Below are 55,944 nucleotides of genomic sequence, written 5' to 3' on the forward strand. Positions count from 1 at the left end.
CAAGGCCGTACTCGGCCGGCTCGCCAAGGTCCTGGGCATGTCGGAGACGGAGATCCGCTCCGGCCCCGCGCCCCGTACGCCGGGCCCCGCACCCCCGTCCCCCTGGCCGTGCTCCCGCCCGTACGTCCCGTGCCCCCACCTCTGCCCAGCCGCGCGCCGCTGCGTCCCACGGACCTGAGACAATGACTCCCATGGCTCTTGATCGCCCGCTCGTCGCCCACCACCGCCCCCAGGGGGATGGCTCCGCCATGCAGCGTCTGCCTCGTGTACTCTCCGGGATCCAGCCCACCGCCGGCTCCTTCCACCTCGGCAACTACCTCGGCGCCGTCCGCCAGTGGGTGGCCCTCCAGGAGTCTCACGACGCCTTCTACATGGTGGTCGACCTGCACGCGATCACCGTCCCGCAGGACCCGACGGCGCTGCGCGCGAACACCCGGCTGGCCGCCGCCCAGCTGCTGGCCGCCGGCCTCGACCCGGAGCGCTGCACGCTCTTCATCCAGAGCCACGTCCCCGAGCACGCCCAGCTCGCCTGGGTCATGAACTGCCTGACCGGCTTCGGCGAGGCCAGCCGGATGACCCAGTTCAAGGACAAGTCCGCCAAGCAGGGAGCCGACCGCACCAGCGTCGGCCTGTTCACGTACCCGATCCTGCAGATCGCCGACATCCTGCTCTACCAGGCCCACCAGGTCCCGGTGGGCGAGGACCAGCGCCAGCACATCGAGCTGACCCGCGACCTCGCCGAGCGGTTCAACGGCCGCTACGGCGACACCTTCACCGTCCCGGCGCCGTACATCCTCAAGGAGACCGGCAAGGTCTACGACCTCCAGGACCCGTCGGTCAAGATGAGCAAGTCGGCCTCGTCGGTCAAGGGGATCATCAACCTCCTGGACGAGCCCAAGGTCTCCGCCAAGAAGATCAAGAGCGCGGTCACCGACACCGACACGGTGATCCGCTACGACGCCGAGGCCAAGCCGGGCGTCTCCAACCTGCTGACGATCTACTCCACGCTCACCGGCGAGTCCATCGCCGACCTGGAGAAGAAGTACGAGGGCAAGATGTACGGCGCCCTCAAGACCGACCTCGCGGAGATCATGGTCGACTTCGTCACACCCTTCCGGGACCGTACGCAGGAATATCTCGACGACCCCGAGACGCTGGACTCGATCCTGGCCAAGGGCGCCGAGAAGGCCCGCGCGGTGGCCGCCGAGACGCTGGCCTCGGCGTACGAGCGCATCGGGTTCCTGCCCGCCAAGCACTGACCGGCCGGGCCGGGGCCCCACGCGCCCCGGCCCGCCGCCGTACAGGGCCTTCGGGCCCGGGTACGGCGGGACCAAGGACGGTCGCCGTGGGGGCGGCCCACCCGGCACACTGGCATCCGGGGCCGACGACAGCTTCAGGAGGGAGAACGCAGTGGGGACCGTAACGCTCGGCGTTTCGATCGCGGTCCCGGAGCCGTACGGCAGCTTCCTCCAGGAGCAGCGCGCAAGCTTCGGCGACCCTCACGCACACGGCATCCCCACGCACATCACCCTCCTGCCGCCCACGGAGGCCCGCGCGGAGGACCTGCCCGCCATCGAGGAGCACCTCGCCGAGGTCGCCGCGGGCTTCGGGCCCTTCCGGCTCCGCCTGGAGGGCACGGACACCTTCCGGCCGTTGTCCCCGGTGGTTTTCGTCAAGCTGGCCGAGGGCGAGGCGGAGTGCACCGCACTCCAGGAGCGGGTACGCGCCGCGTCCGGCCCCTGCGCCCGCGAGCTCCAGTTCCCCTACCACCCGCACGTGACCGTCGCGCACGGCATCTCCGAAGAGGCCATGGACCGGGCGTTCGTGGCGCTGAAGGACTTCGAGGCCGCCTGGACGATCGGCGGGTTCGCGCTGTACGAGCAGGGCGCGGACGGGGTGTGGCGGCTGGAGCGGGAGTACCCGTTCGGGGCTCCGGCCTCGGGCGTGCCGCGCCAGGCGGATCTCTCCCGGCCGCCTACGCCGACGCGGTAGGCCCCGGAGACCGGTCTCCGGGAGGGGCGGTCGACCGTCACACCGGCAGCCGTCGGAACAGTGCCCGTGGCATATGCCGTAGCACGGCCATGACCGGCCGCAACGCCCCCGGCACCCACACCACCTCGCTCCGCCGCCGCAGCCCCGCCTCGATCGCCCCGGCGACCGCCTCCGGCGTCGTGGCCAGCGGCACGGCCTCCAGGCCCGCCGTCATCCGGGTCCGTACGAAGCCGGGCCGTACGACCATCACGTGCACGCCCGTCCCGTACAGCGCGTCCCCCAGCCCCTGCGTGAACGCGTCCAGGCCGGCCTTGCTGGACCCGTACACGAAGTTCGAGCGCCGCGCGCGCTCGCCCGCCACCGAGGACAGCACCACCAGCGAACCGTGCCCCTGGACCCGCAGCGACCGGGCACAGACCAGACCCGCCGATACGGCGCCCGTGTAGTTCGTCTGCGCGACCCGCACCGCGGCGGACGGCTCGGTCTGCGCGGGCCCCTGGCCGCCCAGCACCCCGAAGGCCAGCAGCACCACGTCGATGTCGCCCTCGGCGAAGACCTTGCCCAGGGCCACCTCGTGACTGCCGGTGTCCAGCGCGTCGAAGGGGACCGTACGGACCTCGGCGCCCAGCGCGCGCAGCTGCCCGGCCGCGTCCTCCAGCGCGGGGGACGGGCGGCCCGCCAGCCAGACCGTGCGGGTGCGGCGGGCGATCAGGCGGCGGGCGGCGGCGAGGGCGATCTCGGACGTGCCGCCGAGGACCAGGAGGGACTGCGGGGAGCCGAAGGCGTCCTTCATGGGGGAGTCCTTGGGGGAGGAGGGGCTGGGGTGCCGGGGCGCCGGTCCGCTCACAGGGGGAGGGTCACAGGGGTGATGGCTGTAGGGCGAGGGTCATAGGGGGAGGATCACAGGGGTGATGGCCGTAGGGCGAGGGTCACAGGGCGGGGATCACAGAGGCGATGGCCGTAGGGCCAGGGTCACAGGGTGAGGCGCCGTGAAAGATCGGACGTGAAGACCCCGCGCGGATCCAGCCGGGCCCGCAGCGCGCGGAACCGCGGCGCACGCGGATACATGACATCGACCAGCTCCGGCCGCAGCCGGGCGTCCTTGGCCAGGTAGACCCGGCCGCCCGCCGTCGCCACCGCCTCGTCCAGCTCGTCGAGGAAGGCGCCGAGACCGGGCAGCCCGGCCGGAATGTCCAGGGCCAGCGTCCAGCCCTCGAACGGGAAGGACAGCCACCCCGGACCGCCCGCGCCGAACCGTTTGAGCACGGCCAGGAACGACGGGCAGCCGCGCGCCGCGATCCGCTCCACGACCCACCGCAGCGTGTCCTCGGCCTCGTACCCGACCACGAACTGGTACTGCACGAAGCCGCCGCGCCCGTAGACACGGTTCCAGTGCGGCACCCCGTCCAGCGGATGGAAGAACGCGGAGATCGTCTGCAACTCGCCGGTCCGGCGCCGGGGCGCCTTGCGGTACCAGAACGTGTTGAACAGGCCCACCGACCGCCGCCCGAGCAGCCCGTCCGGCAACCCCCGGGGAGCGGGCGGCAGCCGCCCCGGCCGGAAGGCGAGCGGCGCGCGGCGGGCACGGTCCGGCAGGGCGTCCGGCGGGGCGTGGTCACCGCGGGACAGCACCGCGCGCCCGGTCGCCGCGCCGCGCGCGAGCAGGTCGATCCAGGCGACGGAGTAGCGGTAGCGGTGGTCGGTGGCGGACAGCCGCGCCAGCAGGTCGTCCAGGTCCGCCGCGCGTTCGGTGTCCACCGTCATCAGCGACGTCCGTACGGGGACGAGGCCGACCGTCACGGCGAGGATCACCCCGGTCAGCCCCATCCCGCCGGCGGTCGCGTCGAAGAGGGTGCTGCCCGGCCGCACCGTGCGCACCGCGCCGTCCGCCGTGAGCAGGTCGAAGGACCGTACGTGCCGGGTGAAGGAGCCCGCGACGTGGTGGTTCTTGCCGTGGATGTCCGCGCCGACCGCGCCGCCGACCGTCACGTACCGCGTGCCCGGCGTGACCGGTACGAACCAGCCCAGCGGCAGCAGCACCTCCATCAGCCGGTGCAGGCTGACCCCCGCCTCGCACTCCACGACACCCGTCCCGGCGTCGAAACGGCGGATGCGGTCCAGGCCGGTCATGTCCCAGATGACACCGCCCGCGTTCTGCGCCGCGTCCCCGTAGGCCCGCCCGAGGCCCCGGGCGATCCCGCCGCGCGCCCCGCACTCCCGCACCGCCGCCACGGCCTCCTCGTACGAGCCCGGGCGGACCAGCCGCGCGGTGGAGGGCGCGGTACGGCCCCAGCCGGTGACGGAGGCGGTACGGACCGGGGCGGTGCGGTCGGAGACGGTACGGCCCGAGGCAATGTGGCCTGAGGCGGTAGGGCCCGAGACGGTACGGCCCGAGGCAGTGTGGTCTGAGGCGGTACGGCCGGAGGCGGTGCGGGAGCCGGGCGGGCCGGCGCGTGACGACATGCCAGTGACCGTAATGCGGCGCATGACCGGACAAACAGCTGTCCGCCCCCTCTCCGCACGAAAAGAGTGATTAATGGGGTGGATGGGCTAATCGCGACGACACGGCGCGCGGGGCCCCGGAAAGTCGTTCGCGGAGCCCCCAAGGGCTTGAGGGATAGGCGCCGGGCGGACCGCACGAAGCGGGCGGTCCGCCCGGTGGGCCGGCACGAACCGGATCGAGGTGACCCCGCTGTCCCCCGAAGAGATGGATCACCGCCTGCTCGTCGCGCTGCGCACCCGCGGGACCGACCCGCGGGCGGCCGCCGTGGCCCGTGCCCTCGCGCACGGCGGCGAGCACGGAGCGCTCTGGCTCGCCGCCGGGCCGGCGGGCGCCGCGGCCGACCGGCCCCGGCGCCCCGCCTGGCTCCGCGGTACGGCCCCGAGCTGCGGTGCCCACCTGATGCACGCCGGCCCCAAGCCCCTCGTGCGCCGCCCGCGCCCCCAGCTGCCCGGCCACGCCCCCCTCGTACGGACCGCATGTCCGTCCTCCCTTTCCGGCGTGCACGGCGCACGCGAGGCACGGCCGTGACCGAACAGACCGCCCTCCTGGAGGAGCCGCCGCCCGGACCCGGCGCGACCCCCGCCACCCCACCCGGCCTACGCGCCCGCGCCCGCGGCCTGCCCCTGGGCCTGCTGCGCACCGCCCGTCCGCGCCAGTGGACCAAGAACGTCCTGGTGGCCGCCGCGCCGGCCGCCGCCGGCGACCTCCTCCTCCACCGCACCCTCCTCCAACTCCCGCTCCTGTTCCTCCTCTTCACCGCCGCCGCGTCCGCCGTCTACCTCGTCAACGACGCACGGGACGCCGCGGCCGACCGCGCCCACCCCGACAAGTGCCGCCGCCCGGTCGCCGCGGGCGAGGTCCCCGTACCCGTCGCCTACACGGCCGGCGGCCTGCTCGCCGTCCTCACCCCGCTCACCGCCGCCGTCCTGTGCAACCCCGCCACCGCCGCCCTCCTCGCCGCGTACCTCCTGATGCAGCTCGCCTACTGCGTCAGCCTGAAGAACGTCCTGGTCGTCGACCTCGCCGTGGTCACCACCGGCTTCCTGATGCGCGCCATGACCGGCGGGCCCGCGCTCGGCATCCCGCTGTCCCGCTGGTTCCTGATCACCGCGGGCTTCGGCGCGCTGTTCATGGTCGCCGCCAAGCGCTACTCGGAAGCGCTCCGGGCGGCGGGCGAGGAGCGGACGGACAAGGGCGCGACCCGCCCCCTGCTGCGCGAGTACAGCGACGGCTACCTGCGCTTCGTGTGGCAGCTCGCGGCGGGCGGCGCCGTCCTCGCGTACTGCCTGTGGGCCCTGGAGAGCGGCGGCACCACCACCGGCGTCCTGCCCTGGCGCCAGCTCTCCATGGTCCCGTTCACCCTCGCCGTACTGCGCTACGCGGTCTTCGCCGACCGGGGCACGGCAGGCGCCCCGGAGGACGTCGTCCTGCGGGACCGCCCGCTGGCCGTCATCGGGGTGGTCTGGACCGGGCTGTACGCGATGGCCGTCGCGGACGTGTGACCACGCTCGTCTCGGCGTGTCGGAGTCTCGGCGTGTCGGCGTGTCGGCGTGTCGAAGTCTCGCACCACGTCCACGGCCTGACCTCCGCCACGGCGGGCACCGTCCCGGGCACGGGCACGGGCACGGGCAGGGGCGCGGGCGTCGGCATGGCGCCGGCGGCATGCGCGCGTTTCCGGGGTACGCGGACGCTAGTCTTCGGCCACGCGAGCGACATACCTGTACAGATGGTGTCGAAGGCTGACGAAGGGTAGGCGGGGCCCATGGAATGGTTGAGCAAGCTCCCGGTCATCGGCCCGGCCGTGTCCTGGCTGATGACCACACACCTCTGGCGGGCGTACGAACGCATGCAACGCGTCCACTGGACCCGGCTGGCCGCCGCGATCACCTTCACCAGCTTCGTGGCGATCTTCCCGCTGCTGACGGTGGCCGCCGCGCTCGGCGCCGCCCTGCTCGACGAGCGCCGGCTGCACGAGCTGCAATCGAAGATCGCCGACCAGATCCCCGGCATCTCCGGCCAGCTCGACCTCGGCGCACTCGTCGACAAAGCCGCCACCGTCGGCATCATCGCCGCCGTCGCCCTGCTCTTCACCGGCGTCGGCTGGGTCGAGTCCCTGCGCGACTGCCTGCGCGCGGTCTGGGAGAAGGACGACGAGGACACCAACTTCTTCGTCGCCAAACTCAAGGACGGCGCCCTGCTCCTGGGCCTCGGCGGCACCGCCCTGGCCTCCCTGGCCTGCTCCGGCTTCGCCAGTTCCGCGGTCGGCAAGGCGGCGAAGGCCCTCGGCCTCGCGGAAGGCGGCGTCGGCAGCGTCCTGCTCTCCGCGGCCGGCTTCTGCATCGCCGTACTGGCCGACTTCCTGCTGCTCGCCTACGTCCTGACCAAACTCCCCGGCGTCCACCCGCCGCGCCGCGCCGTCGTCATCGCCGGCTTCATCGGAGCCGTCGGCTTCGAACTCCTCAAACTCCTGCTCAGCGGCTACCTCCAGGGCGTCGCCGCCAAGAGCATGTACGGCGCCTTCGGCACCCCCATCGCCCTGCTCCTGTGGATCAATTTCACCGCCAAGCTGGTGGTCTTCTGCGCAGCCTGGACAGCGACACAGCGCTGCGACCCGGAGTCGGCACGGAAGTCACTGGACTGCGACGAGCGAGCCCCCAGCTCCCCAGCCCCTGCCCCCTAGTCCTCACCCCCTATTCCTCACCTCCTGGCCCTCGGATGTCGCCGGTGCTGTCAGTGCCGCCCCCCGCGCCGCCGCATCAGCTCCGGAAGCGGCCAGCGGCGGTGTACCGCGAAGACCAGACCGCCCAGGACCACCAGCGCTCCACCGGTGATCGCCAGAGCGGTCCAGACGCCCCCGGACCCGCCGGCCGTGTCTTCCATGCCGGCCTTCGCCTTGTCCCCGTCCAGCTTGGCGCCGCCGGTCCGGGCGTCGCCCTCCTCGCTCCTCGGGCCGACCAGCCTGCCGACCGGCTCGACCTTGTCCGCCGCCGCGAAGCCCCAGTCGAAGAGCTTGGCCGTCTCCTTGTACGCCTCGTTGTGCTCCTTCTTCTCCGGGTTCATGACCGTGACGAGCAGCTTGCGCTCGCCGCGCTGGGCGACTCCGGTGAAGGTCGAGCCGGCGTTGGTGGTGTAGCCGTTCTTCACGCCCGCGATGCCCGGGTACGGCTTGACGTCGTAATCCCCGCTGAGCAGCCGGTTCGTGTTCTGGATGCCGAACGACCCGCGCTTGCCGTCCTTGACCTCGCCCGGGAACTGCGTGCTCACCGTGGAGCAGTACTCCCGGAAGTCCGCGTTCTGCAGCCCCGCGCGCGCGAACAGGCTCAGGTCGTACGCGCTGGAGACCTGCCCCGGCGCGTCGTACCCGTCCGGCGTCACGACATGGGTGTCCGCCGCGTTCAGCGCCTCGGCCTGCTTCTGCATCTCCTGCACGGTCTTGGCCGTACCGCCGTTCATCGCGGACAGGGTGTGCACGGCGTCGTTCCCGGACCGCAGGAAAACCCCCAGCCAAAGGTCCCGGACCGTATAACTCAGATTTTCCTTTATCCCCACCAGGCTGCTGCCCGCGCCCATACCCGCCAGGTCGGCCGGCTTGACCGTGTACTTCTGGTTCTTGGGGAACTTCGGCAGCACCGTGTCGGCGAACAGCATCTTCAGCGTGCTGGCCGGCGGCAGCTGCCAGTGCGCGTTGTGCGCGGCCAGCACCTTGCCGCTCTCGGCGTCCGAGACGATCCAGGAACGCGCCGTGATGTCCGCCGGCAGCTTCGGCGCCCCCGGCTTGAGCTGCACCTGCGTACCGGCCTGGCCCAGCCGGCCGCCCCCGACCTTCGACATCTCGGCGGGCGGCGCCGGCGCCTTCGGCTTCTCGTCGGCGTACGCGGGCGAGGCGAGCAGCAGCGGCGGCAGCAGGACGGCGGTGCCGGCCAGAGCGGCGCCGGTACGGGGGAGCGCACGGCGCCGTACGGCGCGCGCGGCCCCGGACGGCGCGGCGGTCGGATGAACGTCAGAGATGGTCGGCACGTCAGTGAACGTACCCGTCGGCGCGGACGCCCCGGACACCACCCCACGGAAGAGTGCCCCGGCCGACCGCCGGATGGAGCCGCTGCCCATACTGGATTCCATGAAGCTCTCGCGCCCCGTCTCCTGGTTCCTGCTCGCGTTCGGGGTATGGAGCTGGTTCATCTGGATCACTTTCGCCAAAAACCTCTGGAAGGACGGGAGCGGCCTCGCCTTCGACGACGCGGGTGACCCCACCGCCTACTTCTGGGTCCACCTCGCGCTCGCGGTGACGTCCTTTCTCTTGGGGACGGCAATCGGAGTGATCGGGTTCCGCGGCGTCCGCGCCCTCACCAGGGCCACTGGGGAGATCGAGGGCACGGCGTCCTGACCCGAGCCCTCGCGCCCGTCACCAGTGCGCTAACTCACACATGCTCGGACGGGGGCGCCGGTATGCGCGGTCCGGCTGCCGGAGCAGAGCCGCCGTGGGGCCGTGCCTGTGCCGCGGCTGGGTCCGGAGTCTCGGCGGGTCGGCCGGGCGATCACCGGCAGCCAGGGGAGCGTCGCCCAAAAGGTGACCCGGCATCGTGCCTGGGGGTGCGAGAGGTGCCTGCTGCCGCAGTGCCACACTGATCGCAGCACGCGTACGTCGCAGAACGGGTACAGCGAGGCTTACGATCTTGCGCTTGCGTCTCGCAACTCCCTAGCATTGACTGTCTTTACGTTGCTCTTATCGCATGGTATCGACAGCGAAGCGCGACGGCGACGAGCGTGACACACGGGGCGAACGGGGAGAGTAGTCGTGGGTGAGCAGTACAAGGTAGACCTGCACGAACTGGACAACGTCGTGCGGCAGCTCAAGAGGCTCCAGGCCGACATGGACGAACCCAGCCAGAAGGTCAAGTACAGCACGACCATCCCGAAGTCGGCCTTCGGCAGCAACTTCATCGAAGCTTCCGACCTCTCCTCCGCGCACGACGACATGCAGGACTACATGGCGCAGACCGTCAAGGCGCTCCAGGACCTGATCCGCGACTTCGGCGACAAGACCGAGCGCAGCAGAGGGGCGTACGAGGACCAGGAGCACAACGCCAAGGTCTCGATGAACGGCTGAGGTGCTCCGGCGAGGCGGAGGACGGCACCGGTGTGCGGAACGGTGCCGTGGCGGTGAGTGAGCGATGACGACGAAGGGGGGCCGGTGTGGTTGACGCCCGGCAGGAGTACGAGAGCGCCAAGACGATGGAGCGGCAGCGGAAGGCGGAGGAGCGGGACGAGCGGCTGAAGTCGTTCAAGAACCACCGCGTCATTCGCGCCTCCGCCTCCGACTTCCACCACCACGGGATCGACGCGCTCCGCGCGATGATCGAGAACGCCGATCCCGACGCCATCGAGACGTCCGGCAAGCACTGGCGGGCGTCCGCCGACCGGCTGGCCGGCGAGGACGGCCGCGGCGGCATCCGCAAGGCGTTCATGGAGGCTGTCGACCACGCCACGGCCCACTGGGAGGGCAAGGCCGCCGACGCGTTCCGGCGCGAGGCGCGCCAGGTCCTGGAGAAGATCGACCGGACGTACGGGCACTCCCGCAACGTCGAGCAGACCTTGATCGGCACCCGCGCGAGTGGTGAGCAGGCAGGCGTCGCCCACAACCTCCGTGAGGCGAAGAAGGCCATGTCGAAGATCAAGGACCCGGGGTTCTGGGACAAGGTGGGGGACGAGAAGGGCGACGACTCCCAGTTCCACAAGGACATGGCCAACCCGAAGATGGACGCCAAGATGGCGCTCGAACTCAATCGGGACAACCTCTCCCTGAGCAAGGAGCGCCAGGTCGAGGCGGTCATCGTCATGGAGGAGCTGGCGGCCAACTACCGGGCGCAGAGCGGCGTCTATCCTGACGACCGCCCTCTGCCGGGAGGCGGCGGCGACTGGCCCTCGCCCCCGGCCCAGACGCCACCGCCGCCGCCGGTGAACATGCCGACGCCAGGCGGTACGCGGCCCCGCCCGACCGCCGTGACCCCCAGTGCGCCTCGGGTTCCGGGCGGCTCCGCCGTGCCTCCCGGCCTGCGGAGTCCGCAGGTCAAGCCGGCCTCGCCGCCGCCGGTGCGTACGGGCCTGGACGGCTTGCAGAAGGGCATGCCCGGCACCGGTGGTCCCGGCCTGCTGGACCGGCCCGGCGGTGGGCCCGGCATCGGTGGCGGTAAGACGTCGAAGGAGCAGCAGCTGCCCGGCATCCCGGGTCTTCCCGGGGGAATGCCGCCCGGGAAGGGCACCGGGGGTGTCCGTGGCGCCGGACGCACGGGAATGCCGGCCGGGGGCACCGTCGGTGGTTCCGGAGCCAAGGGCGGTGGGCGCTCCGGCGTGCCCGGCATGCCCGGTGGCGGAGCGGGCGGTGCCGGCGCGGCCGGCCGCGGCGGCGCGGCACGAGGCGGCGCGCAGGCCCGGACGCCCGGTGGTGTGGCCGGCAAGCCCGGCGGCCCGACGGGCGGTACCAAGCAGGGCGGTTCCGGACTGCACCGCAGCCGGGGAGGCACCCAGGCCGGCCGTCCCGACCAGCGCGGCAAGGGCATGGGCATGGCCGGAGCCCCCGGCGCGCGCGGCAAGGGCGAGGACAAGGAGCGCACCACCAGCAAGCGCCCCGACTACCTCGTCGAGGACGAGGAGACGTGGACCCCGCAGCGTAATGTGGCGCCACGCGTGATCGAGTAGAGAACCTGGCCCACGGGCCCTGGCACGGACGGCCGCCCCGCCCCCTCGGCGGGGCGTTCGTCCGGGCGGTGCCGGACCGCACGGAACGCACACGAGGAGCGAAGCATGAGGGTCACACGAACACTGCGCGCCGGTACGGGCGTGGCGCTGACCGGAGCGCTGCTCCTGGCTGCGGGCGGCACGGCGCAGGCGGACCAGATTCGCAGCAAGCAGTGGCCGTTGGAGGCGTTCGGCGCCAAGGACATCTGGAAGCAGGCCACCGGCAAGGGGGTGACGGTCGCGCTCATCGAGAAGGCGGTCCGCACCAGCCACCAGGACCTTTCCGGGCAGTTCGTGCCGGGGAAGGACTTCACCCAGGGCGTCGACGGCTCCGAGACGCTCAAGCCGGGCCAGGACATCCGCGACCACGGTACGGCCATGGCGGGCATCATCGCCGGGCACGGTCACGGCGCGGGCGGAGCCCAGGGGATCAAAGGCCTGGCCCCGGGTGCGAAGATCATGCCGCTGACCGCGTACAAGAACGAGTCGTTGGCGACCCGGTACGCCGCCGACCACGGCGCCGACATCATCAACATGTCCTATGTCGCCACCCGCGACGCGGACACCTGCGAATCGATCCGCTACGCCCTGGACAAGGGCGTCATCGTCGTCGCGGGTGTCGGCAACGATGGAGTGGCCAAGAAGAACTACCCGGCAGCCTGCCCCGGGGTCATCGGCGTCGGCGCGGTGGATGAGTACGGCGAGGCGTGGACGCGCAGCAACTACAACGACACCGTCGACCTGCTCGCCCCCGGAGTGGACATTCCCCTCGCCCAGGGCGCGAGCGACTCGGCGTACACCACGAACGACGGCACCTCGCCGGCCACCGCCTACGTGTCCGCCGCCGCCGCCCTCCTCCGGGAGAAGTTCCCTGACCTCACCCCCGGTCAGATCGCCAACCGCCTGGTGAAGACGGCGGGCCTGGCCAAGCCGGAGAAGGCCAAGAACCTCAAACTGCCCGACGCGCACTACGGCTACGGATTCATCCAGCCTGCCGCAGCACTGACCCGCGACATCCCCGCAGGCCCGGCTCAGGGGCCGCTGGCCATGCCGCAGGGCAAGGCAGCACAGCCCGCGGCCGATGCCGCCAAGGGGCAGGAGTCCGCCTCTTCCGCCGACTCGAAGAGCAAGTGGATGGTCATCGGCGGCGCCGCGCTGGCACTGGTCGTGGTCGCCGGAGTCATCGTCGCGGTGGTGGTCTCCCGCCGCCGCGGCCGTTCGCAGGCCTGGAGCTGACACCACCCGCCGGAGAAGGCGGGAAAATTCGAGCGACGGCCCCCACCACCGGCTGTTAGTTTCACCCCTCATGGATCCGTTGGGTGAAAAAGAGATACGTGCCTCCTTCGTCAATTGCTCGAAGGGGGAGGCGAGCCGCATCAATCTGCCGGTGGGGCTTTCGGAGATGGTGTGGGGGGACCTGGATTTTCTTGGGTGGCGGGATCCTGGGGCGCCGGACCGGAGTTATCTGGTGGCGCCTCGGGGGGACGGTGTCGTCGGGGTGACATTGCGGGTGCCGCAGGGGGTGCGGCGGAGTTTCACCAAGACGACGGTGTGTTCGCTGTGTGTCACCGGGCATCCCGGGACCGGGGTGAGCCTGCTCGCCGCGCGGAAGGCCGGGCCGCTGGGGCGGCAGGGGAATACCGTCGGGGCGTATGTCTGCGCGGATCTGGCGTGTTCGCTGTACGTCCGCGGAAAGAAGAAGTCCGAGCTGGCCGGGCGGCATGAGGAGACGTTGCCGGTGGCTGACCGTATTGCTCGGCTGGTGATGAACCTCGATGCGTTTGTGGAGAAGGTCTTCGAGGGGGAGTAAGGGTGGGGGCCGGGTCGCTGAGGGGGAGAGCGGCCCGGTGCCCGGGGTGGTCAAGGGGTGTGGAAGGTGACCTTCGGGGGCTACGGGCCTCGGGGCGTCCAGGAGGGGCTGCGGGCGCCGTTGAGCGCCGAGGAGGGGAACTCCTCTGCTTCGGGGCGGCCGGGGCTGTGTCGGTCAGTCGTGTGTGGGGGATGGGCGTTTCGAGGTTTTGCGGGGGGTGGGGCGGGCCGCGGCGCCTGCTGCTGGGAAGACGAACTCGCTGAGTACGTCGGTGACCTCGCGTACCAGGGGGCGCAGGATCCGGAAGCGGGACGCGGCGACCGCACGGGCGACCAGCGGGGACGTCCGCTCGACCAGGCGGCGGCTGCGCTCGCAGTTCTCCGAGCGGTCGTACACCCAGTACAGGACCAGGCCCATCTGCTGAAGCCACAGCAACTGAGGCAACTGGGCCGCCAGTTCCGGGTCGACCTTGGTGTCCGCGCCCGCCAGCACCTGCCGGTGCACCGCGATGGCGGCCTCGCGCGGTCCTTCGGAGGCGTCCGAGAAGGGGCTGAGCGGGCTGTCCGGGTCGGCGGCGTTCTTGAAGAACTGGGCGGCGAACCGGTGGTACGGCGCGGCGATGTCGAGCCAGGTGAGCAGCACGCCGCGGAGCCGTCCCGCCAGGTCCCGCTCGGTCGCCAGTACGTCCGCGACGGCCGCCGCGTGCTCGGTGGCGATGCGGTCGTAGAAGCCCTGGACCAGGTGCTCCTTCGAGGCGAAGTAGTAGTACGCGTTGCCGACCGAGACGCCGGCCTCCTGGGCGATGGCCCGCATGGTGGTCTTGTCGTAACCGCGTTCCTGGAAGAGGCGGAGGGCGGTTTCGAGGATGAGGGTACGGGTGCGGGAGCCGTGCGGGGTCCGCTCCCGGGCGGGCGCTGTGGAGGGGGTGGAGGTTGTGGAGGGGGTGGGGGCTGTGGAGGGGGTGGTTTCCGGGGAGGGGGTGGAGGCTGTGGGGCGGGTGGGGGTTGTGGGGCGGGTGGAATCCGGGGAGGGGGTAGGTTCCACGGAGGGGGCCGGCTTCCCGGCGGGGGCCGGGTCCGTGCCCCGGTCGGGGGCGCCGTCGTCCGTCACGTTCCGCGTCCCGTCCGTATCCGCCCTCGTCGCTTCATCCACGGCATCGACCTTAATGCGGCCCGCTCCCCCCCTACGGGCCGCACCCCCGCCACGCCACCCGCCACCGACCGCCATGCCCGACCGTCACCCCGTCCGCCATGCCCGGCCACCATGCCCGTCCACCATGCCCACCCCCACACCTGGCCGCCACCGCAACCGCCACACCCGGCCGCCACACCCGGCCGCCACTCCCGCCCGCTCCCATCTACAGCCCCCGCTCCCCCAGGAACTTCACGATCAGGGCCTCCCACTCCTCCGGGCCCTCCACCATCGGCACGTGGCCGGTCTCGATCTCGGCGTATTCGGCGCCGGGTATGTGGTCGGCCAGGTAGCGCGAGTTGGAGGGGTGGATGAGCTGGTCCCGGGTGGCGGCGATGACCAGGGTCGGTACGGTGATGCCGGGCAGGTCGCCGGTGGTGTCGACCTCCTTGACCAGCGCGGCCTGCTCGGCCGAACCGGCCGGCGGGAGGGCCGGGTCCGGGTCGAGGACGGCGGCCAGTTCGGCGGGCGGCAGGGCGTTGAGGGTTTCGGGGGCGAGGCCGCTGAGCGCGCGGGCCTGGGCGAAGCCCGCGTAGTCGCCGCGGTCCAGCAGGCGCAGCCACAGGTCGAGCCAGACGTTCGCGCGGTGGTCGGGCTTGGCGAGTCCGGCGGTCAGGACGAGGCCGCGTACCCGCTCGGGATGGCGCGCGGCGGCCCGTACGGACACCGCCGTTCCGAGGGAGTAACCGATCAGGGTGAACGTCTCGACGCCCGCCGTGACGGCCTCGGCCACGAGGGCGTCGGCGAGGGCGTCGAGCTCCAGGGGGCCGTCGGCGCGCGGGGTGCGGCCGGAGCCGGGGTAGTCCGGCGCGACGACGGTGTGGCCGGTGGCGGCCAGGGCGGGGATGAGCCCTGCGAAGTTGCCGGCGATGCTGCCGGTCGCGCCGTGGGCGAGGAGGATGCCGTGGGCGGCGGGGACGGCGCCGGGGTCGGCGGGGGTGACGGTCGTGGACAGGGCGGGAAGGCGCGGTGCGACCGCGGGAATCTTCGTCATGCGCACCAGGTTGACGCCTGACACCGGTGTGAAGGTCAAGTCGCCGGTCCGAGGGGCCGGTCTTCAGGGGAGGCAGTCGATGGCGCGGGCGGCGGGGGAGTGCGGGGTGCGGGGGAGCGCGGGAGGTTCGCTGCGTATCGGGGAGCTGGCCGCGCGTTCGGGGGCCAGCGCGCGGTCGCTGCGCTACTACGAGCAGCAGGGGCTGCTGCGCGCGGACCGGGACGCGAACGGTTACCGCCGTTACGGGCCCGAGGCGCTGGAGACCGTCGGGCGGATCCGTGAGCTGCTCGCCACCGGTCTGAGCACCGACGCCATCCGCGACCTGCTGCCGTGCGCCCAGGGCGGCCCCGGGCTCGTCCTCTGCGACGTCTCCTGCGGGGTGCTGGAGCGGCAGCTGGCGCAGCTGGACGCGGAGATCGCCGAGCTGGCGCGCAGGCGCGAGGCGCTGGCGACGTACGCGCATGTCATGCGCCAACGCCGGGACCAGGACCGGGCGTTGGCCGCGATGGCGCTCCGCTCGGCCTGAGGGCGTACCGCCAGGCTGTGCCCAACTGGCCGCGCTGACCTGCGCAGATGTTTTCTCATTCATTTTTCATTGAACAAAATGGGGTTCAGCGGCGTGTACGGGTTGCGGAATGCGGCCCACGGGTCGGATCCTCGGGTGCACCGTTGTTCGGGGGAACAGCGGTGTGTTCACGGCATCGGGGGATCGTTGTGTTACGTGTCCATTTCACGGCGGAGGATCTGCGCCGTACGCGGATCGCCGAGGGGGCCGACCCCCTGTGGGAGACCGTCCTGAGCCTGCACCGCCTGCGCGAGAGCCGTACCGAGCCGGCGCTGGCCGCCTGGCGGCAGCACGCCGCGCGGCACGGGCCCGGCCCCTTACGGATGCTGCTGCCGCTCGTACCGCCGCGCGGCTACTTTCCCGACTTCCTCACCCCGGCGGCCGGAACGGCCGGCGTGGAGCCGGGCCTGGAAGCGGTGATGACGACGCCCCGGCGCCGGCTGCGGGCCGAACTGGGCCTGCTCGCCGGGCAGGCGCACCGGCCGGGACACGGCCAGCACGCCGCCCCGCACTCCTGGATGCGCTCCCTCGCCGACGGCGAGCCGGCCGCGCTGCGCGCCCTCGCCCGCGGCCTGCGCACGTACCACCACACCGCCCTGGGCCCCGGCTGGCCGCTGATCGGGCAGCGCGTCGAGGCCGACCGTACGCTGCGGCTGCACGCGCTGCGCCAGGACGGCGCCGAGGCCATGCTGCGGACCTTCGGACCGGCCATGCGCTGGCGGCGGCCCGTCCTGGAGGTGCGCTATCCGCGCGACGGGGACCTGCGCCTGGAGGGGCGGGGCCTGCTGCTCGTGCCGTCGTACTTCTGCGCCCACCCGGTCACCTACGTGGACACGGAGCTGCCGCCGGTCCTCGTCTACCCCGCGGCGCCCCCGGCACGGGCGGCGGAGTCCGGGCACCGTGCGCAGGCGGGCGCCGGACACGCCGAAGGGCTCCGCCTCCGTACGTACGGAGGCGGAGCCCTTCGTGGCTTCCCGACCAGGTTCGGGTCGCTGACCGGAACCAGGTTCCAGCGGTTGCGCCCCGGGATCAGAAGCGACGCGTGATCAGCGCGCGCTTGACCTCCTGGATCGCCTTGGTGACCTCGATACCGCGCGGGCAGGCGTCCGTGCAGTTGAAGGTCGTACGGCAGCGCCAGACGCCGTCCTTGTCGTTGAGGATTTCGAGCCGCTGCTCGCCGCCCTCGTCACGGCTGTCGAAGATGAAGCGGTGCGCGTTGACGATCGCCGCCGGGCCGAAGTACTGGCCGTCGTTCCAGAACACCGGGCACGAGGACGTGCACGCGGCGCACAGGATGCACTTGGTGGTGTCGTCGAAGCGCTCGCGGTCCTCGGCGGACTGCAGGCGCTCCCGCGTCGGCTGGTTGCCGGTGGTGATCAGGAACGGCATCACGTCCCGGTACGCCTGGAAGAACGGCTCCATGTCCACCACGAGGTCCTTGAGGACCGTCAGGCCCTTGATGGCCTCGACCGTGATGGGCTTCTCCGGGTTGATGTCCTTCAGCAGCGTCTTGCACGCCAGGCGGTTCTTGCCGTTGATCCGCATGGCGTCGGAGCCGCAGATGCCGTGCGCGCAGGAGCGGCGGAAGGTCAGCGTGCCGTCCTGCTCCCACTTGACCTTGTGGAGGGCGTCCAGGACGCGCTCCTTCGGGTCCATCTCCAGCTGGAAGTCCTGCCAGGTGGCGTCCTCGGAGACCTCCGGGTTGAACCGGCGGATCCGCAGCGTGATGGTGATGGTGTGCGCGGCGCCGTCCTCGGCCGCGTCCAGGGCCTTGGAGTGCTTTTCGAGGGTGGAGGTGCTCATCAGTACTTACGCTCCATCGGCTGGTAGCGGGTCTGGACGACCGGCTTGTAGTCGAGGCGGATCGACTCCGAGCCGTCTGCCGCCACCTCGCGGTACGCCATGGTGTGCCGCATGAAGTTGACGTCGTCGCGGTTGGGGTAGTCCTCGCGGTAGTGACCGCCGCGGGACTCCTTGCGGGCCAGCGCGGACACGGCCATCACCTCGGCCAGGTCGAGCAGGTTGCCCAGCTCCACGGCCTCCAGCAGGTCGGTGTTGAACCGCTTGCCCTTGTCCTGGATGGACACGTTCAGGTACCGCTCGCGCAGCTCGCCGATCTTCTCGACCGCGGTCTTGATCGTCTGCTCGGTGCGGAACACCATCACGTTGGCGTCCATGGTCTCCTGGAGCTCCTTGCGGATCTCGGTGACCCGCTCGTTGCCCGAGGCCGAGCGCAGCCGCTCGACCTGCTCCTGGACCATCTTCGCCGGGTCCTCCGGCAGCTCGACGAAGTCCGCGGTGGCCGCGTACTCCGCCGCCGCGATGCCCGCCCGGCGGCCGAAGACGTTGATGTCCAGCAGCGAGTTGGTGCCCAGGCGGTTGGCGCCGTGCACGGACACGCAGGCGACCTCGCCGGCGGCGTACAGGCCCGGCACGACGGTGGTGTTGTCGGCCAGCACCTCGCCCTCGACGTTGGTCGGGATGCCGCCCATGGCGTAGTGCGCGGTCGGCTGGATCGGGATCGGGTCCGTGTAGGGCTCGATGCCGAGGTAGGTGCGCGCGAACTCGGTGATGTCGGGCAGCTTGGCGTCCAGCTGCTCCGGCGGCAGGTGCGTCAGGTCCAGGTAGACGTGGTCGCCCTCGGGACCGCAGCCGCGGCCCTCGCGGATCTCCGTGTAGATGGAGCGCGAGACGACGTCACGCGAGGCGAGGTCCTTCATGACGGGCGCGTACTTCTCCATGAAGCGCTCGCCGTCCTTGTTGCGGAGGATGCCGCCCTCACCACGGGCGCCCTCCGTCAGCAGGATGCCCATCCGCCAGATGCCGGTCGGGTGGAACTGGAAGAACTCCATGTCCTCCAGCGGCAGCCCGCGGCGGTACGCGGCGGCCTGGCCGTCACCGGTCAGGGTGTGCGCGTTGGAGGTCACCTTGAAGAACTTGCCGGTGCCGCCGGACGCGAAGATCACGGCCTTCGCCTGGAAGACGTGGATCTCGCCGGTGGCCAGCTCGTACGCGACCACGCCGGCCGACTTCTTCACGCCGTCGACGTCCTGGAGCAGCAGGTCCAGGACGTAGAACTCGTTGAAGAACTCGACGCCCTCCTTGACGCAGTTCTGGTACAGCGTCTGGAGGATCATGTGGCCGGTGCGGTCCGAGGCGTAGCAGGACCGGCGGACCGGGGCCTCACCGTGGTTACGGGAGTGGCCGCCGAAGCGGCGCTGGTCGATGGTGCCGTTCGGGGTGCGGTTGAACGGCAGGCCCATCCGCTCCAGGTCCAGGACCGAGTCGATGGCCTCCTTCGCCAGGATCTCGGCGGCGTCCTGGTCGACCAGGTAGTCGCCGCCCTTGATCGTGTCGAAGGTGTGCCACTCCCAGTTGTCCTCCTCGACGTTGGCCAGGGCGGCGGCCATGCCGCCCTGCGCCGCGCCGGTGTGGGAGCGGGTGGGGTACAGCTTCGTCAGGACCGCGGTGCGGCTGCGCTTGGTGGCCTCGATGGCCGCGCGCATGCCCGCGCCGCCGGCGCCGACGATGACCGTGTCGTACTTGTGGATCTTCATGAGTCGGTTACCTCAGCCCCGGGGCCTAGCGGATGTTCGGGTCGAAGGTGAAGATCACCAGCGTGCCCAGAAGGACGGTGAACACCGTGGCGGTGTACAGGAGCATCTTCAGCCAGAAGCGGGTGTTGTCCCGCTGCGCGTAGTCGTTGATGACCGTGCGCAGGCCGTTGGCGCCGTGCAGCATCGCCAGCCACAGCATCACCAGGTCCCAGACCTGCCAGAAGGGCGAGGCCCAGCGGCCGGCCACGAAGGCGAAGCCGATCTTGGAGACACCGCCGTCCAGCACGAGCTGGAGCAGCAGGTGGCCGAGGACCAGGACGACCAGCACGATGCCGGACAGCCGCATGAACAGCCAGCCGTACATCTCGAAGTTCGTACGGGTCGTCTTGGGCGTCTTCTTCGTACGCTTGCGGGGCGGCTCGATCACGGGAGCCGGGTTGTCCACGTCGTACAGGGAGACGGAGTCGTTCACAGCGGGACCTGCGGGGGATTGAGTTTCAGCAGACATCGCGCGTCATCAGCTCCCGAACAGCGTGCGCAGCGTGTGCTGCAGCACGGGGTAGAAAGCGCCGGCCATCAGGACGGCCCACACGGCGACAACGGTCCACAGCAGCTGCTTCTGGTACTTCGGTCCCTTGGACCAGAAGTCCACGGCGATCACACGGAGACCGTTGAGCGCGTGGAAGAGGATGGCGGCGACGAGGCCGTACTCCATCACGTTGACGAGTGGCGTCTTGTACGTGGCAACGACGTCGTCATAGGCCTCGGGGGAGACGCGGACGAGTGCGGTGTCGAGGACGTGCACGAACAGGAAGAAGAAAATGAGGACGCCGGTGACTCGGTGAGCCACCCAGGACCACATGCCTTCCCGGCCGCGGTACAGCGTTCCAGCCGGCACGGAAAAACCCTCCGGGAGCGGGGATCGGGGCCTGCCGGCTTCTCTGTCGGTCTGGCCCGGCCGGGTACGGTCCACCGGCCCCGGCCATCGTAGCGACGGACTGTCGGTTCCTCCCGCCGGGGTCCTCAGGTGTGATCAAACAGGCACGTACGGGCTACCCGCCGGGGGCGGTCCGGCCCTGTACTTCGGGCGGGGGAACGGGGTAAAGGGCGAGGCGGGGGCCGGGACCGGGGTGCCCGGTCCGGGGCCGTACGGTGCGGACCGCTGCTCAGTCCTGGGACGCCGCGAGCCGGGCGAGCCGTCCGCGGGCGATCCGGCGCAGCTCGTCGGCGGCGATCGCCCGCTCCTCCTCGGGCTCGTTGCCGAGCCGGTCGTGGATCGCGGAGAGCACCACGTTCAGCAGTTCGGTGTCGCGGAAGCCGGCCAGGCAGATGACGAAGACGTGCCGGAACTGGCGTTCGTACTCGGCGTGCGCGGCGCGCAGCGCGGTGTGCGCGGCGAGCGTGCCCGGGCCGCGCGCGCCGACGAGCGGCTCCGGCGCGACGGTCTCCCCGGCCAGCGCCTCGTCCAGGTCGGCCGCGGTCAGGTCGTAGCTGGCCTCGTCGGCGGCGGCCAGCAGGGCATCCGCGTCCGGGTACGGGCGGTGCGCGGCCAGCCGGCGGGCCCAGCGGCGGCTGCCGCAGCACAGCAGCAGGGCCGCCTCGGCGGCGTCCGGCGGGGCGGCGTTCAGCCGGTCCAGGCCGGTCGTACGGGCCGGGGCGGTGCTGCCGGGAGGCGGTGGCGGCAGCGGCGGGAGTTTCTGGGAGGGTGTGGCGGGCCGGGGAGTGCGCAGCGGTGTCGGCGGCGGGGCGGCCGGGAGATCGCTGGGCTGCATGGGCTCCTCGGGGCGGAGAACGCTGATCAAGGCGGCCGGAGCGCTCGGCCGCGGCGGAGGTGCGGGGCCGTCGGCTCCGGAAGGGGTGAACGGATGGAGACGCCACCGTAACGACGTCTGTCGATCACTGTCCGACGGATGCGCGGATTTCACCCGTATGGGAGAGCTTTCCCGCGCGTAGGAGACGTGAACGTCTGTCACCTGGCAATACCTTCGCCCCGGAAAGGGAGGTTTTGCGTATATGAGGACCGGAAAACTGGCCGCGAGCATCACCGCAGGAGTGACCGCCGCCCTCACGGCACTGGCCGTCACGGGATGCTCGGAGCGCGGCACCCCGGCCGAGGGCCAGGCCGGCAGCCCCTCCGCCGCGCCCACCCCCACCTGGGCCCCGGTCCAGGGCCCGCCCCGTACCGTGCCCGCCGTACAGAAGTTCACCGCGGCCGACGGGCGCGGCTGGCGGCCCACGAAGACGGCCCGCGTCGTGGTGCCCGCGGGCGAGAAGAGCCCGGCCGCCGACGAGGCCCGGCGGTTCGCCCGGGAACTGGGCGGCCTGCGGACGGTCTGGGGCAGACAGTCCGTACGGCCCGGAGACGTCGAGCTGCGCTTGTCCGGCGGCCAGGACGCCGCCCGCCGCGCCGACAACGCCCCCGTGTACGACACCGCCGCCGAGGCGTACACCCTCACGTCCCGCGGCACCCGCCTCACCCTCACCGCCCCCACCGACGCCGGCCTCTTCAACGCCACCCGCACCGTCCTGCAGTCCGTACGGACCTCCGGCGGCGTCCCCGAAGGCACGGTCGAGGACCGGCCCGACCGGGCGCAGCGCGGCTTCATGCTGGACATCGCGCGCAAGCACTTCGACGCCGGGTGGATCGAGGACCGCATCCGCGACCTCGCCGGGCTCAAGCTCAACCAGCTCCAGCTGCACTTCTCCGACGACCAGGCCTTCCGCATCGAGAGCGAGAAGCACCCCGAGATCGTCTCCGCCGACCACCTGACCAAGGACCAGGTGCGCCACCTGGTCGAGGTCGCCCGCGGCCTGCACGTCACCGTCATCCCGGAGATCGACTCACCCGGCCACCTCGGCGCCGTCCTGCGCGCCCACCCGGACCTCCAGCTGCGCTCCGCCGACGGACGCGCCGAGCGCGGCGCCATGGACATCTCGCAGCCCGGCGCCGCCGGGATCGTGGACGACCTGCTGCGCGAGTACGCCCCGCTCTTCCCCGGCGGGCACTGGCACCTGGGCGGCGACGAGTACCGCGCGCTGGCCGACCGGGCCCCGGCCGAGAGCTACCCGCAGCTGGCCCGCGCCGCGCAGGAGAAGTACGGGGACGGCGCCACCATCGAGGACCTGGCCACCGGCTGGCTCAACGACCGGGACAAGACCGTGCGGGCCGCCGGGGCCCAGCAGGTCGAGGCGTGGAACGACGGCTACTTCCGCGACACGGACGTCGCTCCGGACCCCCGCCGCACCGTCGCCTACTGGACGGGCAAGGAGATCGGCGCCCGCGAACCGGACGAGTACCTGCGCGAGAACCGCACGGTCGTCAACCTCAACGACGAGTACCTGTACTACGTGCTCGGCGAGCCCAACGACATGCCGTACCCGACCGGCGAACGCATCTACACGCAGTGGAACCCCGGCGTGCTGCGTGGCACCGAGGCCGTACCGCGGTCGCGGTCCGGCCCGGACCGGGTGGTCGGGGCGCGCCTCGCGGTCTGGTGCGACCTGGCCGGCGAGCAGACGCAGGAGCAGGTGGCGGACGGCATCCGGAGGCCGCTGCGCGCGCTGGCGCAGAAGGTCTGGGACCGCCGCGATCCGGCCCTTTCCTGGGCGGACTTCACAAAACTGGCCGACCAGGTCTGAGCGGCCAGGGCCGGACGCGGCGAGAGGGGACGACCGGGGCCGCCACCCCCCACAGGAGAGGCCCCGGCCGTCGTTCCAGGGAGGCCCGGTGACGAGCCCCTGTCCCTTACAGCGCCGGACGCCGCGAAAGCGTCACACGGGGTGCGGACCGGGGCACGGCACGTGCCGCGCGCCGGGCCCCGCCCGGTGCGCGGGTGCTCTGGACGCGGGGTGCGCCCTGGCCGTAGCGTGCGGGTCCGCGCCGCCCGGCGCGGTGGCCGGACGTCCTCCCGCCGGTACGGAGCGGCAGGTCAGCAGCAGCCCGGGTGCCCGGTGTGCGGGCGGCCGGGTTACCGTCAGCGGGGACACACGGGTTACCAGGGGTACCCGCGGTGCCCGAGAACAGCGAATCAGCGAGGACCGGGCGGCGGACTTTCCGCGTGCGACAGGATGGACCCGTGCGAGGGGACGACATTCAGCCGGACGACGGCCGGCTGACGGTCGCCGTACAGGCGGCGCAGGGCGGCGACGAGGCGGCGTTCCGTACCGTCTACCGCGCCGTGCATCCCCGGCTTATCGGATATGTACGGACCTTGGTGGGCGAAGCGGACGCCGAAGACGTGGCCTCCGAGGCGTGGTTGCAGATCACCCGCGACCTGGCCCGGTTCAGCGGCGACGCCGACCGGTTCCGGGGCTGGGCCGCGCGCATAGCCCGCAACCGCGCCCTGGACCACATACGCATGCGCGGCCGCCGCCCCGCGGTCGGCGGCGACGAGACCGAACTGGCCGACAAAGCGGGCGCTTCGGACACCGCCGGCGAGGCCATGGAAGCCCTCGGCACCCACCACACCTTCCGCCTGATCTCCCGGCTCCCGCAGGACCAGGCCGAAGCCGTCGTCCTGCGCGTACTGGTCGGCCTGGACGCCAAGAGCGCGGCCGGAGTACTGGGCAAGCGGCCCGGCGCCGTACGGACCGCCGCACACCGCGGCCTGCGGCGCCTGGCCGACCTCCTCGGAGCCGGCGGCGAGGACGGCGGCGGACCCGGCAAGGATGGCGGACCAGGCAAGGGCGGCGGACCCGTGGAAGAGGTGCCCGCCCAGGGCATCGGACGGGGCACGGCACGGGGTGAGGGCGCGGCGGAATCGTACGTACCGGGTGTGACGGAAACGGCCGCACGAACGCAGAAGGACATGTGATGGCCGACGACCGGTACGACTGGCTCGACGAGGAGGCCGCGGAGCGACTGCTGCGCGGCGAACCGGCCGGTTCCCCGGACGGCGCCGCCGCCGCGGAACTCACCGCCCTGCTGAACACCGCAGCGGCGGCCGGCCGGGCCCCGGCCGGGGACACCCCGCTGCCCGGCGAGGAAGCCGCCGTCGCCGCCTTCCGGCAGGCACACGGCCCCGCCGCGGCCGCCGCGGCCGACATCACCGCCGCGCCCGCGACGGCAGCCGTACGCACCCCCCGCGGCGCCGGCCCGGCCACCCGCCGCCGCTTCGGACGCCCCCTGCGCCGCGGCTTCATGGTGGCCCTGGCCGGCTGCGCGCTCGGCGGCGTCGCCGTGGCCGCCGGCGCGGGCGTCCTGCCCAGCCCCTTCCGCGGCGGCCCCGGACCGGCCCCGGCCACCAGCGTCTCGGCCGCCGAGTCCCCCGGCCAGGACGCCACCGACGACACCAGCACGGCCACCGGCGGTGCCACCCGGCTGCCGGACCCGGACAGTCCCGGCACGGGCCGGCCCGGACCCCTGATCACCGACGGCGGGAACGACCGGGGCACCGGCACCACCCCGCCCCCCGCCCCCGGCCGCAGCGCCCCCGGCCAGGACGCCACCGGTGGCGGCAGCACCGGCGACGGTGACAGCCGGCCCGACGGGCCCGGGGACCGGCCCGACGCCCAGGAGAAGTACCGGCTCGGCGTCACGTTCTGCCGCACCTACGAATCGGGCCGCCGCGCCGCCCTGGGCCAGGACACCCTCCGCCGCCTGGAACGCGCGGCCGGCGGCTCCGACAAGGTGCACGCCTTCTGCCGCCAGTACCTCTCCCACGCCCCGGGCGGGGGCAAGGGCGACAGCCGCTACGACGGCGACGGCCGCGGCGACCACGGGCAGGGCGGCCATGGCAAGGGCCATGACAAGGGGCACGGCGGCAAGGGCGGGGACGAGGACGACGACCGGCACCGGTATGCGCCGTCGGCCGGGTTCGCCGGCCCTGGCGCGCCGCGCCTTCCTGGAGGACCACTCGTCGCCATGGTGTGACGTTTTCCGGGCGCCCGGCGCAGTACGGAGTGAAGCCGACTGGTCATCGGCTTGCGCGCGAGCCGGGGTTCCCCCCGTACCAACGGCTCGTCGCACCTGGCGCGGGCGGGGCACGTTCCCCCGGCCCTGCCCGCGCTGTTCTTTGCGCCTAAGCCGGCGCCGCTCTCGCGGGACTGGTTGCTGTGGGTGGGGGATGCTCAATTGGTGGGTGGGGTTACTGCGGCTGGCCGGGGTTACTTGTAGATCACTACCTTGTCGCCTGGTTTTACCTGGTGGAACAGGGTGGCGACCTTGTTGCTGTCGCGGACGTTCACGCAGCCGTGGGAGGCGCCGCTGTAGCCGCGGGCTGCGAAGTCGGCGGAGTAGTGGACGGCCTGGCCGCCGCTGAAGAACATCGCGTACGGCATGGGGGTGTGGTAGATCGACGAGACGTGGTGCCGGCTCTTGAACGTGATGGTGAAAGTGCCCTCGCGGGTCGGTGTGTACTGCGCGCCGAAGCGGACGTCCATCGCCGAGCGGACCTTGCCGTCCACCATCCAGGCGAGTGAGTTGCTCCGCTTGCTGATGCACAGGACGCGGCCCGTCATGCAGCGCGGGTCGCGCCGGACGGGCGGCTTCCTGGTCTTCTTCTTGGGGCGCGGATACATCTCGGCGCGGGTCGGCGGGCGGGTGCGCGCGTGCAGGGCGTGCCAGGACGCGCGGTCCAGTGTGCCGGTACGCCGCAGACCGCACCGGCCCTGGAACGCCGACACGGCGGTGGCGGTCTGCCGGCCGTAGAAACCGGTGGGCTTACGGCGGAAGAGTGACAACTGGGCCAGCCGGGCCTGAAGTTCGCGCACCCGGTGGCTCCGGTCGCCGGGGGCGAGCACGGGCTTGACCGCGCGGCGGGGTGCCTTGCTGGCGCGGGCGCGTCCGGGGGGTGCCTTGTCCGCCGTACGGGCGGGGAGGGCTTCCGCGCGCTCCGGTGCGGTGGCGGTGGCGGTGGAGGACGCCGAGGGGAGTCCGCCGTTCGGGGTGATCGTGATGGTCTTGCAGCCGGCTGTCACGGCCAGCACCACCAGCCCCGCTGCCACCGTACGTCCCTTGCGCACGCCGTGTCCCTTCCGCGTCCCTGTCATGGCGGCACCCCTGTGGTGACACCGGTCCCTCGTAGATTCCCAGGCCCGCGGGGAACCGAACCTGGGCGCGCACAGGGGTGACGGGGCATGGAGGCGCGGGGGCGCAGAGGGTGCCGCGGTGTCCGTCCGGCGCGCCCCCCGGCTGCTTCGGCGGGGCCGCGCGCGGGGGTGTCCGGCGCGCCAAGGGACAATGAGGAAATGTCACCGCGTCGCCCGTGCCCCGTATGCAACCGAGAGATCGCCGTCGTCGGCGGCCGCTTCGCCCGGCACGACCCGCCGGGCCGCCGCACCGTGCTGGAGCTGGTGTCGTGCCCCGGCTCCCGCCGTATCGCGCCGATGATGGCCCCGGCGGAGCGTCTGTTCGATCCGGAGGAGCCGCCGTTTCCGGGGCAGCAGCCGCTGTTCTGAGCTGCCGCCGGGATGCGGTGCCGTCCGTCCGGTACCGGACGGTTCCGTCCTGGTGTTCCGTGGATCACCACGAGATCAGCCGCCGCCGACCACGAGAAGGAGGCGGGCGGAGGGCGGGTGCCCGGGGAGGTCCGGTGTCCGGTGTGCCGTTCAAGTCGGGTGCCCCGTACGGAGGTCGGCGGCTGAGCGGCGGGTTGTCGTGGTCCGTCCGGATGGTGAGACCCCCGGCGCGGCGCAACCCCGGGTGGCGAGCCGACGTCTGGCAATCCGATCGACGGAAGTAGGGGCCAGATGATCGACGGTCGCAGGGGTGACGGAGCCGGCCGGGAGGCACCGCGCGGGGCGGGCGCGCCGCGCGTCGTCCGGCCGGTCCGTGAAGGCCCGCCGCCGGCCGGGCGCGCCGCTGAGCTGGCCGCCCTCGACGCGGTGGCGGACGAGGTGCCGGCGGGCCGCACACGGGTGGTGCAGGTGGTGGGGAACGCCGGGGTGGGCCGGACGGCCCTGCTGGAGCACTGGCTGGACGGCGTCCCGCGCTTCCGTGCCGCGCGGGTGCGCTGCCACCGGCTCCAGCGCGACTTCGCCTTCGGTACGGCGCGGCGGCTGCTCCACCCGCTCGTCGCGGCCGCCGGGGAGGAGGAGCGCGGGGCGCTGCTCGACGGGGTGGGGGAGACGGTGCTGCGCATCCTCGACCCGGAAGGTCCGTGGGGCGGCGACTCCGGTACGTACGCCGATGCCGACGGCACGCTGGCGGGCCTGGACCGCCTCGCCTTCCGGCTGTCCCGTGAACAGCCGCTGCTGCTGGCGGTCGACGACCTCCAGTGGATCGACGCGCCGTCGCTGCGGTGGCTGGCGCACCTGGTCAACCGGGCGGACACCCAGCCGATCCTGGTGGCCGTCACCACCCGTACCGGAGAGCGCCCGGCGCCCGGCGACCTGTACGACGCCCTCGTACACCCCGCCGTCTGCCGCACCCTGGCGCTGGAGCCGCTCGGCCCGGCGGACGTGGCGCAGCTGGTGGCGCGCGAGTTCGGCGAGCCCCGGCCGGACCCGTCGTTCAGCGCCGCCTGCCACGCCGCCACCGAGGGGCACCCGCTCTTCCTGCGCGCCCTGCTGTGCGACGCGCGGCGCGGCGGCGTACGGCCCACGAAGGAGGACCGGGACCGGATCCGGAGCTTCGGCCTGCCCACGCTGCTGCGGGAGGTACGGCACCGGCTGGGCCAGGGATCCCCGGCCGTGGCCGAGCTGGCGCGCGGCCTGGCGGTCCTCGGGGACGGCGTGCCGTGGCCGCTCCTCGCGGCGTACTGCGGCACCGGTGAGGCCGTGGTCCGTTCGGCGGGGGCGGAGCTGCACTCCCTCGGGCTGCTGGGGGCCGGGGACGAGCCGCGCTTCGTCCACCGGGTGGTCCGTGAGGCCGTGCTGGCGGAGTGGACGCCCCAGGAGGTCGGCGCGGCCCATGCGCGGGCGGCGCAGGTGTCGCACCTGAGCGGGCGCCCGGACGAGGAGGTGGCCGCGCACGTGATGGCGGCCGGCCCGGTGCCCGGCAGCTGGCCGCTGGCGGTGCTGCGCCGGGCCGCCGGAGAGGCGCTGCGCCGGGGCGCGGCCGAGACCGCCGTGACGTATCTGCGGCACGCGGTCTTCCAGCCGGCCGCCCCGCAGGAGCACGCCCAGGTGCTGGTGCAGCTGGCCGTCGCCGCCAGTCACTACGACCCCGGCCTCGCCGTCTCGTACGGCACGGCCGCGCTGGAGCACCTCACCGACGCCACCGCCTGCTCCGAGGCCGTCGGGGTGCTGGCCTACTGCCACCTGATGTCGCGTGGCGGGCGCGACGGCAGCCCCGACCTGGCGCGGCTGGCCGCCGAGCTGAGCGCGCGTACGGGTGCCGCGCCGGGGGGCCGCGAGCCGTTGCTGCGGATGCAGGCACTGGTCGAGTGGCTGGAGTTCGAACGTCCTTCGGTCCGTGTCCCGGGCCGGGCCGGCGCGCGCGCCGCCGATCTGGACGGGCACACCCCCGGGGAACGGCAGCTGCTCGCCGTACGCGCCTTCACGGCCTTGCGGGCGGGCGAGCCCGCCGGCCGCGTCACCGAGCTGCTGGACCGGGCCAGGGTGAACCTCCCGGCCTTCTCGCACGACCTCTTCCCGCTGCACTACTTCGTCGCCCAGGCGCTGCTGTACCTGGACGACCTCGACGCGGCCGGCGAGCTGTGCGACCGCCTCCTGCACCGGACGGGGGAGACGGGTACGGAGCCGCCGGCGTCCTGGCTGCTCATCCACCGGGCCGCCGTCGCGCTCCGCCGCGGGAACGTGGCGCAGGCCGCCGCGGTGGCCCGGACCGTGACCGAACAGGCCCGCGGAGCGCGGGACGTCCCGTACCGCATGACGCTGGACACCATCCGGATCGACACCCTGCTGGAACAGGGCGACCTGGAGGAAGCCGAGCGCATCGCCGCGGTCCACTCCGCCACGGACCCGTCCGACGCCTCCTGGGAGTGGCCGCGTTTCCTGCTGAGCCTGGCCGCGCTGCGCACCGCCCTCGGGGACCGGCGGGCCGGGCTGACGCTGCTGCGGGAGTGCGGGCACCACTACGAGGCGGCGGGAACCGTCAGCCCGGCGATCGCCCCCTGGCGCTCCCGTGCCGCCGGGGTCAGCCTCCTGCTGGGGTACGGGAGCGACGCCCGCGCGCTCGCCGAGGAGGAGCTGGAACGGGCGCGGGCCTGCCGGATACCGCGCGCCGTCGGGGTGGCCCTGCACGCCGCCGGGCAGGTCACCGGCGGGGCGGGCGGCCTGGAGCGGGTGGCGGAGGCGGTGGACGTACTGGAGGGCACCCCCGCGGACCTCGAACTCGCCCGGGCACTGCACACGCTGGGCGGCGCGCTGCTGCGGCGCGACGACAAGCCCGGGGCCCGTACGGCGCTACGGCGCGGACTGGACCTCGCGGCCGGGTGCGGGGCCGGCGTCCTCGCACGCAGCCTCCAGCAGCGGCTGCACGACGCGGGTGGCCGGGCCGGCAGCCGGGGAGCGGGCGGCTGTCCGCTGACGGCCGGGGAGGAGCGCGTCGCCGTGCTGGCCGCCGAAGGGTGGAGCAACAAGCGGATCGCCGAGCATCTCTTCGTCTCCCTGCGGACGGTGGAGACGCACCTGACCGGGGCCTACCGCAAGCTGCGTATCGGGGGGCGGCGCGAACTGGGCGACGCGCTGCGGGGGTTGGAGCGACGCCGCTGACCCGGCGCTGCTTGTCACGCAGTGCCGGGTCAGGGGTGGCAGGCCGGTGGCGGCGGGTCAGGGGGCCGGGTCAGCAGTTCACGCGCAGGACTTCGGCGTAGTTCGGCCAGGTTCCCTTGAGCTGGAAGCAGCTGTCCTTGCTGACGTCGTCGACGGTGACCGTCTTCGGCGGGCCGCCCGTGTACCCGGCGAAGGTGACCTTGACGGTGGCCCCGGTCGCCTCCTCCGGGAAGTGCGCCTTCCAGGTCGCCTGCACGGCCTTGGCGTTGTGGCAGTAGTTCTTCTTCTCGATGCCCGCGGGCCCCTGCCATTCGTAGCAGGTGTCGACGAAGTACAGCGCGTCGTTCTTGAACTGGATGGAGTTCTGCGCGCTCGCGGCGGCCGACGGCGCCGTCAGGATTCCGCCGCCGAGCACGAGGGCGAGAACGGCCGCGCCGTATCCGCCCGCCGTCTTCACCCGATGAGTTCCGGAGGTCATGTTCCCGTTCCCTTCGCCCGGTCTAGCACTGCTTCTCGGTGATCTTCGGACCGAAGGTGGTGCCGGAGAGTTCGTAGCAGTAGTCACGCTTCAGATCGGTGATCTGCGGTGTGATGTTGCCGCCGGCGACCTGCGCCAGCACTGTCACATTCAGCTCCACACCGGTCGCGTCCTGCGGTATCTCCACCCGCCAGGTGTCGTTGATCTTCTTTCCGGCATCGCAGCTGTCGGACGTCTTCGAGCCCGTCCACTGGTAACAGGTACTGGCCACGAACCAGCCCTTGTTCTCGAAGGAGATGAAGTGGCCCGACGCGGCCGAGGCCGGGGGTGCCGTCACCACCGCGCCGCCCAGTGCGATGCCGATCGCGGCGGTCGCGCAGGCCGCCGTACGCCTGATGTTTCTCATACTCGCGTCCTTTCGCCGGTCCCGCGGTTCACTTCTGGCCGCACGGCTGGGTGTCGGGCTTGGCACGCTTGGCGTTCTCCTTGAGCAGCGCCTCGGTGCGCACCCCGGATATCTTCGCGCCGCCGAACTTCCCACCCTGGACGGTGATGTCGGAAACGGTGCGTTCCATGTCGTGACCCAGCTTGAGCGTGCCCCGGTACCCCGGCTTCACGGTGATTTCGACGCTGTCGGTCTTCGTCTCGGTATTGGTCTCGTTGTACTGTCCGCTGATCCCGATGCCGACGCCCTTGGCCAGCGGGATGTCGACGGAGCCGCCCACGTTCCAGCCCCAGGCGAACGCGTGCATACCGCCGACCGACTGCTTGATGTCGGTGGCGCCCGCGCCCGTCGAGCAGTTCTCCAGCACCTTGGCCTGGGTGCCGTCGCTCCCCGCGTCGAACCACTTCGTCACCTTTTCCGGGGTGCCGACCGTGGCCGCCTTGCAGGAGACCGACTGGCTCCTGCACTGCTCCAGGGCTTCCTTGACCCGGGCCGGGTCGGAGTCCTTGAGCCCGTTCTTGTACTCGACCGTCGGTGTCGCCTCGTTCACCCAGTTGTCCGTGGCGCCGTCGACGGCAGGGTATTCGGGCGGAATGGCCAGGGCTGCCGGAGTGGCGAATCCGAGGGCGGCGGTGAGGGCGCCGGCCACCACGCCCGTGCGTGTGTACTTCATGGCTCTGCTCGCTTCCTCGTCCGTCAGCAGCCGGTTTCGATCAGCTTTTCCGAGCCGAGCAGGCCCCGGATCTCGAAGCAGTGGTTCTTGCCGGTGTCCCGCACCGGGGCGCTGTCCCTGTTCTTGTCCCACGGCGACAGCTTCAGGTTGACCACCGCGGAGGTCGCCTCTTCCGGGAAGTACGCGGTCCAGGACTGGCCCACGGCCTTTCCCTGGTGGCAGTAGTCCTTGCCGCTGGTACCCAGCCACTCGTAGCACGTGGTCGCTACGATGCCCGCCTTGTTGGTGATTTTGACGTAGTTCTCGCTCGCCGCGTGCGCGGCCGGGGCGAGGGCCACGGCGGAGGTGCAGAGCGCCGCTCCGGCCGCCAGGCTGTATACCGTCCTTCGGGCAATTCTCATGGTTCCGGCCTTTCTCCGTGCTGTGCCGCGGCGCGGGAGGAGTGCATCGAGGTGCGATGCCGCGCCGTGTGGTCACAGTTATGCCGGGCCGGGCCGGGGTTGGGAAGAAATAAAGCCCAGAACTGCGGTAGGGAACGGGAATTCAGCGGTCGACCACGAATTCCCGTACGGGCGGCCACGGCGCGCAGCCGTGGCCGGGCACCGTCATGGTGCGAGCACGTCCAGTTCGGCCATCGCGCCCACGGTGATCTCGCGGGTCAGCGCCTCGGCGCGGTCCGCGTCGCCGACCCGTACCGCCTCGGCGACCTGGACGTGCAGGGTCACCGCGGCCGGGTCGGGGTCGGTGAACATGACGTGGTGGTGGGTGCGGCCGGTGAGGACGGCGGCCACCACGTCGCCGAGCCGGGCGAACATCTCGTTGCCGGAGGCGGTCAGCACGACGCGGTGGAAGGCCACGTCGTGCACCAGGTACGCGTCGAGCTGCTGGCCGCGCGAGGTGGCGACCATGCCCATGGCGTGCTCGGTCAGCTCGGCGCACTGCCGCGGGGTGGCGTGCCGGGCGGCCAGGCCCGCGGCGGCCGGTTCGACGGCGGAGCGCAGCACGGTCAGGGAGCGCAGCTGCCGGGGGCGGTCGGGGCCGTCCAGCCGCCAGCCGATGACGCGCGGGTCGTAGACGTTCCACTCCTCGGCGGGGCGTACGGTCACGCCGACCCGGCGCCGCGAGGCCACCAGGTGCATGGATTCCAGGACCCGTATCGCCTCGCGGATGACCGTACGGGACACCTCGAAGCGCTCTTCCAGCTCGTCGGTGCGCAAGATCGTGCCCGGCGGGTACTCACCCGCGGTGATGGCGGGTCCGAGGGACTCCAGTACCCGCGCGTGCAGCCCCTGACCCGCCCCCTGGTTCTCCATGGGATCAGCCTACGTTCCCGGAGCGGGTCCGCTTTTAAGTATGACTTTTACATCACAGAGGCTTGAATACGTCGTATCCCATGGGTTTCAGTGGGACGACAGACCGATGTCAAAGAGGACAGCGAGGTACACGGGATGAGCACCCCCCACGTCATCGTCGTGATGGGCGTGGCCGGCACCGGCAAGACGACGATCGGGCCGCTGGTGGCCACCGACCTCGATGTCCCCTACGCCGAGGGCGACGACTTCCACCCCCCGGCCAACATCGCCAAGATGTCCGCCGGCACCCCCCTCCAGGACGCCGACCGGTGGCCCTGGCTGGACGCCATCGGCGCCTGGGCCCACGGCCGCGCGGGTCAGGGCGGGGTGGTCAGCAGCTCGGCGCTCAAGCGCGCCTACCGTGACCGCCTGCGGGCCGCCGCACCCGGCATCGTCTTCCTGCACCTGACCGGCGACCGGTCGCTGATCGAGACCCGGATGGCCGAGCGCAAGGGCCACTTCATGCCCACCGCGCTGCTGGACTCCCAGTTCGCCACCCTGGAACCGCTCGGCCCGGACGAGGCGGGCGTCGCCGTCGACGTGTCCGGCACCCCCCGGGAGATCGCCGACCGCGCCGTCGAGGCCCTGCGCCACTACGACACCGGCCGGCCCGCCCCCGCCTGACCCCGGTCCGCACTCCCCGCCGGCGCGAGGGCACCGCCCCGTACGCCCCCGCTCCCGCGCCCCGGGGCCACCACCACACCCAGTAACAGCACCCCTTAGGGAACAGCCGTGACACATCTCAGCGTCGAGATGCTGGCAGCGGATGCGACCGAGCCGATCACCTCGGCCGGTCACGCGCAGCTCGGCATCGCCGTCCTCGCGGGCATCGCCGTCATCGTCCTGCTCATCACCAAGTTCAAGCTGCACGCCTTCCTGTCCCTGATCATCGGCTCGCTGGTGCTGGGCGCGGTGGCGGGCGCGCCGCTGGACAAGGCCATCGCCAGCTTCTCGTCCGGCCTGGGCAGTACGGTCGCGGGCACCGGCATCCTGATCGCGCTGGGCGCGATCCTCGGCAAACTGCTCGCCGACTCCGGCGGCGCCGACCAGATCGTCGACACAATCCTGGCGAAGGCGAGCGGGCGCGTGATGCCCTGGGCGATGGTGCTGATCGCCGGCATCGTCGGCCTGCCGATCTTCTTCGAGGTCGGCATCGTGCTGCTGATCCCCGTGGTGCTGCTGGTCGTCAAGCGCGGCAACTTCTCCCTGATGCGCATCGGCATCCCGGCGCTGGCCGGCCTGTCCGTCATGCACGGCCTGATCCCGCCGCACCCCGGCCCGCTGGCCGCCATCGACGCGCTGCACGCCAACCTGGGCGTCACCCTCGCGCTCGGCGTGGTCGTCGCCATCCCCACCGCGATCGTCGCCGGTCCGCTGTTCTCCCGCTACGCCGCGCGCTGGGTGGACATCCGCCCGCCGGAGAAGATGGTCCCCGAGCGCGCCTCCGGTGAGCTGGACAAGCGCCCCGGCTTCGGGATCACCGTCGCGACCGTGCTGCTGCCCGTGGTGATGATGCTGGCCAAGGCCCTGGTCGATGTCGTCGTGGACGACAAGGGCAGCACCGTCCAGCGGGTCTTCGACGTGGTGGGCTCCCCGCTGATCGCGCTGCTCACCGCCGTCATCGTCGGCATGTTCACGCTGGGCCGGTCGGCCGGCTTCACCAAGGGCCGGATCGCCTCCACCGTCGAGAAGTCCCTCGCGCCGATCGCCGGTGTGCTGCTGATCGTGGGCGCGGGCGGCGGCTTCAAGCAGACCCTGGTGGACGCGGGCGTCGGCCGGATGATCCTGGAGCTGTCCAAGGACTGGAACATCTCCACGCTGCTGCTGGCCTGGCTGATCGCGGTCGCCATCCGGCTCGCGACCGGCTCCGCGACGGTGGCCACCATCTCCGCCGCGGGCCTGGTGGCGCCGCTGGCCGCGGACATGTCCACCACCCACACCGCCCTGCTCGTCCTCGCCGTCGGCGCCGGTTCGCTGTTCTTCAGCCACGTCAACGACGCGGGCTTCTGGATGGTGAAGGAGTACTTCGGCATGAACGTCGGCCAGACGGTCAAGACCTGGTCGCTGATGGAGACGCTGATCTCGGTCGTCGGGATCGTGTGCGTCCTGCTGCTGTCCCTGGTGCTGTAGCGCCGTACCGGTCCCGGTGCGCGCCCGGCGTGTGTCCGAACGACCGGCGGAAGGCATCGATGAAGGCGCTGGCCGAGGCCCAGCCGCAGCGGTGCGCGATCGCGGTCACGGACAGCGCCGGGCCGTCCCGCGTCAGCAGCACCAGCGCGTGGTGCAGGCGCAGCTGCGTACGCCACTGGGGGAAGGTCATGCCCAGTTCGGCGCGGAAGAGGCGGGCCAGGGTCCGCTCGCTCGCCCCGGCCGCGGCGCCCAGCGCGGCGAGCGGCCGCGGGTCGGCGGGGTCGGCGCGCAGGGCCGCGCAGACCGCCGCCAGCCGCGGGTCGCGGGCCCGGGGCAGGTGCAGGGCCTGGAGCGGGGTGTGGCGCAGCTGGTCGAGGAGTACGGCCAGCAGGCGCCGTGCCTCGGCCGTACGGCGGCCGGCCGTACCGCTGTACGCGATGATCAGCTCGCGCAGCAGCGGGCCGACCGCGAGGACGGCGGGCCGGTCCAGCCCCAGCGGATCGGCGTCCAGGGGCACGCCGACGGTGTGCAGATCGGTGTCCCCGTGCGCCCGGTGCTCGTGCACCGTCCCGGCCGGGATCCAGATGGCGCGGGTGGCCGGGGTGACCCAGCTCCCGGCGTCCGTGGTCACGGTGAGCACGCCGCGCCCCGCGTAGACGATCTGGTGGACGTCGTGCGCGTGCGCCGTCACCTCCGTGCCCTGCGGCAGGAAACGGGTGATGGTCGTGACGTGCGGCGGGTGATGGCGGAAAACCGGCATGGCATGGCAGCTTATGAGAAGTCCGCCACCGGGTGCGCCCGCCAAGATCGGTACATGACGACGAAGCACGTGGCCGCTCCCCGGCGGCCGGTCGCGACGATGTCCGTCGGACACGCGGCGGTGGACTTCTACCAGGGCGCGGTACCGGCCCTGGTGCCCTTCCTGGTGGCCGAGCGCCACTACGGTTACGCCGCCGCCTCGGGCATCGTGCTGGCCGCCACCCTCCTCTCCTCCATCGTCCAGCCGCTGTTCGGTTCACTCACCGACCGCTGGACGATGCCCTGGCTGATCCCGGTGAGCACCCTGTGCGCCGGCCTCGGCATCGCCCTCTCGGGACTCGGTGACTCGTACGCCCTGACCTGCCTCGCCGTCGCCCTCTCGGGCATCGGCGTGGCGGCGTACCACCCGGAGTCCGCGCGGCTGGCCCGCGTCGCGAGCGGCGGCAGCCACGTCGCCATGGGCTGGTACTCCCTCGGCGGCAACATCGGCTTCGCCCTCGCCCCGGCCGCCGTCGGCCCGTTGCTCTCCGCGGGCTCGCTGAACGCGTCGCCGTGGCTGGTGGTGCCCGCGGTGGCCGGTGTCCTGCTGACCGCCTCGGTGATCCGCGCGCTGGCGCCCAAGGCCGCCGTGGCCAAGGCCGCGGCACGCACAGCGGGCCGCGACAACTGGCCGGAGTTCCTGCGGCTGACGGCCGTCATCGTCTGCCGCTCCATCGTCTTCGTCGGCCTGAGCGCCTTCATCGCCGTCTACGCCCAGCAGCGGGTGGGCGGTGGCCCGGCCGCGGGCTCGGCGGCCCTGTTCGTGCTGTTCGCGGGCGGCGCGGTGGGCACCGTGCTGGGCGGCCGGCTGGCCTCCCGGTGGGGCCGGGTCCGTACCGTACGGATCGCCTACGCCGCCACGGTCCCGGCCGTCGCCGGGCTGGTCCTCGTCCCCGGCCCCGCGCTGTACGTCTTCGCCGCCCTGACGGCGACGGCGCTGTACGTGCCGTTCTCCCTGCACATCACCCTCGGCCAGGACCTGCTGCCGAACCGCATGGGCACCGCCAGCGGCGTCACCCTGGGCCTCGCCGTCAGCGTCGGCGGCGTCGCCACCCCGGCCATCGGCGCCCTCGCCGACACCACGGGTCTGCGGACCGCGCTGCTGCCGCTGATCGCGCTGTGCGTCGTGGCCTGGCTCGTCGCGCGGACGCTGACCGAGCCGGGGCGGGACGGCGACCCGCGGCCGGTGCCCTCGGTGCGCGGCAGGGCGCCGGCGTGACGGATCAGTCCGTCCGACCGGCCGCCGCGACACCGTTCCGGTCGTGCGGCGGAGCCGCGGTGGGCGGCGCCGCCTGCTTCCTCCGGAACCGCAGGGTCGCCACCGTGCTGGCCGCGGTCAGGACGCCCACCAGCACGGCGAAGACGACCGCGGCCACGAACAGCGAACTCGCCGCGGCCAGCACACCCACACCGATGACGGGGACGGTCAGCCCGAGGTAGGCGGCGACGAACAGGCTGGACACCGCCTGCCCCGCCAAGGAGGCCGGAGCGCTGCCCGACACCAGCGCCACGCCCGACCGGAACGCGGCTCCCGCGCCGGCCCCGCCGACCACCGCTCCCAGGAGGAACAGCCAAAGGGACTCGGTCGGCAGCGCGGCCACGATCAGTACGAGCCCGAGCGGTACCACCACCATGCCGCCCAGCGCCCCCGCGTACAGGGAGAACCGGCGGATCGCCAGCTGCGTCAGCCCCGCCGCGCTGAACGCCGCACACACCAGGACACCCACCAGCAGCGGGCTGTGCTGGTGCATGACGTCCTTCAGGAAGGTCCCGGTGAGGGCCGCCAGCAGGCCCAGCAGGGCGAACGCGGCGAAGATCGCGGGCCCCATCGCCAGGAACACCGGACGGGACGTGGGAGGTACGGCGAGCCGCTGTACCCGCAGTCTCCCGCCGCCACGGCGGACCGTCTCCGGCAGACGGGCGAGCAGGAACCCGGGGAGCAGGCACAGCGCCAGCGCCAGATAGGGCACGACGAGCGGCCACGCCGCATAGCGGGCGAGGACGCCGCTGAGGAGCGGCCCGCCGCCGAGCCCGAACATGTTCGTCGCGGAGGCCACGAGGGCCGCCCGGGCCGGGTCGGGGGAGAGTTCCCGCAGGTACGCGGTGGCCGCGCCGGTGGCCAGGCCGACCGAGACGCCGCTGAGGAACCGCCCCGCGATCAGTCCCGGAAGCGTGGGGAAGAGGATGAACACCAGACAGCTCAGGGCGGCGACAGCCAGGGCGGGCGCCAGGACCCGCCGTCGGCCGGCCTTGTCGGACAGCCCGCCCAGCAACAGCAGCGTGGCCAGGATGCCGACCGCGTACATGGCGAACACCAGGGCGATCAGCAGCGGTGACAGGCCGAGGTCGGCGGCGTAGCGCGGGTACAGCGGAGTGGGCAGGGCGCCGCCCAGCATGACCGCGAAGAGTAAGTAGGCGACGGTCCAGAACGCCGGCGCCGAACGCGGCGGCACCGCCGGCGCCCCGGCCGGGGCGGGCGAGGCGGAGGGGGAACGGTGGGTCACAGTGCTTCTTCCTCTTGGAGCTGTGCCGCGACCTGCCGACGGCGGACCTTCCCGGAAACCGTGCGTGGCAGGGCCGGCGTGAACGAGACGGAACGCGGCCGCAGGTGCGCGGCCAGCAGTTCCCGGCAGTGCGCCAGCACCGCACGGGCCAGCTCGGGGCCCGCCGGATGCCCCGCCCGCGGGACCACCACCGCGTGCGGGACCGCGCCGCCGACCGGGTCGGGCACCGGAACGACGGCCGAGGCCGCGACCGCCGGGTGGGTGTTCACGGCCGCTTCCACCTCGTGCGGGGAGACCCGGTGGTCGAAGGACTTGAAGATGTCATCGAGCCGGCCGAGGACCCGGATGTACCCGGACTCGTCCTGTTCTCCCAGGTCACCGGTGGGATACAGCCCATCCCGCCCCGGGGGCCGGACGTCCTTGCCGGCCTCCAGGTACCCCTGCATCATGCCCGCGGGGGCGTCGGCCAGCTCGACGCAGATCTCGCCCCGCCGCGCGCCGGTGGCCCCGTCCTCGGACCGCAGCGTGATCCGGTACCCCGGCAGTGGTCTGCCCAGCACCCCGGGGCGGTGCGGGAGGCCCGGGGAGGTGCCGATCAGCGCGGTCGCCTCCGTCTGCCCGTACCCGTCGCGGAGCGGTACGTGCCAGGCGGCGCGGACCCGCTCCGCCAGCTCGGCGTCCAGGGGCTCCCCGGCGCTGGTCGCCTCGCGGAGCGCCGGACGCACACCGTCGAGCCGCGGTGACAGGGCGCGCCACACGCTCGGGGGCGCGCACATCGAGGTGACCCGGTGCGCCACCAGCCAGTCGGCGAGCGGTGGTTCGCCGGCCGGCTGCTCGGGCGGCACCACCACGGCGGCCTCCGCGTTCCAGGGGACGAAAAAGCTGCTCCAGGAGTGTTTGGCCCAGCCCGGCACGGAGACGTTCAGATGCCGGTCGCCCGGCAGGAGACCGTTGAAGTACATGCTGGACAGATGGCCGATCGGGTAACTGGTGTGGGTGTGCCCGACCAGTTTGGGGGCCGAGGTCGTACCGGAGGTGAAGTAGCAGAACGCGAGCGCGTCGGCGGCGGTCGCCTCCCCGGGGAGGAAGGGGCCCTCGTCCGTCCGGTCCTCGTACCGGTCCCAGCCCTCGCGTTCGGCGTCCCCGCCCACGCTGATCCGCCGGCCCGGCAGGTCGGCACCGTCGAAGAGCGGAGCGTCACCGTCGCGGCAGACCACGTGGGAGACGGCGCCGCGCCGGACCCGGTCGGCCGCTTCCTGGCGCGTCAGCCCGCAGTGGGTCGGCACGACCACGGCACCGGTCTTGAGGCAGGCGAGGATCACCTCCCACAGTTCTCTCCGGGCGTCCAGCACGACCAGGACGCGGTCCCCGCGGCGCACCCCCAGCCCGGTGAACCACCGGGCGGTGCGGTCCGAAGCCGCCGACATGCGGGCGAAGGAGACCGGGTCGGCGGTGCCGTCGGGCCGGATGAGGATCAGCGCGGGGTCGTGGTTGTCGTGCGCGATGACGTCGAACCATTCGAGCGCCCAGTTGAATTCGGCGGGCCGGGGCCACCGGAACCGTTCCACGGCGGCGTCGTGGTCGTGGCGCAGGGACAGCAGCAGATCGCGTGCCCGGCGGAACTCCGTGTGGGCCGGTGTGCGCCGGCGGGCCCAGTAGTCCGGGTGGGGGCTGCTCACAGCACGGCCTCCTGGTCTCGGGCGGCGGGAGCCGGGGCGGCCGGGGCGGACAGCCCGGACACCAGCTCGGCCGCGATGGTGTCGGCGTCCGTCGTGAACAGGCCCCAGGGGCCCGGCCGTCCGCTGCCGACCTGGGTGAACCACCGGGTGTACTCGGTGGGTATGCCGAACACGTGGAGGTCGGTGACGGGCAGCCCGTGCACGTCGACCGGGTGGGATCCGCTGGTGACGTGGACGCCGCCGGTCTCCAGCACCCCGCCCGCGTCCTGGTTGGTGAAGGTGGTGAGCAGGCCGCGACGGCGCAGGTCCTGGGTGAGCGGCTCCGGATCGGCGCGGATGTCGGGTGCCGGGATACGAGCGTCCACCAGGACGTCGCACGGCAGGGGCCCGCCCCCCACGCGGGGCGACCGGACGCTGAACCGCCCGGTCTCCTCGTCGCCGGTGAACCGGGCGTCCGGGCCGACGAGTTCGAGCACCCCCGCCTCCATGAGCGCCAGGACCTGCTGCAACCGGACGGCGGGCGGCCCGGCGGACAGGTGCGAGCTGAGCGGTACGAACCCGGTGAGGAACTCCTGGTGGGAGGCGGCCGTGAGGCCGGCGTGGTCGACCGCCGAGCAGAGCGTGCCGCGCACGTCGCGCAGGGTGTCCAGCGCCGCCTTCAGCGGCCCGTACCGGTTGCCGGCGGCGGCCTCCCGCAGGTCGGCGAGGATCAGTTCGGTCACCGCCTCCCGGTAGGCGGCACGGTCCTCGAACGTCCGGTCGCCGAAGGGGCGCGCGAGCGCCGCCAGGTCGGTGGCGGTGACGGGGCCGGCCGCCGGGTGCGCGGCGGCTTCCCGGAGTACCGCGCCGTGGGGGTCGGGAGCGGTGAGCGCGGCGCGGACGGCCGCCTCGACGAAACGTTTCTCCGCCGCCTCGCCGGCGCCGGCCCGGATCTGCCGCGCGTAGCGGACCAGGTCGACCTCCGCCATGAGCGGGGGCAGCACCTGCCGGGTGAAGTCGAGCTTGCCCCGCGTGCGGAGGTCCCGGACCAGCTCGGCGGTGAAGATCCGTGCCCGGTACCGGTCGGTGGCCTGCTTCTGGTTGCGGCCGCGCGCGGGCAGCGGCACACCGCTGCGGGAGCCGGCCAGGAGGCGTGGCTCCCGCCCGCCGGGCACGTACCGCAGGCCGTCCTCCGTGGTCTCGAACCGCCCGCCACGGCCCAGAGTGAGCAGGGCCATGACATCGAAGAAGGCCAGTCCCATCCCGATCACCCCCACGGCCGCGCCGGCCGGTACGTCCGCCAGCCGCATGTCGGCGGCCGAGTCGCCCCGCACGTACCGCAGCGCCGGACGCGCGGCGGCGAAGTCGGCCAGCGCCCGCTGGTCGGGGGAGAGTTCGGGCCTGGCGTGCCCCGTGGTCAGGACCGCGTGGTCGCAGTGCAGCGTCGTGCCGCCCGCCAGCGACAGTTCCCAGCCCGTACCGCCGGCCGGCCGGCGCATGGCCGTCACCGTGTCCACCCGCCGGTGCAGGGTCACCCGCGGCCCGAGCCCCTCCGCCACCGCGTCCAGCACAAAGCGGAGGTACTTCCCGTACGTCGCCCGGGGCGCGTACGCGTGCGCCCCCGCGGCCTCCGGCTCCTGGGTACGCCACCACGCGTCGAGCGCGGGCCCGGCTCCCGCACGGGGCGGACCGCCGTCGGCCGGACCCGAGAACATCGTGACCTCACCCGCCGGAGTGTTCATCAGGAGCACCTCGGACTGCTCGGGGCGCCAGATCCGGCCGGGGCCCACCTCGTGCGCGTCGATGGCCCAGATCTCGACCGGGCGTTCCGGCGCGTCACCGAGGCGCGCCGCGAGCCGCTCCAGTACCGACAGCCCGCGCGGACCGACTCCGACCACGGCGATCCGGTAGGGCTCCCGCTCGCCGGGGGCCGCGGTGACCGCGGCCCGGCCGCCGGCCAGGGCGGCGCGGTCGTGGCGCTCGGCGGTCGCGTTGAGCATCCGCAGCAGTTCCTCGGAACGCAGACCCGCGCCGGTCCGGGACCGGGCCGGGGCCACCGGCAGCCGGCCGGACCGCGCCCAGACCAGACGCCCGTCGTCACCGATGGCCCCCTGACTCAGACCGCGGTTGTCGGCGTGCAGGCAGAACGGCACGTCCAGCAGCCCGGACCGGAAGGAGGCGAGCAGCCCCGCCCCCACGTCCCGGTGTTCCAGCACCGGGGCGACGAGGGCGCGGGCCTCCTCCAGCACCTGCGTACAGTCCACCTGGTGGTGCCACGGCAGCCTGCTGCGCGAGCGGGAGACGAGCGCGTGCCGGGCGCTGCTCTCCAGCGCCAGCACGTTCTCGCTCACGTGCGGGATGCGATGGGCCTCCGCCACCGTCTTGACGATCATCCGCTCCGCGCCGCCGCGCACCGCCACGTCGACCCCCGACCGCTGCAGCAGCGCCGCGCCCTCACGGGTGCGCGGGTACACCCCCATGTACTGGTACAGCACCAGATGGCGGTCGACGGACGGCGGCAGGAGTTCGTCGGCCAGCAGGCGCAGCGCGGCGAGGGCCTCGATGTCCTGGACGGAGTCGGTCTGCTGCGCGTAACTGAGGGAGACGCTCTCCGCGCCGTGCTGGACGAAGAAGAGCGCTTCCAGCGCGCTCATGGCGATCAGCAGCGACGGCGGGCAGAGCTGGCCCAGCAGACAGCCGCCGAAGGTCTCCAGGTGCGTCCGCAGGCCGTTCTGCCTGCTGCGCTCCACGAGCAGTCCGGTGGCGTCCCGCCAGGCGGCGACCGACTCCGCGAGCGGCGTACGGCCGTACGGCAGGCAGTACGAGACCGGGCCGCCCTCGGTCGCGGTCAGCCCGGCGTCCGCCATGGTCGCGAAGATGTCGTACGGCTTGGCGGAACCGTGCCGGACCTGCACCGGGCGGTCCCCGGCGGCACCGGCGGTCCGGGCCGTGACCCGGGGGCCGTGCACGACCAGGGGAAAGCCGTTGAGCCGCCGGCCGGTGGCGAGCGCCCGCCGGGCGCCCTCGTGGTCCCCCACCCGGGTGTAGCTGTCCAGCGTGAGGGTGGCGATGGTGCGGGCATCGCTGTCCGCGACCGCGCGCAGCCCCGCCGACATCTCCTCCGGCGTGCTCATCCCCATCCGGGGCTGCACCACCAGGACGCCGTCCCGCCGGGCCGCGCTGACGTAATGGCCCATGTCCAGGGCGTTGTACGGACTCATGACCGGCCCGCCCCCGCGAGCTGCGGTGCCGGGGCGGGCAGTTCCGCCAGGTGGGAGACGAGCGCGGACGGGTCGGACGCGTCGGTGAACACCGCGTCGAAGCCCGCCTCGACCAGCCGGGCGGCCCGCTGGTGGTCGCCGGACCCGTCGATGCCCAGCTTGCCGCCGATCACCGCCGGCACGTCGCGGGTGTCCGGGTCCGCCCGCAGCGCGCGGATCATCCGTTCACCGTCGAGGAATCCGTGGCCGTTCACCGAGCTGATCACCACCGCTTGTGGGGAGAACCGGCGGACCGACTCCACCAGCAGGTCGTCGGGGACACAGGCACCCAGGTTGATCACTTCGTGCCCGTTCTCCTCCAGCAGCAGCTGGAGGAAGACGAGGTTCCAGGTGTGGGAATCGGAAGAGACGCTGGAAAGGACGACGCGCAGACCAGGCAGAGTTAAGGTGTTGCTCATGTTTTCTCCCCGTTGAATGTATTTCGTCGATCGGCCCTCGGGACCGTTCAGTCCTCGAAGGCGGCGAAGAGTTCGCGTTTGCTGACGTCCCGTATGCGGCGCACGTCGAATTCCTCCGGATCGGCGGCCGAGAGGGAGTCGAACACCGCGTCGATCGCGGCGCCCAGGCCCCACGCGCTGGTGTACGGGGGCCAGCCCGGACACCCCTTCTCCAGGTCTTCCTGGCGGGTGAACAGGTAGTTGGCCCAGTCCTTCTTCGCGGGGTACCGGTGGTGGAAGTCATGGGCCGGGGTGTCACCCGTGATGACACAGAAACGTATGGGGGCGTGGATGAACAACATGCGCAGCACCCACCGGGTCCACGCGCGCACCCGGCGCGCCGGCGGCAGCCCGGGCGGCGGCACGGCCTCGCCGATGAACACCGCGTTGGTGAGGGAGCTGAAGTACTCCCGGCCCCGCTTGTTCGTGATCCCCGGAGCCGGGAACGTGTGCTTGCAGCACAGGCGCAGGACATTGCTCAGCTGGAAGAGCGGGAAGAGCGGTACGCACCAGATCACCAGGAACGCGGGCCAGGTGCCGGTCGCGATCGTCGCCGTGAGCGCACCACCGTGCAGGACGACCGCCGCGATCTTCTCGCCCTTCATGGACCCGTGCCAGAACGACCGCATCCGGCCCCAGGCGAAGGCCGCGTGGAAGAGGGGCGAGCACGCCTTGGCGGTCACCCGCCGGTACATCTGCCGCCGGGTCATGCCCGGGTGCAGGTCCAGGCTGATGAGGAACGCCTGGACGGTGGGGTCGCGCAGCGTCATGTGGTGCGCGGCGTGATGGTCACTGACGTGTTCGCGGCTGTAGCGCTGGAAATGCTGGACGATCAGCAGGCTGGAGATGAACCCGCCGATCGCCGTGTCGACGGCACGCTTGCGGAACATGTTCCGGTGCGAGCACTGGTGGAAGATCATCATGCGCAGGTTGCGCATGCCGTGCAGCGTCAGCGCCCAGCCCGGCAGCAGGAGGAGCAGCCAGGCACCCGACCGGTTCCAGCCCACGACACCCAGCAGGATGCCGAGCACGGGTGTGAGCAGCGCATGGGCCAGATGGTGCTGCGGGGTCCACCAGCGGAACGGCTGCTGCCCGGACAAGGGTTTCCCGGTGAACATGGTGAGCGGGTACTGCGGAAGCCGGCCGAGTACCCGCATCGATTCCCGCGGGTCCGGGCTGCGCGCACCGGCCTTCCGTTCCTGTACGGCATCTGTCGACGGCATGAGAGGGCACCCCCGATGTCGGTTCTTCTTCAGACGTGTTCCGGCCGGAGGGTGACCGAGACGCGCTCCGCGGCGTCCCGTGCCCGCCGCTCCGCCTCCTCGGCCGTGTCCCCGGTGGCGATGACCAGACCCAGCCGGTCCCAGGAGGACCGCACGTCCGTGATCACGTCACCGGCATGACGGCTGATGTCGACGCGGGTCACCCCCGGCATCGCCCGGGCCTCCTCGGCGCCGTCGACGGTCTCGATGACACCGGGCCCCGTACCGGTCACGAAGCGCACCGCCGCCGCCCGCGCCGGACGCGACGGCAGGTCCCCGGCAGCACCGAGGAGCATCCCGATCCACCGGTCGTGCACATTGATCCCGTAGGCCAGGTCGACGAGGTCCAGGATGCGGTCGCCCGGCGGCCGCGCGGCGCATTCGATCAGCTGCGGGCCGGTGTCGGTCCGCACCCACTCGGCATGCAGGATGCCGCTGCCGAAACCGACCGCGGCGACCAGGCGTTCGGTCTCCTCCCGCCACACCGGGTCGTCCTGCGCGCCGACCGTGTGGCCGATCTCGACGGGCTGGGGGCCGGGCAGGGTGTGCTTGCGGGTGACGTTGCAGAACAGCACCCGTCCGTCGCGCACCAGCGCTTCCGTACTGAACTCGGGCCCGCGCATCCGCTCCTCGACGAGGTAGCGCCATTCCATCGGGCGGTTCGCGAGCTGCCGCCCCTCGTCGGCCTGGCTGCAGTAGCGCCACGCCTCTCGGACGTCCGCTCCCGCGTCGAGCAGCAGCACTCCCAGACTCGCCTGACGGCCGGCTGGCTTGACCACGCAGGGCCCGCCCTTCGCGAACCGCTCGATGTCCGCCGCCGAGTGGATCTCCTGGAAGGCGGGCCCCGCCATGCCCGCCGCCGACGTGGTCTCCCGCAGCAGGAGCTTGTCCCGCAGGACCGTGGCCGCGCGCACCCCCGCGCCGGGCAGCCCGAGCAGCTCCGCGGCCTGCGCGGCGGCGAGGACCGCGTACTCCAGCCCGGCGACCACCGCGTCGAACGGGCCGAGCCCGGCGACCACGGACAGGAAGTGGTCGTCCTGCTGGTAGCGGGCGAACTCCACCGGGCCCAGGCAGGCGTGCTTCGCCGCGCGCGGCGCCAGCTCCTTGGCCACCCAGAGGTCCTTCTCCTCGATCAGGGTGACACTGCCCGCCGGGCGGCAGGAGTCGAGGGCCGCCAGTGCGGCGTCGTTGTATCCGATGAGCAGTAGGCGCACGGTCAGGGCGCTCCTTTACGGGTGAGGACGGCGGTGAGCACCCCGGCGGCGGCCAGCGCGTACCAGAAGACGGGAAGGGCGTGGTGGGCGGCGGCGAGCGAGAAGAAGGTGCCGCCCACGAAGGAGCCGGCGGATTCCCCGGCCGCCGTCGCCACCTGCCGGAAGCCGAGCACCTCCACGGCGGGCCGGCCGTCGCCCAGTTCGGCGAAGACCGTGCTCACCGTGGGGGTGAAGAGGGTCTCGGCCAGGGTGAACACCGTGACCGCCGCGAAGGCCGCGACCAGGGCGTCACCGCACACCCCGAGCACGGCGAACGAACAGGAGAAGGCGAGCAGGCCGAGCAGCAGGTACCGCATCGGTGACCGGCCACGCTCCATGCCCCGCTTCATGACGAACGCCACCGGGATCTGCAGGACGATCACCAGTACCGCGTTGAGCGAGAAGAACGCCGCCCGCAGCGACGGTTCGGTGGTCAGCAGCGCCACCTGGAGGACCAGCGCCGAGAACAGCTGGGCGTACAGGAGGGATCCCACCACGGTCACCCAGGACGCCCTGCGGACGCCCGGATCGGTGACCATCACCTTGAGCAGTCCCAGCCGCAGCGGGGGCCGCCCGGAACCGTCCGACAGCCGCAGGCCCCGGCCGACGGTCACCAGGACGGTCGCCGCCGCGAGCGCGTACAGGGCCGCCACCACTCCCAGGAGCAGACCGTAATGCCGTCCGCTGAAGAGGAAGTTGGCCGCCACCGGCCCCACGGCGGCCGAGACGTTCACCGCGACCTGGATCGCGGAGAAGACCGCCGTGCGCTCCCCCGGTGAGGAGAGCGCGACCAGGACGTAGGCGCGGGCCGACAGGCCGTTGACGCTGATGCCGAAGCCGGCGAGGGCCAGGCAGCACAGCATCCCCGGTACGCCGGGCGCCCAGGGCAGGGCACCGAAACCGCACCCGGCCAGCAGCAGCCCGCCCACCATGGTCGTGCGCACCGGCGCCCGGTGCAGGTACCCGCTGACGAACAGGGCACCGCCGCGCATCGCGAAGGTCGAGACGAGCAGGGCCGTGCCCACCCACCACGCCCCTACGTGCGGATGCAGCCGGGGGAGCAGCACCGGCAGCACCGGCAGCAGGGTGAAGTACCCGAGGTGGGAGAAGAGGTAGTCCAGCGTGATCGACGCACCGACCGAACGCACCGTCGCGGGCGGTGCGGCCGGCGCGGGCGCGGTTTCCGTGCCCATCAGACGTCACCGAGGGTCACGCGCAGGGCTTCCTGGGCTTCGTCGAGCACGGCGTCCACCGCTTCGGGGCTGCCGGCCCCGGCGACGAGGACACCGTGACGGTCGGCGGAGTTCCGTACGGCGCCCAGCACATCGCCGGGTGCCACATCCAGCCGGGCGGCCAGCAGACCGGGGGTGGCGGCGGCCCGTTCCCAGCCCTCAACGGCCCGTACACGGCCGGGTCCGAACACCAGGAACCGGGATCCCGCCGCGCGTCCGGGCGCGGGCACCGGCGACGGCGGCTCACCCAGCAGGTCGTCCAGGAGCGCCCCGTACAACGAGAAGCCGGGCCGGGTGTGTTCGACGAGGGCGTGGATGAAGTCACCGCCGGGCCGGGCGTGCAGTTCGCCGAGGACCACGTCCCCTTCCGGGGTGATCCAGAACTCGACGTGCACGACGCCGTGGGTCACGCCGACGGCGGAGACGGCCCGCGCGACCTCGGCACAGGCGGTGGCCTCGGTCTCCGGGGCCAGCCCGGCGGGCATCCGGTGCCCCGTCTCGACGAAGCCGTGACCGGTCCGCTTGCGTGTCACACCGACGAGGCGGGCGCGCCCGCCGATCAGCACGCCCTCGGCCGAGAACTCCTCCCCCTGGACGAACTCCTCCACCAGGAAGGGCGCCGCGCCGCCCAGTGCCTCCAGCGCGGCGGGCAGGTCGTCCGGCGTCTTCACGAGGGAGACACCGGCGCTGCCCATGCCGTCCCTCGGCTTGACGATCCACGGTCCCCGGCCGGCCCGCTCGTCGAGGAATGCCCGCGCCTCGGCCGCACCGGCCGCCACCGTGCACGCGGGCTGCGCGAATCCCGCCTCCCGCAGCACCTCACGTGCCAGGTCCTTGGTGCGGATGGTGCGCACCGCGTGCGGATCGTTGCCGGCCACGCCCAGTTCGCGGGCCAGCACCGCCGTGGGGAGCACCCCGCCTTCCTTGACCGTCAGCACCGCGGCCAGGCCGGGCCGCGAGGCCGCGAACGCGGCGAGTGCGTCCGGGTCGGCGAGTTCCACCGGCACCGTCTCGTGGGCGGGCATCCGCCACACGTCCGTGCGGAGCACATCGGGGGTGTCCGCGCCGATCAGCCGCACGTTCCGGGAGGCCGCTTGCCCGGCGAGCCGGCGCAGCTGGTCCTGGCCGTGTGCGGAGGCCGACGTACAGCCGACCACGAGGACGTCGCGGGCCTTGTCATCCGGCATGGGAGATCCTCGTGCTGATCGCCTTGGTCGCCGCGTCCAGCGCGTCACGGACCGCGTCGTACGAGTCCCCGGTCGCCATGACGGAGAGGATGTGGCCGGAGACGAAGTCGGCGGGCGGCACGCCCACGGTCTGGCCGGGCGCCCGGTCGACCGTGATGTGCTCGACGCCGGCGACCTGCAGCGCGTCCTCCAGGCCGTCGATGCTCCGGAGCGTGCCGGCCTGGTCCGCGAGCACCTTGGCGAGGCCCGCGTACAGAACCGGCTGGTCACCGAGCACCGGTGGCCGGCCGGTGGCCACCCGCACGGTGTTCTCGCAGAACGGCGTGCCGGTGGCGAGGCCGACCAGGTGCGAGGTGATGAAGTCCCCGCCGCCGCGGGCGGCGCACTCGACCAGCTTCGCGCCGCCTTCGGGGGCGACCATGCACTCCAGGTGGAAGGCGCAGTCGTCCATCCCGAAGGCGTCGACCACGGCGCGCGTCAGCTCGTGCACGGACGCGAGCCGGTCGGCGGGCAGGGCACTCGGGAAGATGTGGCCGGTCTCCAGGTGGAAGTCCGGGGTGGTGACCTTGTCGGTGACGCCCGCGATGAAGACCTCGCCGCGGTGGACCCAGCCCTCGACGCTGTGTTCCGTGCCCTCCAGGAACTGCTCGATCATGATCTCACCGGCGTGCCCGGTGAAGACCCGGTCCCGCTCCGGCCGTACGTAGGCCGAGAGCTCCTCGAAGGCGGGCCGCAGCTGCTGCTCGTCGCGCACCGTGTAGATGCCCTTGCTGCCGTTGCCGGAGACCGGCTTGAGCACCAGCGGACAGCCGATGGCGGGCGCGGCCTCGGCCACCTCTTCCCAGGTGGTGACGCGGGCGAAGCGGGGGATCAGGTCCGGCCGGTGCGCCAGGCTCTGCCGCATCAGGTACTTGTTCCTGGCCACCTCGGCGGCCGCGACGGAGGGGGCCGGCAGCCCCCGCTCGGCCGCGATCCGGCTGAGGCTGACGACGGCCGGGTCCGACCAGGTGACGATGCCGGCGACGGTGTGCTCGGCGGTGATCGCCTCGATGGCCGCGTCGAGCGCCGCGTCGTCGAACGTGTCGAGCTGGTGCACGGCGCGGACCACGTGTGCGGGCAGGTCGGTGGGCGGGTGGTCGGCGATCAGCACGACGCCGTAGCCCTGGCGGTGCGCGGCGAGAATCTCCGCGCGCTGCTCCAGGGGGGTGCGGCGGACGTTCAGGTAGATGAGCACGCCTTCATCCGGCTCGGACATGACACTCCTCTTCGTTCTCGGTGATGCTCTTGCGGTGCCAGTGGTGGTCGAAAGCGGTGACCTCGGTGGGGAGGCCGGCCTCGGCCGCCTCGGCGACCAGTTCCGAGACCTGGGCCAGGAACCGGGCGATCCTCGTGACGGCCAGCAGGTCGGCCTGTCCGAAGGGCTTGCCCTGGCAGCGGAGGACGCGCAGGTCGGTGAGGCTCACGAACGGGAAGCCGGCCACCAAGACCTTCTCCGGGCTCCGCGCGGAGAAGCGGATGTCGTTGGTGACGTGCCCGCGGTGGTGCAGGTGGGAGTGGTACGCGAGGTCGGGCAGGGCGTGCGGCGCCAGGAAGTCCCGGGACTGGACCGCGGGGTCCTTCGGCAGGTTCCCCGGCATCACGTGCCAGGTGTTGTACTGCATCCGGGCGGACATCGCCCAGGCGGAGTCGGCCAGCTGGGTGCGGTCCCCGTCGTACAGGGAACGCGCGCTGGGGCCGGGCACCACGCAGCAGTAGAACTCCGGCAGCTCCCAGGAGACGATCTCGGCCCAGTCCTCCCGGCCCAGCGCGTCGATCAGCTTGGGCAGGGAGCGGATGCCACGGCTCATGGCGAAGTCCGCGGCGAACAGTTCGGCACTCGTGCGCACCGTGGTGTGGATCAGGGCTTCGAATCCGGTGGGGTACCCGGACCGGGGCTCGTGGAGCCATTCCCGCTCGGCGCGCAGGCCCTTGAGGAGGTCCGCGAAGTCACCGGGTGCCGGGAGGAGTTCCGACAGCCGTGCGCAGACCCCCGACTCCTGCGGGGACGGCCGCTCCGTGCGGGGCAGCGCCCGCTCGGTCTTCCGCCGGGTGCTGGCGTCGATCTCGTAGTACAGCCTGCGGTTCCCCACGAGCACGGCACGCGCCTTCGCCAACTGCGCTGCCGTGGCCAGGAGTTCGGCGACCGTCAGGGTGCCCGCCGGTACCGGGTCGACGGGCGCGTCCGCGTCCGCCTCCAGGTAGGTGTCGCGCATCTCGCGGAAGTTCTGCGCCACGTTCTCCAGCGACAGCTGGTAGCCGTTGAAGCTCTCGATGCGGTTCGGCCCGCCGGAGGAGTGCAGCAGCCACAGGCAGGTCACCACCACGGCTTCCTCGTCCGACCACAGGTTCAGCGGCAGCCGGTCGAGGTGGTGGAAGAAGCAGTCGGGGTGGGTGGGCAGCAGCGTCTTGCCGGTGAGGTTGCCGTCGTCGCGCAGGTTCGAGTAGACGTTGCCGCCCTGGTAGAGCTGTACCGGCGGCACCAGGAACACCGCGGACCGCAGGGTGCCGACGGCCTTCGCGCGGCCCTCGGTGCCCAGCTCGGACAGCAGCGACCGGCACTCGTGCACCTCGAACTTGGCGAGCCGGTCGGCCTCCGGCAGCAGGCGCTGGTACTCGGCGAGGTCGTCCGCGCTCCACGAGACGCGCGCGGCGACACCGAGGGCGGCCGCAGCCGCGGGCAGGGCCCGGTGCCCCGGGAGGGTGATCGCCAGCCTGCCCTGCGGGGTGAGGGACAGGGCGCTGGTGAAGACCGCGTCGGGCGCGGGCTTGTCGTGCGCGACCAGCCCGCCGGTGCGGCCGGCGGACCGTCCGGGCCGGGTGAGCACCCGGACCGCCGCGGCCTCCTCGCGGGTGGCGGAACGCCAGGCGTGCTCGGCCGCCAGGTGTCCGTCGAGGGTGATCAGTGTGTCGATCAGCGTCGTGATGTCGTCGGCCGCACGCGCGCGGCGCAACGTGGTCCGCAGCAGCTCGTCGAAGCCTCCGCCGTCCAGGACCCGGTCCGGGGCGGCCGTGGTACCCGCCCTGCGGTCACTGCGGCTGGGGCGTTTGCTGCGCCGGGCCTCCTCCATGGCCAGCCGGCGGGCGCTCTTGTCGGTGGGGGCCGGACGTTCACTGATCACGGAAGTTCACCTGACCTTCGACGTAGGCCCACAGGGATTCCTGGGTGGGCTGCCATTCCGCGTCGGGATAGATGCAGTCGACGGGGCAGGCCTGCACACACTTGGCGCAGCCGTTGCAGAGCTCGGGGACGATCACCACGTCCAGCCCCTGGTTGTAGATCGCGCTGAACTGGGGAGGGCATGCCCTCATACAGGAGTCGCAGCCGATGCATTCGGCCGGTTCGATACGCCGGGGGTCCTTCTTCCACTCGGTGTTACGGCGCCTCTCGTTCAGGCGTTGCTCGAACGTCGCGGCGGGAGCCGCAGCACCTTCGAGGGGCTGCTGAGATCGCTGTGACATGACGCTTCCTGGCAGGTTTCGAGAAGTGGGCAGGACGTGGCGGGGTACTGGCGCGCACCATGCGCCCCGTACGCCGGAGGTCTCGACGGTGGTGGGAAATGGAGTGGACACGGTGACCGCACGGGTCACACGCCGACGACACTGTCCTCGCCCTCTTGCCATCCCCCGTGAACTGGACGCGCCCCGCGGTCCGCCCGGCTGTGCTCTATGTCCGGTCACGGGTGTGGTGACCGGAGCCGGTACAGCTCGGACCTTCCGGCCGGGAAACGCGCCACGCTGCGCGGACAAGGGTGAGCGGCCCCTCGCCAGCCGTTCATGACCGTAGCCAGGGGCAAGGGGGCGATCAAGAGAGTGTCCATTTCCGGGGCGCCGTGCAGCACCGGGGGCGGCCCCGGCCTGCCGGTCACGTTGGGTGAGCGGGATGTACGGCCGTCGGCGGGCTTGCCCGCTGCGCGTGGGCGGTCCCTGCGGACAGCGGAGTGGAACTCGTTGTTCCACAAATACCGTGCGTCACTGCCTTCGCGTGACGTGCCGTTTGTCAACTGGTTGTGACACACAGGTATTTTGGCGTTGCTCACACGAACTCCCCCGGCGGTACGGGGTGATCAAGGCCGCGTCGTCGGCCTTCCGGACGCCATGTCGGGCAAAGCGGTGCGTGGGGGGCCGTCACGGGAATATCCGCTTTGGGGCAATGGACGAGATGCCGGCCCCGGGCCGGGTGCCCGGTCCGGCACGGGAAAGACGCCAGGTCGCAAGGCGGTTGACCACGTCCCGTAAACACTCCTCGGCCGGGGCGCGGGGCGATGTCATGATGGCCCGCATGACTACCGCACAGCCGCACGAGACCCCGGCCCCCGACGCGAGGATCTCCGCCCGCGTCGCCTCCATCTCCGAATCGATGACCCTGTCCATCGACGCCAAGGCCAAGGAGCTCAAGGCCCTCGGACGCCCAGTGATCGTCTTCGGCGCCGGCGAGCCCGACTTCCCGACGCCCGACTACATCGTCGAAGCGGCGGCCGAAGCGTGCCGGGAGACCAGGAACCACCGCTACACCCCGTCCGGCGGGCTCCCGGAACTCCGCGCGGCCATCGCCGAGAAGACCAGGCGCGACTCCGGGTACCAGGTCGAAGCGGCCGACGTGCTGGTCACCAACGGCGGCAAGCAGGCCATCTACGAGGCGTTCGCCACCATCCTGGACCCGGGTGACGAGGTCATCGTCCCGGCGCCGTACTGGACCACCTACCCGGAGTCGATCCGCCTAGGCGGCGGTGTCCCCGTCGTCGTCACCGCCGACGAGACCTCCGGGTACCGGGTCACCGTGGAGCAGCTGGAGGCGGCCCGCACTGAGCGGACCAAGGCCCTGCTGTTCGTCTCGCCCTCCAACCCGACCGGTGCCGTCTACAGCCGCGAGCAGGTCGAGGAGATCGGCCGCTGGGCGGTGGAGCACGACATCTGGGTCGTCACCGACGAGATCTACGAGCACCTCGTCTACGGTGACGCGGAGTTCGTCTCGCTGCCCGTGCTCGTTCCCGAGCTGCGGGACAAGTGCATCGTCATCAACGGGGTCGCCAAGACCTACGCCATGACGGGCTGGCGCGTCGGCTGGGTCATCGCGCCGCGTGACGTGATCAAGGCGGCGACCAACCTGCAGTCGCACGCCACCTCCAACGTCGCCAACGTCTCCCAGGCCGCCGCCCTCGCCGCCGTGTCCGGCGACCTGTCGGCCGTCAGGACGATGCGGGAGGCGTTCGACCGGCGCCGGCACACGATCGTGCGGATGCTCAACGAGATCGACGGTGTCGTCTGCCCGACTCCCGAGGGCGCGTTCTACGTCTACCCCTCGGTCAAGGGGGTGCTCGGCAAGAGCATCAGGGGCCGCCGCCCGCAGACCTCGCAGGAGCTCGCGGAACTGATCCTGGACGAGTGCGAGGTGGCGACCATCCCGGGCGAGGCGTTCGGCACGCCGGGCTACCTGCGGATGTCCTACGCGCTCAGCGACGAGGACCTCGTCGAGGGCGTCGGGCGGATGCAGAAGCTGCTCGCCGAAGCGCAGGACTGAGCCGTCGCGCGCTCCCCGGCGTCCCGCCACGCGGGGCGTCGGGGAGTACGTCCGGACGGACCCGGCCGGGCAGCCGGACGGCGTCCTACCCGAGAGCCACGGCCGTGCGGACGCCGTACCGGGCCAGTTCCTCCGGCAGCCCGGAGGCGTCGTCGGCGGCGTACGCCACGTACCCGTCGGGCCGGACGAGGAACAGGCCCTCGCCGTACGCCTGGTGGGCATGGCCCGCGGGGTCGAGCAGGTCGGGGGCCGGACCGCCGACGCGGCAGGTGCGGAGCATTTCGCCGTCCAGCGCGGGGAGTTCGGCGTCCCCGACGGCCAGCAGGGTGAAGTGCGGGCCCTGGAAGACCTCGAAGAGGCGGCGCGGGGCGCCGTCCGGGGTGGTGCAGGGCGCGTCGGGTGCGCGGTCGCCGGCGCGCAGGGCACCGTCGGCGAGGCCGGTGCGCTGCTCGGCGGCGAGCGGTCCGCCCGGGTACCCGACATCGATCTGGTGCAGGTCCTTGCCGCGCCGCATGTCGCCCGAGCGGTGCAGCCGGGTGCTGGTGTCCAGGATGCGGGCGGCGACCGGCCGCCGCTCGGCCTCGTAACTGTCCAGCAGCTCCTCCGGCGCGCCGTGCCGGAGGACCTGGCCCAGCTTCCACCCCAGGTTGTAGGCGTCCTGGACGCTGGTGTTCAGGCCCTGGCCGCCGGCGGGGGAGTGCACGTGCGCCGCGTCGCCCGCGAGGAAGACCCGGCCCACCCGGAAGCGGTCGGCCAGGGCGGCGTTGGGGCGGAAGGCGGAGGACCACAGCACCTCGCCCACTTGGTCCGCGGTGAGGTGGGTGCGCTCCGCGACGAGTTCGCGTACGGCGTCGGGTGAGGTGTCCGGCTCCGCCGCCGGGTCCGCGAAGCCCGCGATGAGCTGGAAGTAGTCGTTCAGCGGCGCCGGGAGCAGCGCGACGAAGTCGGTGGCGTTGAAGGCTTCCCACATGTGCCAGTGCCGCGTGTCCAGCCCGTCCAGCCGGAGGTCGGCGAGGAGCATCGGGTGCGGGGCGACGCTCTCCCCGGTCATGGTGACACCGAGCGCCTTGCGCACCGTGCTGCGCCCGCCGTCCGCCGCGACGAGGTAGGCGGCGCGCACCGTACGGGCGGTGCCGTCGGCGCGGACGACCCGGGCCTGGACGCCGTCCGTGTCCTGGGTGAACGACTCCAGCGCGGTCCCGAACGCCACCGTGCCGCCCAGCTCGGTCAGCCGCGCGTACTGGATCTCCAGGTTCCGCCACTGCGGGACCATCATCATCGTGCCGTACGGGGTGGACGGGGTCGGTTCGACGCCTTCCACGAACACGTACGTGTCGACCATGCGGCCGTCCGCCCAGGACGCGATCTCCGGGTACCGGGCACTGCTCGCCCGGATCGCGCCGAGCACCCCGAAGTCCTCGTAGACCTCCTGCGTACGCGGCTGGATGCCGCTGCCGCGGGTGCCGGGCGACAGCCGGTCCTGCCGCTCCAGGACGAGGGCGCGCACCCCGCGCCGGGCGAGGTCGAGGGCGAGGGCCAGGCCGGTGGGGCCGGCACCGGAGATCAGTACGTCCACGTACTCGGGCAGCGTGGCAGCGGAGGATGCGTCCTTAACGTTGTTAAGTTCCATGCTTCCGAGCGTGCGCTTAACGGTGTTAAGTTGTCAACGTGGCTACGAGACTTGACCGGAAACTGGTGGCGGAGACCGCCCTGGGCCTGCTGAACGACGTCGG

General features: G+C 72.4%; 51 protein-coding genes (1 of these 51 only partly in view). 22 read left to right on the plus strand and 29 right to left on the minus strand.

Annotated features, from left to right (window positions below; all coding sequences use genetic code 11):
• Positions 1-248: 248 nt before the first annotated feature.
• The gene (gene trpS / locus AB0L45_RS34985) at positions 249-1,259 is read left to right on the plus strand and encodes a tryptophan--tRNA ligase (RefSeq protein WP_365847454.1); all 1,011 of its coding nucleotides are present in this window, start codon (positions 249-251) and stop codon (positions 1,257-1,259) included.
• Positions 1,260-1,410: 151 nt separating this feature from the next.
• Entirely contained in the window at positions 1,411-1,992 is a 582-nt protein-coding gene (locus AB0L45_RS34990) for a 2'-5' RNA ligase family protein (protein WP_365847349.1), read from the plus strand.
• 37 nt (positions 1,993-2,029) lie between these two features.
• On the opposite strand, the gene AB0L45_RS34995 is transcribed toward AB0L45_RS34990, so the two are convergent.
• Together AB0L45_RS34995 and AB0L45_RS35000 are read right to left on the minus strand one after the other, a co-directional pair.
• Complete coding sequence (locus AB0L45_RS34995; protein ID WP_365847456.1) at positions 2,030-2,785, minus strand: decaprenylphospho-beta-D-erythro-pentofuranosid-2-ulose 2-reductase; 756 nt, start codon at positions 2,783-2,785, stop codon at positions 2,030-2,032.
• A gap of 179 nt (positions 2,786-2,964) precedes the next feature.
• On the minus strand, positions 2,965-4,455 hold the full coding sequence (locus tag AB0L45_RS35000; RefSeq protein ID WP_365847351.1) for an FAD-binding oxidoreductase: 1,491 nt from the start codon (positions 4,453-4,455) through the stop codon (positions 2,965-2,967).
• A gap of 220 nt (positions 4,456-4,675) precedes the next feature.
• Here AB0L45_RS35000 and AB0L45_RS35005 point away from each other — a divergent pair, with 220 nt between their 5' ends.
• The 3 genes from AB0L45_RS35005 (at position 4,676) to AB0L45_RS35015 (ending at position 7,175) form a co-directional block, all read left to right on the plus strand.
• A complete protein-coding gene (locus AB0L45_RS35005) occupies positions 4,676-5,023 on the plus strand; it encodes a hypothetical protein (protein ID WP_365847353.1) in 348 nt (115 codons plus the stop codon).
• Positions 5,020-5,997, plus strand: a complete 978-nt coding sequence (locus tag AB0L45_RS35010) for a decaprenyl-phosphate phosphoribosyltransferase (RefSeq protein ID WP_365847355.1) — start codon at positions 5,020-5,022, stop codon at positions 5,995-5,997. The genes AB0L45_RS35005 and AB0L45_RS35010 overlap by 4 nt, the downstream gene beginning before the upstream one ends.
• Before the next feature lie 260 nt (positions 5,998-6,257).
• Positions 6,258-7,175: a YihY/virulence factor BrkB family protein gene (locus tag AB0L45_RS35015; RefSeq protein WP_365847357.1), complete on the plus strand. Its 918-nt coding sequence runs from the start codon at positions 6,258-6,260 to the stop codon at positions 7,173-7,175.
• A 50-nt stretch (positions 7,176-7,225) separates the two neighbouring features.
• Here the strand turns inward: AB0L45_RS35015 and AB0L45_RS35020 are convergent, their stop codons facing one another.
• Entirely contained in the window at positions 7,226-8,614 is a 1,389-nt protein-coding gene (locus AB0L45_RS35020) for a D-alanyl-D-alanine carboxypeptidase (RefSeq protein WP_365847359.1), read from the minus strand.
• Here AB0L45_RS35020 and AB0L45_RS35025 point away from each other — a divergent pair.
• From AB0L45_RS35025 to AB0L45_RS35045, 5 genes are all read left to right on the plus strand, one after another.
• Positions 8,613-8,879, plus strand: coding sequence for a hypothetical protein (locus AB0L45_RS35025; RefSeq protein ID WP_365847361.1), 267 nt, complete (start codon positions 8,613-8,615; stop codon positions 8,877-8,879). The genes AB0L45_RS35020 and AB0L45_RS35025 overlap by 2 nt on opposite strands.
• Positions 8,880-9,290: 411 nt before the next feature.
• Positions 9,291-9,602, plus strand: coding sequence for a hypothetical protein (locus AB0L45_RS35030; RefSeq protein WP_365847363.1), 312 nt, complete (start codon positions 9,291-9,293; stop codon positions 9,600-9,602).
• 86 nt (positions 9,603-9,688) lie between these two features.
• Positions 9,689-11,191 carry a hypothetical protein gene (locus AB0L45_RS35035; RefSeq protein ID WP_365847365.1) on the plus strand — a complete coding sequence of 501 codons (1,503 nt, stop codon included), beginning with the start codon at positions 9,689-9,691 and terminating at the stop codon, positions 11,189-11,191.
• A gap of 105 nt (positions 11,192-11,296) precedes the next feature.
• Entirely contained in the window at positions 11,297-12,466 is a 1,170-nt protein-coding gene (locus AB0L45_RS35040; RefSeq protein WP_365847367.1) for a S8 family serine peptidase, read from the plus strand.
• Between the two features lie 70 nt (positions 12,467-12,536).
• Positions 12,537-13,040, plus strand: coding sequence for an FBP domain-containing protein (locus AB0L45_RS35045; RefSeq protein ID WP_365847369.1), 504 nt, complete (start codon positions 12,537-12,539; stop codon positions 13,038-13,040).
• Between the two features lie 174 nt (positions 13,041-13,214).
• On the opposite strand, the gene AB0L45_RS35050 is transcribed toward AB0L45_RS35045, so the two are convergent.
• Both AB0L45_RS35050 and AB0L45_RS35055 read right to left on the minus strand, forming a co-directional pair.
• Positions 13,215-14,192 carry a TetR family transcriptional regulator gene (locus AB0L45_RS35050; RefSeq protein ID WP_365847371.1) on the minus strand — a complete coding sequence of 326 codons (978 nt, stop codon included), beginning with the start codon at positions 14,190-14,192 and terminating at the stop codon, positions 13,215-13,217.
• A 205-nt stretch (positions 14,193-14,397) separates the two neighbouring features.
• A complete protein-coding gene (locus tag AB0L45_RS35055) occupies positions 14,398-15,225 on the minus strand; it encodes an alpha/beta hydrolase (RefSeq protein ID WP_365847373.1) in 828 nt (275 codons plus the stop codon).
• On the opposite strand from AB0L45_RS35055, the gene AB0L45_RS35060 reads away from it, so the two are divergent.
• The gene (locus AB0L45_RS35060) at positions 15,224-15,751 is read left to right on the plus strand and encodes a MerR family transcriptional regulator (RefSeq protein WP_365847375.1); all 528 of its coding nucleotides are present in this window, start codon (positions 15,224-15,226) and stop codon (positions 15,749-15,751) included. The genes AB0L45_RS35055 and AB0L45_RS35060 overlap by 2 nt on opposite strands.
• Positions 15,752-15,939: 188 nt before the next feature.
• Positions 15,940-16,836, plus strand: coding sequence for a hypothetical protein (locus AB0L45_RS35065; protein WP_365847377.1), 897 nt, complete (start codon positions 15,940-15,942; stop codon positions 16,834-16,836).
• Here AB0L45_RS35065 and AB0L45_RS35070 read toward each other — a convergent pair.
• The 5 genes from AB0L45_RS35070 to AB0L45_RS35090 all read right to left on the minus strand — a co-directional run bounded on the left by AB0L45_RS35070 (position 16,820) and on the right by AB0L45_RS35090 (position 21,119).
• The gene (locus AB0L45_RS35070) at positions 16,820-17,593 is read right to left on the minus strand and encodes a succinate dehydrogenase iron-sulfur subunit (protein ID WP_365847379.1); all 774 of its coding nucleotides are present in this window, start codon (positions 17,591-17,593) and stop codon (positions 16,820-16,822) included. The genes AB0L45_RS35065 and AB0L45_RS35070 overlap by 17 nt on opposite strands.
• The gene (gene sdhA / locus AB0L45_RS35075) at positions 17,593-19,347 is read right to left on the minus strand and encodes a succinate dehydrogenase flavoprotein subunit (protein ID WP_361636290.1); all 1,755 of its coding nucleotides are present in this window, start codon (positions 19,345-19,347) and stop codon (positions 17,593-17,595) included. The genes AB0L45_RS35070 and sdhA overlap by 1 nt, the downstream gene beginning before the upstream one ends.
• Before the next feature lie 25 nt (positions 19,348-19,372).
• Positions 19,373-19,855 (minus strand): succinate dehydrogenase hydrophobic membrane anchor subunit, encoded by a 483-nt coding sequence (locus AB0L45_RS35080; protein ID WP_031002750.1) that lies wholly within the window; start codon positions 19,853-19,855, stop codon positions 19,373-19,375.
• 9 nt (positions 19,856-19,864) lie between these two features.
• Positions 19,865-20,245, minus strand: coding sequence for a succinate dehydrogenase, cytochrome b556 subunit (gene sdhC / locus AB0L45_RS35085; protein ID WP_030024133.1), 381 nt, complete (start codon positions 20,243-20,245; stop codon positions 19,865-19,867).
• 268 nt (positions 20,246-20,513) lie between these two features.
• Positions 20,514-21,119, minus strand: a complete 606-nt coding sequence (locus tag AB0L45_RS35090; RefSeq protein ID WP_365847382.1) for a 2-oxo-4-hydroxy-4-carboxy-5-ureidoimidazoline decarboxylase — start codon at positions 21,117-21,119, stop codon at positions 20,514-20,516.
• 241 nt (positions 21,120-21,360) lie between these two features.
• Here AB0L45_RS35090 and AB0L45_RS35095 point away from each other — a divergent pair, with 241 nt between their 5' ends.
• The 3 genes from AB0L45_RS35095 (at position 21,361) to AB0L45_RS35105 (ending at position 25,219) form a co-directional block, all read left to right on the plus strand.
• Complete coding sequence (locus AB0L45_RS35095) at positions 21,361-22,986, plus strand: glycoside hydrolase family 20 protein (RefSeq protein WP_365847384.1); 1,626 nt, start codon at positions 21,361-21,363, stop codon at positions 22,984-22,986.
• Between the two features lie 437 nt (positions 22,987-23,423).
• Positions 23,424-24,161, plus strand: a complete 738-nt coding sequence (locus AB0L45_RS35100; protein WP_365847386.1) for an RNA polymerase sigma factor — start codon at positions 23,424-23,426, stop codon at positions 24,159-24,161.
• Positions 24,161-25,219, plus strand: coding sequence for a hypothetical protein (locus AB0L45_RS35105; protein ID WP_365847388.1), 1,059 nt, complete (start codon positions 24,161-24,163; stop codon positions 25,217-25,219). Before AB0L45_RS35100 ends, AB0L45_RS35105 begins: the two co-directional genes overlap by 1 nt.
• Before the next feature lie 233 nt (positions 25,220-25,452).
• Here the strand turns inward: AB0L45_RS35105 and AB0L45_RS35110 are convergent, their stop codons facing one another.
• Positions 25,453-26,337, minus strand: a complete 885-nt coding sequence (locus tag AB0L45_RS35110; protein WP_365847390.1) for a L,D-transpeptidase family protein — start codon at positions 26,335-26,337, stop codon at positions 25,453-25,455.
• A 198-nt stretch (positions 26,338-26,535) separates the two neighbouring features.
• Between AB0L45_RS35110 and AB0L45_RS35115 the strand changes: the two genes are divergently transcribed.
• Positions 26,536-26,745, plus strand: a complete 210-nt coding sequence (locus tag AB0L45_RS35115) for a hypothetical protein (RefSeq protein WP_365847392.1) — start codon at positions 26,536-26,538, stop codon at positions 26,743-26,745.
• 291 nt (positions 26,746-27,036) lie between these two features.
• Positions 27,037-29,964, plus strand: a complete 2,928-nt coding sequence (locus tag AB0L45_RS35120; protein ID WP_365847394.1) for an AAA family ATPase — start codon at positions 27,037-27,039, stop codon at positions 29,962-29,964.
• A 70-nt stretch (positions 29,965-30,034) separates the two neighbouring features.
• On the opposite strand, the gene AB0L45_RS35125 is transcribed toward AB0L45_RS35120, so the two are convergent.
• The 5 genes from AB0L45_RS35125 to AB0L45_RS35145 all read right to left on the minus strand — a co-directional run bounded on the left by AB0L45_RS35125 (position 30,035) and on the right by AB0L45_RS35145 (position 32,873).
• The gene (locus AB0L45_RS35125) at positions 30,035-30,442 is read right to left on the minus strand and encodes a hypothetical protein (RefSeq protein ID WP_365847396.1); all 408 of its coding nucleotides are present in this window, start codon (positions 30,440-30,442) and stop codon (positions 30,035-30,037) included.
• A gap of 22 nt (positions 30,443-30,464) precedes the next feature.
• Entirely contained in the window at positions 30,465-30,848 is a 384-nt protein-coding gene (locus AB0L45_RS35130; protein WP_365847398.1) for a hypothetical protein, read from the minus strand.
• A 28-nt stretch (positions 30,849-30,876) separates the two neighbouring features.
• Positions 30,877-31,560, minus strand: coding sequence for a hypothetical protein (locus tag AB0L45_RS35135; RefSeq protein WP_365847400.1), 684 nt, complete (start codon positions 31,558-31,560; stop codon positions 30,877-30,879).
• Positions 31,561-31,583: 23 nt separating this feature from the next.
• Positions 31,584-31,961, minus strand: a complete 378-nt coding sequence (locus AB0L45_RS35140) for a hypothetical protein (protein WP_365847402.1) — start codon at positions 31,959-31,961, stop codon at positions 31,584-31,586.
• Positions 31,962-32,165: 204 nt separating this feature from the next.
• Positions 32,166-32,873 carry an FCD domain-containing protein gene (locus AB0L45_RS35145; RefSeq protein ID WP_365847404.1) on the minus strand — a complete coding sequence of 236 codons (708 nt, stop codon included), beginning with the start codon at positions 32,871-32,873 and terminating at the stop codon, positions 32,166-32,168.
• A 135-nt stretch (positions 32,874-33,008) separates the two neighbouring features.
• On the opposite strand from AB0L45_RS35145, the gene AB0L45_RS35150 reads away from it, so the two are divergent.
• Together AB0L45_RS35150 and AB0L45_RS35155 are read left to right on the plus strand one after the other, a co-directional pair.
• Positions 33,009-33,536 carry a gluconokinase gene (locus tag AB0L45_RS35150; protein ID WP_365847406.1) on the plus strand — a complete coding sequence of 176 codons (528 nt, stop codon included), beginning with the start codon at positions 33,009-33,011 and terminating at the stop codon, positions 33,534-33,536.
• A gap of 108 nt (positions 33,537-33,644) precedes the next feature.
• Positions 33,645-35,042 carry a gluconate:H+ symporter gene (locus tag AB0L45_RS35155; RefSeq protein ID WP_365847408.1) on the plus strand — a complete coding sequence of 466 codons (1,398 nt, stop codon included), beginning with the start codon at positions 33,645-33,647 and terminating at the stop codon, positions 35,040-35,042.
• Here the strand turns inward: AB0L45_RS35155 and AB0L45_RS35160 are convergent.
• Entirely contained in the window at positions 34,963-35,802 is an 840-nt protein-coding gene (locus AB0L45_RS35160; RefSeq protein ID WP_365847410.1) for a helix-turn-helix transcriptional regulator, read from the minus strand. The genes AB0L45_RS35155 and AB0L45_RS35160 overlap by 80 nt on opposite strands.
• A gap of 54 nt (positions 35,803-35,856) precedes the next feature.
• On the opposite strand from AB0L45_RS35160, the gene AB0L45_RS35165 reads away from it, so the two are divergent.
• On the plus strand, positions 35,857-37,059 hold the full coding sequence (locus AB0L45_RS35165) for an MFS transporter (RefSeq protein WP_365847412.1): 1,203 nt from the start codon (positions 35,857-35,859) through the stop codon (positions 37,057-37,059).
• A 4-nt stretch (positions 37,060-37,063) separates the two neighbouring features.
• On the opposite strand, the gene AB0L45_RS35170 is transcribed toward AB0L45_RS35165, so the two are convergent.
• From AB0L45_RS35170 to AB0L45_RS35220, 11 genes are read right to left on the minus strand one after another with little or no spacing between them, the layout of a single operon-like run.
• On the minus strand, positions 37,064-38,344 hold the full coding sequence (locus AB0L45_RS35170) for an MFS transporter (RefSeq protein WP_365847414.1): 1,281 nt from the start codon (positions 38,342-38,344) through the stop codon (positions 37,064-37,066).
• Positions 38,341-40,023, minus strand: a complete 1,683-nt coding sequence (locus AB0L45_RS35175) for an AMP-binding protein (RefSeq protein ID WP_365847416.1) — start codon at positions 40,021-40,023, stop codon at positions 38,341-38,343. The genes AB0L45_RS35170 and AB0L45_RS35175 overlap by 4 nt, the downstream gene beginning before the upstream one ends.
• Entirely contained in the window at positions 40,020-43,223 is a 3,204-nt protein-coding gene (locus AB0L45_RS35180) for an FAD/NAD(P)-binding protein (RefSeq protein WP_365847418.1), read from the minus strand. Before AB0L45_RS35180 ends, AB0L45_RS35175 begins: the two co-directional genes overlap by 4 nt.
• Positions 43,220-43,681 carry a cobalamin-dependent protein gene (locus AB0L45_RS35185; protein ID WP_365847420.1) on the minus strand — a complete coding sequence of 154 codons (462 nt, stop codon included), beginning with the start codon at positions 43,679-43,681 and terminating at the stop codon, positions 43,220-43,222. Before AB0L45_RS35185 ends, AB0L45_RS35180 begins: the two co-directional genes overlap by 4 nt.
• Positions 43,682-43,728: 47 nt before the next feature.
• Positions 43,729-44,943 (minus strand): stearoyl-CoA 9-desaturase, encoded by a 1,215-nt coding sequence (locus tag AB0L45_RS35190; protein ID WP_365847422.1) that lies wholly within the window; start codon positions 44,941-44,943, stop codon positions 43,729-43,731.
• A 29-nt stretch (positions 44,944-44,972) separates the two neighbouring features.
• Positions 44,973-46,196 carry an ATP-grasp domain-containing protein gene (locus tag AB0L45_RS35195; RefSeq protein WP_365847424.1) on the minus strand — a complete coding sequence of 408 codons (1,224 nt, stop codon included), beginning with the start codon at positions 46,194-46,196 and terminating at the stop codon, positions 44,973-44,975.
• Positions 46,197-46,198: 2 nt separating this feature from the next.
• Positions 46,199-47,428 carry an MFS transporter gene (locus AB0L45_RS35200; RefSeq protein WP_365847426.1) on the minus strand — a complete coding sequence of 410 codons (1,230 nt, stop codon included), beginning with the start codon at positions 47,426-47,428 and terminating at the stop codon, positions 46,199-46,201.
• Positions 47,428-48,654, minus strand: coding sequence for an ATP-grasp domain-containing protein (locus tag AB0L45_RS35205; protein ID WP_365847428.1), 1,227 nt, complete (start codon positions 48,652-48,654; stop codon positions 47,428-47,430). The genes AB0L45_RS35200 and AB0L45_RS35205 overlap by 1 nt, the downstream gene beginning before the upstream one ends.
• Positions 48,644-49,909 carry an ATP-grasp domain-containing protein gene (locus tag AB0L45_RS35210; RefSeq protein ID WP_365847430.1) on the minus strand — a complete coding sequence of 422 codons (1,266 nt, stop codon included), beginning with the start codon at positions 49,907-49,909 and terminating at the stop codon, positions 48,644-48,646. The genes AB0L45_RS35205 and AB0L45_RS35210 overlap by 11 nt, the downstream gene beginning before the upstream one ends.
• The gene (locus AB0L45_RS35215) at positions 49,893-51,812 is read right to left on the minus strand and encodes a hypothetical protein (RefSeq protein WP_365847432.1); all 1,920 of its coding nucleotides are present in this window, start codon (positions 51,810-51,812) and stop codon (positions 49,893-49,895) included. Before AB0L45_RS35215 ends, AB0L45_RS35210 begins: the two co-directional genes overlap by 17 nt.
• Positions 51,802-52,152: a 4Fe-4S dicluster domain-containing protein gene (locus AB0L45_RS35220; RefSeq protein ID WP_365847434.1), complete on the minus strand. Its 351-nt coding sequence runs from the start codon at positions 52,150-52,152 to the stop codon at positions 51,802-51,804. Before AB0L45_RS35220 ends, AB0L45_RS35215 begins: the two co-directional genes overlap by 11 nt.
• Positions 52,153-52,972: 820 nt before the next feature.
• Between AB0L45_RS35220 and AB0L45_RS35225 the strand changes: the two genes are divergently transcribed.
• Positions 52,973-54,211, plus strand: a complete 1,239-nt coding sequence (locus tag AB0L45_RS35225) for a pyridoxal phosphate-dependent aminotransferase (RefSeq protein WP_365847436.1) — start codon at positions 52,973-52,975, stop codon at positions 54,209-54,211.
• Between the two features lie 85 nt (positions 54,212-54,296).
• Here the strand turns inward: AB0L45_RS35225 and AB0L45_RS35230 are convergent, their stop codons facing one another.
• Positions 54,297-55,841 carry an FAD-dependent monooxygenase gene (locus AB0L45_RS35230; protein ID WP_365847438.1) on the minus strand — a complete coding sequence of 515 codons (1,545 nt, stop codon included), beginning with the start codon at positions 55,839-55,841 and terminating at the stop codon, positions 54,297-54,299.
• Positions 55,842-55,879: 38 nt separating this feature from the next.
• On the opposite strand from AB0L45_RS35230, the gene AB0L45_RS35235 reads away from it, so the two are divergent.
• Positions 55,880-55,944: the start of a TetR/AcrR family transcriptional regulator C-terminal domain-containing protein gene (locus tag AB0L45_RS35235; RefSeq protein ID WP_365847440.1), read on the plus strand. The gene runs 595 nt beyond the window's last position; the window shows 65 of its 660 coding nt (coding positions 1-65); the start codon lies at positions 55,880-55,882; its stop codon lies off the right edge, out of view.

Origin of the sequence: Streptomyces sp. NPDC052496 (assembly GCF_040679095.1) — a bacterium.
Classification (GTDB): Bacteria; Actinomycetota; Actinomycetes; order Streptomycetales; family Streptomycetaceae; genus Streptomyces.

Excerpts from the sequence above, each read along its gene's own strand:
- AB0L45_RS35225 (WP_365847436.1), top strand. The coding sequence starts at position 52,973 with ATGACTACCGCACAGCCGCACGAGACCCCGGCCCCCGACGCGAGGATC.
- AB0L45_RS35135 (WP_365847400.1), bottom strand. The coding sequence starts at position 31,560 with ATGAAGTACACACGCACGGGCGTGGTGGCCGGCGCCCTCACCGCCGCC.
- AB0L45_RS35230 (WP_365847438.1), bottom strand. The coding sequence starts at position 55,841 with ATGGAACTTAACAACGTTAAGGACGCATCCTCCGCTGCCACGCTGCCC.
- AB0L45_RS35150 (WP_365847406.1), top strand. The coding sequence starts at position 33,009 with ATGAGCACCCCCCACGTCATCGTCGTGATGGGCGTGGCCGGCACCGGC.
- AB0L45_RS35160 (WP_365847410.1), bottom strand. The coding sequence starts at position 35,802 with ATGCCGGTTTTCCGCCATCACCCGCCGCACGTCACGACCATCACCCGT.
- sdhA (WP_361636290.1), bottom strand. The coding sequence starts at position 19,347 with ATGAAGATCCACAAGTACGACACGGTCATCGTCGGCGCCGGCGGCGCG.
- AB0L45_RS35180 (WP_365847418.1), bottom strand. The coding sequence starts at position 43,223 with ATGAGTCCGTACAACGCCCTGGACATGGGCCATTACGTCAGCGCGGCC.
- AB0L45_RS35015 (WP_365847357.1), top strand. The coding sequence starts at position 6,258 with ATGGAATGGTTGAGCAAGCTCCCGGTCATCGGCCCGGCCGTGTCCTGG.
- AB0L45_RS35140 (WP_365847402.1), bottom strand. The coding sequence starts at position 31,961 with ATGAGAATTGCCCGAAGGACGGTATACAGCCTGGCGGCCGGAGCGGCG.
- AB0L45_RS35110 (WP_365847390.1), bottom strand. The coding sequence starts at position 26,337 with ATGACAGGGACGCGGAAGGGACACGGCGTGCGCAAGGGACGTACGGTG.
- AB0L45_RS35200 (WP_365847426.1), bottom strand. The coding sequence starts at position 47,428 with ATGGGCACGGAAACCGCGCCCGCGCCGGCCGCACCGCCCGCGACGGTG.
- AB0L45_RS35020 (WP_365847359.1), bottom strand. The coding sequence starts at position 8,614 with ATGGAATCCAGTATGGGCAGCGGCTCCATCCGGCGGTCGGCCGGGGCA.
- AB0L45_RS35060 (WP_365847375.1), top strand. The coding sequence starts at position 15,224 with ATGCGCACCAGGTTGACGCCTGACACCGGTGTGAAGGTCAAGTCGCCG.
- AB0L45_RS35105 (WP_365847388.1), top strand. The coding sequence starts at position 24,161 with ATGGCCGACGACCGGTACGACTGGCTCGACGAGGAGGCCGCGGAGCGA.
- AB0L45_RS35165 (WP_365847412.1), top strand. The coding sequence starts at position 35,857 with ATGACGACGAAGCACGTGGCCGCTCCCCGGCGGCCGGTCGCGACGATG.
- AB0L45_RS35210 (WP_365847430.1), bottom strand. The coding sequence starts at position 49,909 with ATGTCCGAGCCGGATGAAGGCGTGCTCATCTACCTGAACGTCCGCCGC.
- AB0L45_RS35120 (WP_365847394.1), top strand. The coding sequence starts at position 27,037 with ATGATCGACGGTCGCAGGGGTGACGGAGCCGGCCGGGAGGCACCGCGC.
- AB0L45_RS35125 (WP_365847396.1), bottom strand. The coding sequence starts at position 30,442 with ATGACCTCCGGAACTCATCGGGTGAAGACGGCGGGCGGATACGGCGCG.
- AB0L45_RS35080 (WP_031002750.1), bottom strand. The coding sequence starts at position 19,855 with ATGTCTGCTGAAACTCAATCCCCCGCAGGTCCCGCTGTGAACGACTCC.
- AB0L45_RS35185 (WP_365847420.1), bottom strand. The coding sequence starts at position 43,681 with ATGAGCAACACCTTAACTCTGCCTGGTCTGCGCGTCGTCCTTTCCAGC.
- AB0L45_RS35000 (WP_365847351.1), bottom strand. The coding sequence starts at position 4,455 with ATGTCGTCACGCGCCGGCCCGCCCGGCTCCCGCACCGCCTCCGGCCGT.
- AB0L45_RS35040 (WP_365847367.1), top strand. The coding sequence starts at position 11,297 with ATGAGGGTCACACGAACACTGCGCGCCGGTACGGGCGTGGCGCTGACC.
- AB0L45_RS35025 (WP_365847361.1), top strand. The coding sequence starts at position 8,613 with ATGAAGCTCTCGCGCCCCGTCTCCTGGTTCCTGCTCGCGTTCGGGGTA.
- AB0L45_RS35130 (WP_365847398.1), bottom strand. The coding sequence starts at position 30,848 with ATGAGAAACATCAGGCGTACGGCGGCCTGCGCGACCGCCGCGATCGGC.
- trpS (WP_365847454.1), top strand. The coding sequence starts at position 249 with ATGCAGCGTCTGCCTCGTGTACTCTCCGGGATCCAGCCCACCGCCGGC.
- AB0L45_RS35045 (WP_365847369.1), top strand. The coding sequence starts at position 12,537 with ATGGATCCGTTGGGTGAAAAAGAGATACGTGCCTCCTTCGTCAATTGC.
- AB0L45_RS35115 (WP_365847392.1), top strand. The coding sequence starts at position 26,536 with ATGTCACCGCGTCGCCCGTGCCCCGTATGCAACCGAGAGATCGCCGTC.
- AB0L45_RS35070 (WP_365847379.1), bottom strand. The coding sequence starts at position 17,593 with ATGAGCACCTCCACCCTCGAAAAGCACTCCAAGGCCCTGGACGCGGCC.
- AB0L45_RS35090 (WP_365847382.1), bottom strand. The coding sequence starts at position 21,119 with ATGCAGCCCAGCGATCTCCCGGCCGCCCCGCCGCCGACACCGCTGCGC.
- AB0L45_RS35095 (WP_365847384.1), top strand. The coding sequence starts at position 21,361 with ATGAGGACCGGAAAACTGGCCGCGAGCATCACCGCAGGAGTGACCGCC.
- AB0L45_RS35220 (WP_365847434.1), bottom strand. The coding sequence starts at position 52,152 with ATGTCACAGCGATCTCAGCAGCCCCTCGAAGGTGCTGCGGCTCCCGCC.
- AB0L45_RS35145 (WP_365847404.1), bottom strand. The coding sequence starts at position 32,873 with ATGGAGAACCAGGGGGCGGGTCAGGGGCTGCACGCGCGGGTACTGGAG.
- AB0L45_RS35190 (WP_365847422.1), bottom strand. The coding sequence starts at position 44,943 with ATGCCGTCGACAGATGCCGTACAGGAACGGAAGGCCGGTGCGCGCAGC.
- AB0L45_RS35055 (WP_365847373.1), bottom strand. The coding sequence starts at position 15,225 with ATGACGAAGATTCCCGCGGTCGCACCGCGCCTTCCCGCCCTGTCCACG.
- AB0L45_RS34995 (WP_365847456.1), bottom strand. The coding sequence starts at position 2,785 with ATGAAGGACGCCTTCGGCTCCCCGCAGTCCCTCCTGGTCCTCGGCGGC.
- AB0L45_RS35205 (WP_365847428.1), bottom strand. The coding sequence starts at position 48,654 with ATGCCGGATGACAAGGCCCGCGACGTCCTCGTGGTCGGCTGTACGTCG.